This is a genomic window from Actinomyces capricornis (genome assembly GCF_019974135.1).
In the GTDB taxonomy this organism is placed as follows: Bacteria; Actinomycetota; Actinomycetes; order Actinomycetales; family Actinomycetaceae; genus Actinomyces; species Actinomyces capricornis.
In genome coordinates this window covers 1784082-1841752 of the sequence record NZ_AP025017.1, presented here as the reverse complement: position 1 = coordinate 1841752, position 57671 = coordinate 1784082, and the positions used below count along the sequence as shown (strand labels likewise).

Sequence of the window (57671 nt, the reverse complement as noted above, 5' to 3'; positions counted from 1 at the left end):
TGTGGAGGAGTCGATCACCCAGGCCCTGCCCGACACCGCACGAGTCCAGACCCGCGCCGAGATGATCAAGGACACCAATGCCTCCATCGAGAAGATCCTGGGGTTCGTGCAGACCTTCCTGCTGGTCTTCGTGGTGCTGGCGATGTTCGTGGGCTCCTTCATCATCATGAACTCCTTCGCCATGAGTGTGCGCCAGCGGGTCCGCGAGTTCGCCCTGCTGCGCGCCGTGGGGGCCTCCCCGGCCTCGGTCTTCGCCGTGGTCTTCCTCCAGGCCCTGGTCATCGGCCTGGTCGGCTCAGCCCTGGGCATCGCCGCCGGCGCCGTCCTGCTCAAGGCCCTGGTGGCCCTGCTGGAGGCCGCCGGCATGCCCCTGACCCAGGGGGTGCCCCTGACCGGCCCGATCATGGCCATCTCCATGATCGTGGGCGTGGCGGTGACCATCGTCGGGGCCCTGCTGCCGGCACGCGAGGCCGCCCTGACCCACCCGGTCGAGGCCATGCGCGCCACCGGCGGAGCCCGAGAGAAGTCCCTGGTGGCGCGCACCATCATCGGCTCCCTGCTGCTGGCCGCCGGGATCGCCGCGACCGCAGCGGCCTGGATCAACGCCGACCTGGACCAGCGCCGCCTCGTCCTGGGAATGGGGGCCGGGGCCATCATCATCGGCCTGCTCGTCGTCTCCCCGATCCTGGCCCGCCCCGTCGTCGGGCTCATCGGGCTGCCCCTGCGGGCCCTTCGCCCCTCCGGGCGCCTGGCCGCCCGCAGCATCACCCACAACCCCCGCCGCACCGCCAACACCTCCGGAGCCCTGCTCATCGGCATGGCCCTGGTCTGCGCCGGCGCCACCCTGGCCGCCTCGGTCAACACCTCCATCTCCGATGAGGTCAACACCTCCATGAAAGCCGACCTCCTCATTCAGGCGGCCTCCCCCTCGGCGGGCTTCTCCAGCAGGATCCCGGCCGAGATGGCCTCCGAGCTGGCGCAGATCGACGGCGTTGAGCAGACCTTCCCCCTGGCCCTCTACCAGGCCTCGGCCACCACGGAGCAGGGGCAGACCCCGAACGCATCCCTGGGGGTGGTCGACCCCGCCTCCTACACCGAGGCCTACGACGTCAAGATCGTCGAGGGCTCCTTCGAGAAGATGGACGCCACCCATGTGGCCGCCTTCAAGTCCACCGACCAGCAGGTGGGCGACACGGTCACCCTCACCGGCCCCAACGGGAGCGTCGAGGCCACCGTCGTCGCCGTCGTCGACCCCGTCGGGATCAGCGCCTCCTACTACGTCTCCCCGCAGCTCGCCTCGACCATCGGCACGTGGATGGCCCCGGGCGCCGCCACCGAGGCGGACCAGGTCCTGACCTCCCCGGCGAGCATGTTCCTGCGCGTGGCGGAGGGGACCGACATCGAGGATGTGCGCCGGCAGGCCCAGGACATCCTGGCCCCCACCTACCAGTACTCGGTGCGCGACGCCCAGGACATCTCCGATGCCGCCGGCCAGCAGGTCAATCGGACCCTGGCGATCCTCTACGGGCTGCTGGGGCTGTCCATCGCCATCGCCATCCTGGGCATCGTCAACACCCTGGTGCTCTCCGTGGCCGAGCGCACCCGCGAGATCGGCCTCATGCGGGCCGTGGGCATGGGCCGGGCCCAGCTCGCCGGCCAGATCATCAGCGAATCCGTCCTGACCGCCCTGTACGGGACCGTCCTGGGAGGAGCCACCGGCACCATCCTGGCCGCCGCCCTGCGCACCACCCTCCAGGACCAGGGCCTGACCACCCTGACCATCCCCTGGGCCCAACTGGCCGCCATGCTCCTGGTCTCCGTCGTCGTCGGCATCATCGCCGCCCTGTGGCCCGCCCTGCGCGCCTCGCGCCTGCCGGTCCTGGAGGCCATCGCCACCGAGTAGCGACCGCGCCGGTCGGCCCGGGCCGGCCCCAGCGCGGCAGGAGAAGCAGCGGAACCTGCACTAGCCTGAGCAGACCATGCCCTCCTCATCGCCATCCCGACCGCCTCTGATCGCCAGGATCCTGCCGTCCTTGCACAGCGCCCTGACGGCCGCACCCCAGGCGCCCCTGCCGCAGCCTCCCCTGACCGGCAGCGGGGCGCTGCTGGTGTGGCTGCTGCGCCGGGCCACCGTGCCGGTGGTCATCGCGACCGCGGCCGCCTGCATCTCCAACGTCATCCAGGCGGTGGTCCCCGCCTTCCTGGGCGCCGCCCTGGACGCCGGTATCGAGAACGGCCTCAACACCAGGATCTGGGAGATCTGCCTGACCCTGCTGGTGCTGTTCCTCCTCTACGCCGTGGGGGACACCATGCTGTCCTACTTCGGCGTCGTGGCCTGGATGCGCACCACCTTCGATGTCAGCCGGCTGGTGGGGCGCCAGGTCTCCATCACCGGAGCGGACCTGAACCGCCAGGCCTCCACCGGCGAGGTCGCCTCCATCATCGCCTCCGATGCCCAGTACATGGGCAACTTCGTCGAGCGGCTCCCGCAGTTCCTGGGGGCGGCGGTGTCCTTCGCCGCGGTGGCGGTGCTCATGCTGCGCACCTCGGTGCAGCTGGGGACCATCGTCATCATCGGCATGCCCCTGGTGGCCTGGATCGTCACCCTGGTCATCAAGCCCCTGCAGCGCCGTCAGGCCCACCAGCGCGAGGCCCAGTCCGAGGTCACCACCATCACCACCGACACCGTGGCCGGGCTGCGCATCCTGCGGGGCATCGGCGGGGAGGACGTCTTCGCCCGCCGCTACATGCAGGCCTCCCAGGAGCTCAGGCGCCGCGGGGTGGAGGTGGCCGGCACCCAGTCCATCCTCATGAGCCTCCAGGTGCTCCTGCCCGGGCTCTTCGTGGCCGTGGTGGTCTGGGTCGCCGCCCGGATCGCCCTGAGCGGGGGCATCACCCCCGGGGCGCTGGTGACCTTCTACGGATACACCGCCTACCTGTCCTGGCCCCTGTGGGTCTTCTCCAACTCCGTGCAGGACTACACGCGGGCCGTCGTCGGGGCCCGGAGGCTGGCCAGGCTCCTGAGGGTGACCCCCGCCGCGGGCACGGTCCGCGAGCGCCTGGACCTGGACCCCGCCCGGGCCTTCCCCGCCCGCGGGGACCTGGTGGACACCTCCACCGGCCTGCGCCTGGCCGAGGGGCGCATGACGGCCCTGGTGGCGCAGGACCCGCAGGTGGCGGCCGATGCGGCCACGCGCCTGGGCCGCTTCTCGGACGCCGGGCCCACGGTCGCCCTGGCCGGGCGGCCCCTGGCCAATATGCCCCTGGAGAAGGTGCGCGCCAGCATCGTGGTCTGCGGGGCCACGGCCCAGCTGTTCACCGGGACCCTGCGCGAGGCCCTGGATGTGCGCGGCGCCAGCGCCCCGGTGCCCGCGGATCTGGGGGCACTCATGCGCGCCGAGGCCGAGCGCGCCGGGGTGGCCGAGGTCGACCAGCAGGTCCGCACCCACCAGCGCCACGCCTCGGGGGACGACCGGCTCCTGGAGGCGATGGAGGTCGCCGACGCCGGTGATGTGCTCACCTCCCTGGATGAGGGGCTGGCGGGGATGATCACGGAGAAGGGCCGTTCGCTGTCCGGAGGCCAGCGCCAGCGGGTGGCGCTGGCCCGGGCCCTGATGACCGAGGCCCCCGCCCTGGTGCTCATCGAGCCGACCTCCGCCCTGGACTCCCACACCGAGTCGCGGGTGGCCAGGCGCTTGGCGCGGGCGCGCGCCGGGCGCACCACGGTGGTCGTCTCCTCCTCCCCGCTGGTGCTGGAGGCCTGCGACGAGGTGGTCCTGCTCGACGACGACGGCGCCCAGCGCGTGCGCTCCACCCACCGGGACCTGCTGGCCAAGGCCCACCTGGGCCTGCCCGAGGCGGTGGCCTACCGCACGGTGGTGGCGCGGGCCACTGGTGAGGAGGCCGAGTCCTGATGGCGCTGCCGCTCGCACCCGGCCGGGTCGCCCTGCACAAGACCCTGCGGATCATGGCCTCCTACCGCTGGCGCTTCGCGATGGTCCTGATCCTGCAGATCATGGCCGTCCTGGCCACCCTGGTGGCGCCACAGCTGCTGGGGCGCCTGGTGGCCAGGGCCTCCCAGGGACGGGCCACGATCGACTATGTCGACACGGTGGTCCTGATCATCATCGGGGTCACGATCGTGGGCGCAGTGATCAACCGCTACGCCCAGATGCATGCCCGATCCCTGGGCGAGGCGGTCTTCGCCGACCTGCGCGAGCGCATGATGAGCCGTGTGGTGCACCTGCCGCTCTCGGCGGTGGAGACCGCGGGCACCGGCGACCTGGTGGGCCGGACCACCAACGACGTCTCGCGTATCGACTTCCTCGTGCGGGTGGGGATCCCCCAGATCCTCGTGTGCGTGGTGACGATCACCTTCACGGTGGTCGCCGCCGTCCTGTCCGACCCGCTGCTGGCCTTGGCCCTGCTGCTCATCGTGCCCCCCGTGTGGGGGATGATGAGCTGGTACCTGCCGCGCTCGGTGCCCGCCTACCGGGCGCAGTCGGCGGCCTACGCCCGCCTCAATGGGGCGGTCTCCGAGACGGTGGAGCACGCCGAGACGGTGGACGCCCTGGGGATGGGCGCCCGGCGCGAGGCCGCGATCGGGGCCGCTATCAAGGAGGCGTGGTCCCTGGAGCGCTACACCGCGATGCTGCGGGTGCTCCTGTTCCTGGTGCTCGACGTCGCCTGGCGCGCCCCGGTGGTGGTGGTCCTGCTGTGGGGCGGGTTCCTGGCCTCCCGCGGCTACGCCACGCTGGGGGCGATCACGACGGTGGCCCTGTACGCCATGGAGCTGCGCAAGCCGGTGGGCCAGCTGATGTTCTGGATCGACCAGGTGCAGGTGGCCCAGGCCTCCCTCTCGCGCATCCTGGGCGTGGAGGAGGTCGAGGCCGACCGCTCCCCCACCGGGCAGGTGCCCCAGGGCACTCGGATGGTGCTGCGCGATGTGCGCTTCGCCTACCGCGAGGGCGTGGAGGTGCTTCACGGCGTCGACCTGGAGCTGGTGCCCGGCGAGAGGCTGGCGGTGGTGGGCCCCTCGGGCTCGGGCAAGTCCACCCTGGGGCGGATGCTGGCGGGCATCAACCCGCCGACCTCGGGCAGCGTGACCGTGGGCGGGGTGAGGCTGACGGATCTGAGCGAGGAGGAGCTGCGGCGGCATGTGGCCCTGGTGACTCAGGAGCATCATGTCTTCGTGGGCTCGATCGCCGACAACGTGCGCCTGGGTCGCCCCGATGCCGATGATGCGATGATCCGCCAGGCCCTGGAGGCCATCGGGGCCGATGCCTGGGTCGATGAGCTGGCCTCGGGCATGGACACGATGGTGGGCTCGGGGCACCTGGGGCTGAGCCCCGCCCAGGCCCAGGAGGTGGCGCTGGCCCGCCTGGTGCTGCTCGATCCGCACACCCTCATCCTGGATGAGGCGACCTCCCTGCTCGATCCGCGTGCGGCCCGGACCCTGGAGCAGACCCTGTCCACGGTCCTGGCCGGCCGCACGGTGGTGGAGGTGGCCCACCGCCTCTACACCGCCCAGGATGCCGACCGGGTGGCGGTGGTCATGGATGGGCGCATCGTCGAGCTGGGGACCCATGAGGAGCTGGTGGCCCTGGGCGGGGAGTATGCGAGCCTGTGGGAGGCCTGGAGCCGCGAGTAACCCCTTCCTTTCGACAATTTGCATGAGATCGGCTTTTTCCGGGCCTGGAAAAGTACGATCTCATGCAAATTGTCGAAAATTGGGAGGGCGTGGGGAGGGGAGTCCTCCCCATTCCGCGCGGGCGGGGCGCTGCCCTACACTCCTGGGCGGCAGATCTGCCGCCCCATATCCCGCCCAGCACGGAGGTCATCGGTTGAGCACGAGGGTCGCCCTGCGGCGCGCGCAGCTGGACGCCTGGATCCACTCCCCCGCGGTGCAGAACGTCATCATGGCGGTCATCGTCATCAACTCCATCACCATCGGTCTGGAGACCGCCGTCCACGGCGCCTCCCCGGCCGCCAGGCTCCTGCACCTGCTCGACCACATCGCCCTGGCGGTCTTCGTGGGGGAGATCATCGTCAAGATCGCCGCCATGGGACCGCGCCGCTTCTTCTCCAGCGGCTGGAACATCTTCGACTTCCTGGTGGTGGCGGTGGCCCTGGTCCCCGGGGCCGGGCCCCTGTCGGTGCTGCGCACGCTGCGCATCCTGCGACTGCTGCGGGTCATCAAGTTCCTGCCGAGCCTGCGCCGCGTGGTGGAGGCGCTCATGCTCTCCCTGCCGGGGATCAGCGCCATCGCCGTGCTCATGCTCATGATCTTCTACGTGGCCGCGGTCATGTCCACCGCCATGTTCGGCCAGGCCTTCCCCGACTGGTTCGGCAGCCTGGGCAGGTCCCTCTACACACTGTTCCAGATCATGACCCTGGAGAGCTGGTCCATGGGGATCGTGCGCCCGGTCATGGAGCACTCCCCGTGGGCCTGGGCCTTCTTCGTGCCCTTCATCCTGGTCTCGGCCTTCACCATGCTCAACCTTTTCGTCGCGGTCATCGTGGACACCATGGGGCAGATGGACTCGACCTCCCAGCAGGACGCCGCCGCGCCGGAGGCCACCGCCGACCTGCCGCAGCAGCAGGCCGAGGGCACCACGCCGACCGAGAGCACCCGGGGCGCGAGCGCCGACACGCCGGCAGTCGGGACGGGCTCCGCGCACTCGGCCCAGGAGGAGATCAGCAAGACCAACCCCGAGGCCCTGGCCGGGGACGGCGATCCGATACCGGCTCGTCTGAGCCCCACCGTCCCCGAGGGCGGCGAGGGCCTGGCCGAGCTGCTGGCGGAGATGCGGGCCCTGCGCGCGGAGGTCGCGGCCCTGCGCGCCCAGCACGACGACGCGCACCGCTGACCCCGGCAGCGCTCCGACGGCGCACCGGCCACTGCACCAACCGCCGTCGCCCGGCGGTCAGGTCCGGACCGGACTGCCCCCGGGGAGCAGCGCTGAAGGCGGGTGCTGTTTCGCCGCGGCCCAGGCTATGAGATTCTTACCCCGGTGGCTCCACCCACCGACACCGTCCATAGCCGCGAAGGTTGTTCCTCCATGCCCCAGAATCAGCCCCCTGCGCCACCGTCGGCACAGTCCGCGCACGCAGGCCCCTCCACCCCCCAGCCGTCCTTGGGCGAGCTCGTCATACGCATCGGCGACAATATCGTCGCCCTGGTGCGCGGCGAGCTCCGCCTGGCCAAGGCCCGTGGGATGCGCATGGCCAAGACCATGGGGCTGGGCGCGGGCCTGCTGGGCGCAGCCGCGGTGCTGGCGCTCTACGCCTTCGGACTGGTGCTCGCCTCGATCGTCCAGGCGCTCAGCCTGGCCCTGCCGGCGTGGGCGGCCAGCCTCATCGTGGCCCTCGTCTTGCTGGTCATCGGCGCGGTCCTGGCCTACCTGGGCAGGGAGAGGCTCCTGGCCGCCAAGGCCGATGTGCCCGACCCCAAGGCCGGCCTCAAGCAGAGCGCCGAGGCCTTCAAGGGGGCGGTCAGCAGCGGTCTGGAGAGGGGGGAGTCCCAGTGAGCGCAGCAGCACAGAGCACAGGCAGGCAGGCCGGGAAGCAGGCGTCGGGCCCCACCCCCGAGACCTTGGCGGCCGCCCAGGACGCCCGTCGCCGCGCCCTGGTCTCCGACGTCGATGAGCTGGCCTCCCGCCTGGCCCCGGCCAGCCTCGCGCGCTCGGCCCGCCAGGCAGCCGACTCGGCGATGAGCACCCTGCGCACCCGCGGCCAGGAGGTGGCGGCCCAGGCCCGCAGCCAGGCCGAGGCCCTGGGCGGCCAGGCCCAGGACACGGCCCAGGGCCTCCTGGCCAAGGCGGGCATCTCCCGCGGCGATGGGACCGCTCCCGGCACTTCCGGATCCCCGGAGGGCGACCAGGCGCAGGCCTATGGGCTCGCCCCGTCCGCCGGCGGTGGCGCGCCACCGCTGGGGCGGCGCCTGAGCCTGCTGCTCGACGACGCCCGTGACGGCGAGCCGGTCGCCCTGGCGATCGTCACCGCCGCCGCCCTCGGCCTGGCGGGTCTCAGTGGCGTGGCGCTGGTCAAGGCGATCGCCACGCTGAGGTCGCCCCGGGCGGGGCGGTTCGAGGCCGGGCCTGCCCAGGCATGGCAGTGAGGCGCGAGCGCCACGGCGGAGCGGGGGGCTCGGAGGGGACCCCCGCCCCGAGCCCTGAGCAGATCGAGGAGGAGTTGCGGGCCCAGCGCCAGAGCCTGGCGGAGTCCATCGATGAGCTGATGGCCCGTATCGACCCGCGCGAGCAGGCCCGCCAGGCCGGTGACGACCTGCGCGATCAGGCGGGGACCCGACTGACCGCCCTGCGCGACCAGACCGGGGCCCGGGTCTCCGAGCTGGTCGCGCAGGGGCGCGAGGCCGAGGAGCGCGCCAGGCGCGGGCTCGGGCGCGCCCAGGAGGCCGGATCGCGTCGGCTCAAGGAAACCGGTTCCCGCCTGAGGGGCCTGTTCCGCACGCCCAGGTGACGGCACTCACCCGGCCCATGGTCCTCCCGGGGCCGCCTGAGTGCCCAGGGGTGGGCGGCACCACGGCACCTGAACGTCTTCCGAATGGTGTTCCCGCATGACGACGTTGTACGGTTGCCCCACGACACATTTGACCAGGAAGAGCGCGCCCTGTGCGCGCCGTGACACGTTGGAGGGGGTCGAGCCTATGGGGCGCGGCCGTCAGAAGGCCAAGGCAACCAAGGTTGCCCGTAAGCTCAAGTACTTCAGCCCGCAGACCGATTACGCCGCTCTCGAGCGCGAGCTCGTCTCGGCGTCCTCGGGCTCTGAGGCCGAGGACGAGATCGATTACGAGGAGCTGGCCGCCAAGTACGCCGTCGATGACGACGACTGGGATGGCTCCGACGAGGGTGGCAGGTAGGCCTGCTGGCCGATACCCCACCGGGACCACAGCCGGCAGGCCTCTCGCTTGCCGGCTGTCCCGTGCCGGGGCCCGACCTGCCTCAGGCATTGGTCGGATCCGCCGTTCAGCCCACCCGGTAGTCCCCGGTCAGGTCGACGGCGCCGCCGTCGACGCCCTTGGTGCCCTCCACCAGACGCCCCTGGGGCTGGCCGCCGGCAGTGCGCACCTCGCCGAGCACCCAGGCGGGGATGCCCGCGCTCTGTGCCACGCTCAGCACGCCGTCGGCGCCCTCGGGATCCACGACGGCGACCATGCCGACCCCCAGGTTGAGGGTTGACTCCAGGTCGCTCCAGGGCACCCGGCCCAGGTCGCGCATGACCGAGAAGACCGGCGGCACGCTCCAGGAGCCGCGGTCGACCTGGGCGACGAGCCCGCCGGGCAGTACACGGGCCAGGTTGGCGGCCAGGCCCCCGCCGGTGATGTGGGACAGGGCGTGGACGGGGCCGGGAGCGGCGGCGGGGGCCAGGGTCTCCAGCATCACCAGGCACACGCGGGTGTAGAGGCGGGTGGGCTCCAGCAGTTCCTCGCCCAGCGTGCGGCCGAACTCAGGGACGTGGCGCTCCAGGTCCCAGCCCGCGTGCTCGATGATGCGGCGCACCAGGGAGTAGCCGTTGGAGTGCAGGCCGGAGGAGCCCAGGGCCACGAGCACATCACCGGCGCGCACCTTCTCGGCGCCCAGGAGCCTGTCGGCCTCGACCACCCCGGTGGCGGCCCCGGCGACGTCGTACTCCTGGGGTCCCAGGAGGCCCGGGTGCTCGGCGGTCTCCCCGCCCAGCAGGGGGGTGCCCACGGCCTGGCAGGCCTGGGCCACGCCGCGCACAATATCGGCGATGCGCTCGGGCACCACGCGCCCGCAGGCGATGTAGTCGGTCATGAGCAGGGGGCGGGCGCCGACGACGACGATATCGTCGACCACCATGCCCACCAGGTCCTGGCCGATGGTGTCGTGGATGTCGAGGGCCTGGGCGATGGCCACCTTCGTGCCCACCCCGTCGGTGGAGGTGGCCAGCAGGGGGCGGCGGTAGTCGCGCAGGGCGGTGGCCTCCACCAGCCCGGCGAAGCCCCCCACGCCCCCCACGACCTCGGGGGTCATGGTGGCGGAGACGGCGGCCCGCATGAGCTCGACGGCGCGGTCCCCCGCCGCGGTGTCCACCCCGGAGGAGGCGTAGGTGATCGGCTGGTGCTGCTGGTCCTCATCGGGCGCGGATGTCATCACTGGGCTCCTTGGCGTGAGTGGGTCATGTCAGTTGGCTCCTGCCGGGCTGCCCGAGCCGAGCTCGGGGCGGGTGACCCGCCCGGCGGCCTCGTCCTGGGCCGGGCGGGGCGCGGTGGGACGGCGGTAGGCGGAGGGCACGCGGTTGACCGGGATGGTGCCGATCGGGACGCCCGGGGCGGGGGGCGGGATCGGGTAGTCGCCGGTGAAGCAGGCCAGGCAGAGCTCCTCGGCGCGCTGGCCTGTGGCCTGCACCATACCGTCGATGGACAGGAAGCCCAGGGAGTCGGCGTTGATGGAGCGACGGATCTCATCGACGCCCATGCCGGTGGCGATGAGCTCGGCCCGGGTGGCGAAGTCGATGCCGTAGTAGCAGGGCCACAGCACCGGCGGGGAGGAGATGCGCACATGGACCTCGGCGGCGCCGGCCTCGCGCAGCATCCGCACCAGGGCGCGCTGGGTGTTGCCGCGCACGATGGAGTCATCGACCACCACCAGGCGCTTGCCCTCGATGACCTCGCGCAGGGGGTTGAGCTTGAGGCGGATGCCCAGCTGGCGCAGGGTCTGGGTGGGCTGGATGAAGGTGCGCCCCACATAGGCGTTCTTCACCAGCCCCTGGCCGTAGGGGATGCCCGAGGCCTGGGCGTAGCCGATGGCCGCCGGGGTTCCCGACTCGGGGGTGGCGATGACCAGGTCGGCCTCCACGGGGTGCTCGCGCGCCAGGGCGGCCCCCATCTCGTTGCGCGAGGCGATGACACTGCGCCCGGAGATGCGGGTGTCGGGCCGGGCCAGGTAGACGTACTCGAAGACGCAGCCGGCGCGGCGGGCGGTGGCGAAGCGGGTGGAGCGCACGCCGTCGTCGTCGATCTCGATGAGCTCGCCGGGCTCGATCTCGCGCACGAAGGCGGCCCCCACGATGTCCAGGGCTGCGGTCTCGGAGGCCACCGTCCAGCCGTTGGACAGGCGGCCCAGGACCAGGGGCCGCACGCCCTGGGGGTCGCGGGCCGCGTAGAGGGTGCGCTCGTCCATGAAGACCAGGGAGAAGGCGCCGCGCAGCATCGGCAGGACGGCCAGGGCCGCCTGGTGCATGGTCAGGGGGGCCTGGGCGCCCCGGGCCTGGTCACCGGCGCCCTGAGCCGGCTGGTCGGCCGCGGCGGCTCCGGTGGTCAGGGAGCCGCGCTCGGAGACCAGGTTCATCAGGGCGGCGATGACGGCGGTGTCGGTGGAGGAGCCGCGGCCGAGCTCGCCGGTGAGGTCCTCCCCGGAGGTCTGACGCACGGCGGCCATGAGCTCGGGGGTGTTGGTGAGGTTGCCGTTGTGGGTCAGCGCCAGGGTGCCGCCTGCCGCCGGCCCCAGCATGGGCTGGGCGTTCTCCCAGGTGGTGGCGCCGGTGGTGGCGTAGCGGACGTGTCCGACGGCGATGTGGCCGGTGAGGTTGGACAGGGCGGCGTCGTCGAAGACCTGGGAGACCAGGCCCATGTCCTTGTAGACCAGGATCTGCCTGCCGTTGGAGGTGGCGATCCCGGCCGACTCCTGGCCGCGGTGCTGGAGGGCGTAGAGCCCGAAGTAGCTCAGGCGGGAGACGTCCTCCCCCGGGGCCCATACTCCGAAGACGCCGCACTCCTCGCGGGGGCCCTCCGCCAGCTCCTCCACCAGGGCGCCGTGGTCCTGCGACGGCGGTGCGCCCGCGGAGGCGCGCTGCCGCCGCCCACCGGTGGGGACGGGCTCGGCGGCCAGGGGGGCCGCAGTGGTGGGGGTACAGGTCGGGGCGGTTGCAGGGGCGGTCAGCGCGGGGTTCTCACCGGTGCTCACCGCCCCAGTCTTCCATGCCCTGCGCCGGGCTGCGCCATGACCCGCTGGAACCGGCCCGCGGGAGGCCGGGCCATCGGCACGAGCGTGCCGGCCCGGGCGCCTGGCCGCGGGCGGGGCTCAGGCCATGACGAACTCGGTGCGGCCGGCCGCGGGGTCGGCCAGGACGAGCCGGGCCCGCACCGTCTCCCCCAGGGGCAGGCGGGCGGCGCGCCGGTCATGGCGGCTCTGCTCCTTGCCTCCCTGTTCCGCGCGGCCCTGACCGGGACCTTGCTGGTCGGCATCCCCCGGCTCAGGGGCATGCCGGTCAGGGCGGTGCGGGTCGGCGCCCGCCGGGTCGCGGTCGTCGGGGGCCTGCCCACGAAGCTCGGCGACCACGGCCGGCTCGGAGACCATGAGCTCTCCACGCCCCTGGCGCACGGAGAGGATGACGCCCTCGAAGACCTCCCCCTCATGCCCGGCCATGACCATGGCCTCCAGGGCCGAGATCGCTCCCCGGCCCACCGCCCGGGCCCGGCGGCCGGCCTGGGCCATGGTCTCGGGGAGCCCGGGCAGGGCGCTGACCGCCCAGTCGGGCACGGGCCGCCCCGCGCACACGGCGATGCAGATCTCCTCGCCGTAGCGGTCCACCAGGCGGCGCAAGGGCGCGGTGACATGGGCGTAGGGGGAGGCGATGGCCGCGTGGGCGGTGCGCTGCGCCGCCTCGGCCATCCCAGCCGCCTCCGCCGCACCGCCCACGGGGGCAGCGCCGCCCTCCGGGGCGCTGCCGTCCACGGCCTCGGGCAGAGCCAGGTAGCCGGCGCCGCGGAACAGCGAGAGCGCCTGGTCCAGGAAGGCGGCGTGGGCGGGCACGGTGTGGTCGAGGCTGCGCACCAGCTCGGGGTAGGGCAGGTCCTGGGGCCAGTCGATGCGCAGGGCCCGGGCCACGCGGCGCAGGCGCCGGTAGTCCTCGGGGGCGGCCGGCGGCATGGTCCGCAGGATCCCGACGCCGGCCCCCATCATGATCCGGGCGGCGCAGATGCCGGTGAGCAGGGAGATCTGCGCGTTGTACTCCTCCACGGGCAGGGCGGCGCGGAAGACGAGCCGGTAGCCGCCGGGCACCGCCCCCTCCTGCTCCCCCGCACCGGCCGGGTCACTGGTCGGGGCCTCGATCGCCTCGATGGCCTGCTCGGGGGTGGCCAGGGAGACTCCCCCGCGAGCGGCCTCTCGCTCCTGGCGCAGTCGGCCGATGCGCTCCAGGAGCCGGGGCAGGTCGGCGGGGGCGCGCGGGTCGAGATCGGCCCGGCCGTCAAGGGCCTCCTGGACCTGGGCGTAGCTCAGGCGCGCCCGTGAGCGTACGAGGGCGCGCTCGACGTGGGCGTGGAGGACCTCACCGCGGGCGTCCAGGTCGATGGTCCACAGGCAGGCGGGCCGGTCCTGCTCCTCCAGGAGGGAGGCGACCCCGTGGGAGAGGACCTCGGGGTGCAGTGGTGTGGCGTGGTCGGGGGCGTAGACGGTCTCGCCGCGACGGCGCAGCTCGGCATCCAGGGCGCCCCCGGGCTGCACGAAGGTGGCCAGGGAGGCGATGGCGTAGTGGACGCGGTAGGCGGGGGCCGGGTCGGCCTCGGGCGCTGCGGGCGGCTCCGACGGGCTGAGGCGCTCCAGGGCCAGGGCCTGGTCCAGGTCCATGGATCCGACCGGGTCGATGGTGACCAGGGGCAGGTCGCGGGCGTCGCGGGCACCGTCGTCCAGGAGCCTGCGGGCCCCGCCGTCGGCCCATTGGGCGGCGGCCTGCTCGGCCTCGGCCAGCGCCTGGGGCGGGAAGCGCTCGGGGATGCCGTGCTCGGCGCGCAGGGCGTCCAGGGCTCGGGTGACCTCGGTGGGAGGCGCGGTGTGGGCGCTCAGGCGAGTGCGGCTCATGGGGTGAATCTACCCACCGCCCCTGCCCGGTGCAGGACCGGGGCGCGGCTCAGGCGCGCACCAGCGGCAGGTAGGCCGACAGGTCGCAGCGCTCTCCCGAGGCCCGCAGGGCTCCGCTGGCCAGGGCCTCGTCCCAGGCCAGGGCTCCGGTGGCCAGGGCCAGCCAGGTCTCGGAGTCCGTCTCCACGACGCTGGGCGGGGTGCCTCGGCGGTGGACGGCCCCGGCAACCGCCTGAGCGGCGGCGAAGGGCGGCACCCGTACCTCGACGGCGCGGCCCGGGGCGCAGGCCGCCAGCTCCTCCAGGGTGTAGCGCACCGCCGTCGCGGTGGTGCGCCGCAGTTGCGCGCGATCGGCCGGGCCGGCCTCCCGGCCCCCAGGGTCCTGCGCCTGGCGCGCCCATCGGCGCACCGCCTGAGCACCAGCATCCGGATCGATGCGCCGTCGAGGAGACATGGCGCAAGCCTACGCCGCCCGCCAGCACGCAACCGGCCTGGATTCACGCCGCGGCATCTGGTATGCGAGTGCGGGGTACAGCATGCGATGACCCTGCACTCGCATGCTGTACCCCGCACTCGCATACTGCGCGGCGCCCCTCCTGAAGGAGGCGCCCGCCGCCGGCCTCAGGCCTTGTGGGCGTAGCGCTTGAGCAGGACCACCAGCGCCGCCGTGACCACCACGCCGGCGAGGATCGCCAGGAGGAAGCTCAGGACGTTGGTGATGGCGAAGGCCACGAACACGCCCCCGTGCGGAGCGCGCGAGCCCACGTGCAGAGCCATGGACAGCGCCCCGGTCACCGCGCCCCCCGCCATGGTCGCCGGGATGATGCGCAGCGGGTCCGCCGCCGCGAAGGGGATGGCCCCCTCGGAGATGAAGGACAGGCCCAGCAGCCAGGCGCTGCGCCCATTCTCCACCTCGGCCTTGGTGAACAGGCCGGGCCGCAGGAAGGTCGCCACCGAGACCGCCAGGGGCGGCACCATGCCCGCAGCCATGACAGCGGCCATGACCTCGAAGGAGGCGGTGGTCGCGGCGGCCAGGCCGGCGGTGGCGAAGAGGTAGGCGGCCTTGTTGACCGGGCCGCCCAGGTCGAAGCACATCATGAGGCCCAGGATGACGCCCAGGAGCACGGCGGAGCCGCCCTCGGACATGGATGTCAGGCCGTTCTGCAGACCGGCCATGAGGGAGGCCAGGGGCTTGCCCAGGAGCATGTACATCACCGAGCCCACCGCCAGGGTGGTCCCCAGCGGGATGACGACCACGGGCATGAGGCCCCGCAGCCATCGCGGCACATTGAGACCGGTGAGCCAGGCCGCGACATAGCCGGCGAGGATGCCTCCCACCAGGCCTCCGATGAAGCCGGAGTCCACCGAGAGGGCTACCGCGCCCATGGCGAAGCCGGGAGCGATACCGGGGCGGCCGGCCAGGCCGAAGGCGATGTAGCCGGCCAGGGCGGGGACCAGGAAGCCCATGGCCGCCTGCCCCAGTACCAGGAACACCGATCCGAGGTAGAGCATCAGCCCGCTGGAGTGCGCCGCACCGGCGACCGTCCCCGGCAGGTTCCACAGGGTGTAGTCGTGCGCCACGGCCTCAGCCACGGGCCTGTCGGCGCCCTCGGGGGTCAGGGCGATGTCGTAGCCGCCGAAGAGGAAGCCCAGGGCGATGAGCAGACCGCCCGCGGCCACGAAGGGGATCATGTAGGACACGCCGGTCATGACCGCCCGCTGGAGGCGGCGGGCCCAGTGCACCGACTCCTCCTCATCCTCCGAGCCCCCCTCGGCCTGGGCCTCTCCCGCAGGCACCCGGGCGGCCGCGGGGTCGTCGATGGCGGCCAGGGCCCGGTCCACCAGGCCCCCCGCGTCATTGACGGCGGCCTTGACCCCGACGTCGATGACCGGCTTGCCGGCGAAGCGCTCCCGGCCCTTGACTGGCAGGTCGTGGGCGAAGATGACGGCGTCGGCCCGCGCCACGAGTGCGGGGTCCAGGGCGTCGATCCTGCCCGAGCCCTGGCCCTCGATGGCCACGGTGATGCCCCGGTCCTTGCCCGCCTGCTCCAGGGCCTCGGCCGCCATGAAGGTGTGGGCGATGCCGGTGGGGCAGGAGGAGACCCCGACGATGACCACATCCCCACCGGAGGCGGCGCCCCCGGCTGCCGCGGCGCCAGCACCTGCTGCCGCGGCGGGTGCCTCCTCGCCAGCCGACGAGGCCGGCTCATCCCCGCCGTCGAGCAGCTCGGGCTGGACCTGGCCGGTGACGATACGGGCCACCTCCTCGGGGCTGCTGGCCTGCCGCAGCGCCCCGGTGAACTCGTCCTGCATGAGGCCGCGGGCGAGCTTGGCCAGCAGTTGGAGGTGGACGTCGTCGGCGCCGTCGGGGGCGGCGATCATGAAGACGAGGTCGGCGGCCTGCTCGTCGGCCGCCCCGAAGTCCACCGGCTCAGCCAGTCGCGCGAAGCCCAGGCTGGGGGCCAGCACGTGGGGGCTGCGGCAGTGGGGGATGGCGATCCCGCCGGGGATGCCGGTGGGAGCGGTGGCCTCGCGCGCCTTGGCGTCGGCCGCCAGCCCGTCGGGGGAGCCGGCTCGGCCTGCGCGCGCCACGGTGGCGGCCAGGAACTCGATGACGTCTTCCTTACTCGGCCCGGCCTGGGCGTCCAGGACGACCAGATCGGGGATGATCAATGGCGTGTTCTCGGTCATGGGGCTTCCTTGTTGTCCGAGGGCCGCCTCGCGGGCACGAGGCGGAGTGGTGGTCGCGGGTTGGAGGGTGGACGAGGTCGGCGGCGGCCCGGCCGGAGGCGGGCGCCGTCGGGAGCGGCGGTCCGCCCGGCTCAGGCGAGCTGGACGACGACGGCGGGCTGGGCGGGCAGATCGGCGGGGGTGGGCAGGGTGGTTCCCGGCAGTGAGGCGGCTGCGGAGCCGTAGGCCATGGCCGTGGCCAGGCGCTCGGCCTCCTCGCCCCCGCGCACCTCGGCCAGGACGTAGCCGGCCACGGAGGAGTCCCCCGCCCCGACGGTGGAGACCACCGCGACCTCGGGGGCGGTGGCGTGCCAGGCGCCCCGGGCCGTGACCAGGACGGCCCCGGCGGGCCCCAGGGTGGCCATGACGGCGCCGATGCCCAGGTCCACCAGGGCGCGGGCGGCGGCGGCCACCGGCTCCAGGTCGCCGTTGATGGCTCCCTCCTCCAGGTCGGTGGCCCCCACCCCGGCCAGTTGGGCGAGCTCCTCGCCGTTGGGCTTGATGAGGTCCGGGGCGGATTCGGGCAGGGCGGAGGCCAGGGCGGCCAGGGGCGCATCGGAGGTGTCCACGGCGATGCGCAGGCCCGGGATGGCCTGGCGCAGGAGGGTGACGAGCCGGGCGTACCAGTCGTCCGGGGCGCCGGGGGGCAGGGAGCCGGAGAGGATGGCCCAGTCACGACCCTCCTCGGCCCGCTCCACAGGGGCTCCGGCAGGGGCTGTTGAGTCGGCGGCCGCGCCCAGTGCTGCGAGCAGCTCCTGCTCGACGGCGCTGACCTCCTGCCCGCTCAGGCCCGCCCCGGGCTCGTTGAGCTTGGTGGTGGTGCCGTCGGGCTCGGTGACGGCGGTGTTGATGCGGGCGGCCCCGGAGACCTGGACGGGCAGGGCCGTGAGCCGGTCCATGCCAAGGGCCTCGATGGCGGCCAGGAGGGGGTCGTGGGCGGCCACTGGCAGGAGGGCGGTGGCCGCCTGACCGGAGTTGGCCAGGACGCGGGCGACGTTGACGCCCTTGCCGCCGGGCTCCACGGTGACGGTGGCCAGGCGGTTGACGGCCCCGCGCTGGAGGGGACCGGGCAGGGTGACGGTGCGGTCGAGTGACGGGTTGGGTGTGAGCGTGAGGATCATGCGACGAGGACCTCTGTTCCGGTGGTGGCGAGCTGGGCGGTCAGGTCAGGGGGCGGCTCGACGTCGAGGACCAGCAGGTCCACGTCGTCGAGGTGGGCGAAGGAGACCAGGTGCTCCTGGCCGATCTTGGAGGCGTCGGTCAGGGCGATCACCCGGCGGGCGGCGCGCACCATGGCGCGCTTGACGGTGGCCTCGTCGGGATCCGGGGTGGACAGCCCGTGCTGGGCGCTGACGCCATTGGCCCCCAGGACGGCCACGTCCACGCGCAGGAGGGCCAGGGCCTCCAGGGCCTCGGGGCCGACGGCGGCCTGCGTCAGGCCGCGGACGTGCCCGCCCAGGATGCGCACGGTCGTCTCCCCGCGGGAGGCCAGGCGGGCGGCGATGAGGACCGAGTTGGTGATGACCGTCAGGCCGGGGACGCCGGGAAGGATACGGGCCAGGGCGCCGGTGGTGGTGCCGGCATCGAGCAGGAGGGTGCCGCCCTCAGCCAGGTCCAGGCGACTCAGGACGGCCTGGGCGATGGCCTGCTTGGCTGCGGTGTGGAGCTGCTCGCGGTGGGACACGCCGGTCTCGGGCAGCGCCAGGGAGGAGGCCGGGACGGCTCCGCCGTGCACCTTGCGCAGGACCCCGCTGCGGTCCATGGCGGTCAGGTCGCGGCGGATGGTCTCGGGGGTGACGTCGAAGTGCTCGGCGAGATCGTTGACCTGGACCCGCCCCAGGGCGCGCAATTGGTCGAGGATCTGCTCCTGCCTGTGCTGCGCTGCCATGGCTCGCCTCCTGACGTCATCATCGGCCGCATCGGATGCCTGATCGGACAGAATTGAACAGCGATAAATGTCTGTTCAGACATGATGGTATGTCTGTTCACACATTCATGTCCAGGGTGATGTGACCCATCAAACATCCTCTCGTCTCGTCGTCGTGGACTCCTCGCCGGAGAGCACTCGACCGGCCCTCCCCGATGCGGGGAGGGCCGGTCGAGTGATCACAGAGGCGCCTGGAGGCAGGCCCCCGGGCGTGCGGAGGCCGGGCCTCAGGAGGCCGAGCGACGACGGGCCACGAGCAGGAGACCGCCTGCCAGCAGGGCGAGGGCCAGCGCCCCCCAGGCCGGCGAGGCACCCGTGCGAGCCAGGGAGCCTGTGCCGCTCGGGGCGCCCGCCTGAGGCGCCGCAGTGGTGGCCTGTGCTGGCGCGGCGGCCTCGGTGGAGGCCGCAGGCTGCTCCGGGGCCGGCGGCGCATCGGCGGCCGGGGGCTGCTCAGCGGGCGGCTGGCTTGCAGCAGGGGGCTGGGTCTCGGTGGGCGTGTCGCTGGGAGCCGGCGAGGCCTGCTCCTCCACGACGGTCTCCACATAGAGGGTGTTGAGCACCTTGCCCTGGGAGTCAACCGTCTCCAGGGTCACGTAGCGGCAGGTCCGGTCGGACTTGGAGCGGCAGGTACCGGTGGGGGCGTCCGCCGGGACCGTGACATCGAAGGTGGCCTTGCCCGTGGTGGGCCCGGTGGCATCCACGGCCAGGTCGATGTCGTGGCTGGCGATCTCGGTGGTCCCGTTCATCACCCGCACCCGCTGGGCGCCCGCCTGCTGCTCGGCAGGGTTGGTGTAGGCCAGGCCGTCGAGGGAGACGGTGGCGGTGTCACGGCTCTTACCGGTCAGGGTCATGCCGACCTGGCGCTTGTCGTAGCCGGCCGAGATGGGCTGATCGCCGAAGGAGGCCAGGTAGGTCGAGGTGACGTCCCGGTCCAGGATCCCGGTGTTGACCTCCTCGTGGTCGGCCAGGGCGTCGTAGCCGTCCCCGCCCTCCATGACGAAGGAGTTGGAGGCCACGACCACCGTGTCGGTGTCGCTCAGGGGATGGCCGTCGACGACGATCTCGCGCACCACCTTGGCGCGGGCGGCCTTGATGTCCTCAGCGCGGGTGGAGGCATCGGCACCCGAGGCCGCCAGGTCGGCCTGGATGGCGGCCAGCTCGGCCTCGGCCGAGGCGTCCAGCACCACGCCGACATTGCTGGACAGGCCCAGGGTCAGTACCGAGCGGCTCGCCCCGGGCTGCCACTGCTGGGCCAGGAGGGCCTTGAGCTCGGCGCCGGTGAGGGTGGTGTAGGCCATCTCATTGCCGAAGGGCTGGACCGTGTAGGCCTCCCCGGAGGTCAGCACCCCGTCCCCCTCCTTGGCGTCGCTGGAGGCGTAGAGGTAGTCGGCCCGCACTCCCCCGGCGTTCATCAGGCCCACGTAGTAGGTGGAGTCCGTGGGCTGGATGCTGGTGGCCAGCCAGTGGCGGAAGGACTCGGCGATGACATTGGAGGCGGTGGACTCCGTGCCGCGGTGCCCGCCGGGCCCGTTGCCGTCCGATCCGCGCAGGAAGTCCGAGCCGATCCTGGCCAGGGGCTTGGCTCCCTGGGTCGAGGAGTCGGTCTCGGCCTTGGAGACGATCCCGGCCACGCCGTAGGCGTCGGTGGTGCAGCCCGAGGTCTTGAGGTCCTTGTTCTCCGCGGTCACCACGCTGGTGCGCTTGGTGGCGGGGTCGTAGCTCAGGGAGATGCGCCCCAGGGCCCAGCCGTAGTGGTCGGCCTGGACCACGGCGATCTGGTTGCCCTCGGCGCCGGTGACCGTCTGGGCGAAGGGCACGTGGCTGTGCCCGGCGAAGACGGCGTCGACGCTCTTGTTGAAGGAGCCGGCCGTCAGCGCGGCGTCCTCGTGGGACAGGACCACGACGACGTCGGCCTCACCATTGGCGGCATCTCCGTCCTTGAGCTCACTGGCCTTGGTGTTGGCGGTCTGGACCGCCGGGCTCAGGGTCAGGGAGGCCAGGGCCGAGGGCGGGACCAGGGCGGGCAGCTCATCGGTGACCGCCCCGACGAAGGCCACACGCACCCCTCCGGTCTCCTTGATGAACACACCGTTGCCCGCCCCCTCGGCACTCAGGGGCGCCGAGCCGGTGACATTGGCGGCCAGGATCGGGGCGTCGGTGGCGCCCAGGATGCGTCCCTCGAGGTCGGGCAGGCCCTTGTCGAGCTCGTGGTTGCCCAGGGCCGAGACGTCCAGCTTCATCGCGTTGAGCACATCGATGGTGGGTCGGTCCTCCAGGGCCGAGGAGACGTAGGCCGATCCGCCCACCGAGTCCCCCGCGGAGACGAACAGGGTATGGGGGTTGCTGGCACGGGCGGCGGAGACCTCGCAGGCCAGTGTCACCGCGCCGGGGTCGGCCACGGTGACCTGGCCGGTGGCCTTGTCCGTCTGGGTGGTGCGGGAGATGTGACCGTGGAGGTCGGTGATGCCGAGCAGGTCAATGGTGACCGCCTCGCCGCCCTGTGCGGGGGGCGCGGGCTTGTCCTCGTCAGCAGCGGCGATGGGCGCGGCGGCGGCAAGAGCGAGGGCGCTCAGAGCGGCGGCGGCCTTGGCGAGGGGGCGTGTTCTCATCAGAGTCCTCGAAGGGCGGGATTACGGAACGGTTACACAGTACGCCGGTCGCCGCCCCTCCGCGCGGGATTGACAGAGATCCCTCCAGATTCTTGGCGGATCTCATAGATCGCACCTCAGGCCGCATCGGCCTGCCGCAGCATCGACGACGCCGCCCGCCCCTTGTCGCGGGACGGGCGGCATCAGCACTTCCAGGGGATCCTCAGCGCCGTTCTCGGTACAGCGGCCGGCCCCGGGCGCCGGGGCGCCGGCGGCTCACACGATGCCGTGGGCGATCATGACATCGGCCACACGGGTGAAGCCCGCGGCATTGGCGCCCAGCACGTAGTCGCCGGGACGGCCGTACTCCTCGGCGGCGCTGACGCAGGAGTCGTGGATGTCCTGCATGATGCCGGTGAGCTTGGACTCGGCCTTCTCGAAGCTCCAGCGGGTGCGACCCGCATTCTGCTCCATCTCCAGGGCGGAGGTGGCCACGCCCCCGGCATTGGCCGCCTTGCCGGGGCCGAAGAGGATGCCCGCGGACAGGAAGGCGTCCACCGCCTCCGGGGTGGAGGGCATGTTGGCGCCCTCGGAGACCACGCCGCAGCCGCCGCGCAGCAGGGTGGCGGCGGCATCGCCGTCGAGCTCGTTCTGGGTGGCGCAGGGCAGGGCGACGTCGCAGGGCACGTCCCACACCGAGCCGCCGGTGACCAGACGGGCACCGGGGCGGCGCTCGACGTAGTCGGCCACGCGCCCGCGCTCGACCTCCTTGACCTGCTTGAGCAGCGCCAGGTCCACACCGGCCTCGTCGACGACGTAGCCCGAGGAGTCGGAGAAGGTGATCGGGGTGGCGCCGAGCTGCTGGGCCTTCTCGATGGCGTAGATCGCCACGTTGCCGCCACCGGAGACGACGACCTTCTTGCCCTCCAGGGAGTCGCCCTTGGTGGCGAGCATCGACTGGGCGAACAGGACGGCGCCGTAGCCGGTGGCCTCGGTGCGCACAAGCGAGCCGCCCCAGGCCAGGCCCTTGCCGGTGAGGACCCCGGCATCGTAGGAGTTGCGCAGGCGCTTGTACTGGCCGAACATGTAGCCGATCTCACGGCCCCCCACGCCGATGTCCCCGGCGGGCACGTCGGTGCTGGGGCCGATGTGGCGGGCCAGCTCGGTCATGAAGGACTGGCAGAAGCGCATGACCTCTGCGTCGGAGCGCCCATGCGGGTCGAAGTCCGAGCCGCCCTTGCCGCCGCCGATGCCCTGAGCGGTCAGGGCGTTCTTGAAGATCTGCTCGAAGCCGAGGAACTTGATGATCCCGGCGTTGACCGAGGGATGGAAGCGCAGGCCGCCCTTGTAGGGGCCCAGGGCGGAGTTGAACTCGATGCGGAAGCCGCGGTTGACCTGGACGTTGCCCGCGTCGTCGACCCAGGGCACGCGGAACATGATCTGCCGCTCGGGCTCGACGAGCCGCTCCAGCAGAGCCGCCTCAGCGTAGTGGGGGTGCTTGGCGATGACGGGGTCGAGGGACTCCAGCACCTCGCGGACGGCCTGGTGGAACTCGGCCTCTCCACGATTGCGGGCCACGACCTGCTCGTAAACCTTCTCGACAACGTCCTGCATACTGCTTCTCCTTCACCTTGCAGGCAGACTGCGCACCTGGCTGCCGCCTCGGTGCCGGGCTCAGATTTCCACTCAGGCGTTCACTGAGGCGAAACACCGCGTCATCTGGCAGAAACCTGGGCGCCCGGGTCAGGGGCGCATTGCGCCGCAGCAGGCCCAGCACCGCCCCTCCGCAGTCCCACCCCGCCCCGCCCGGCAGTGGCCCAGACAACACCGCAGTGTCCGCATACTGGGCACCGCCCTCGACCACGAGCGGTCCGTTCTCCTCCCGCAGGCCGAGGAGAAGGCCGGGGACCGGCTCTATCATCAGCACGATGCTCCTACACGCTCCCTCTCGCCGCTCCGCCCTGCCCTCCACCATGGCCGAGCTCATCACCCTGCGCTCCGTGGTGGAGCTGCCGATCGTCCAGCGCCATGCCCTGGAGGCCGAGACGCTGCGGCGGGTGGCGGAGGTCGACCGCGTAGGGGACCTCACCTGCTTCAACGTCGCCGAGGTTCCCGAGCTGGCGAGCCTGAGCGATCCCTCGGAGTTCTTCAGCCCCGACGAGCACGGCTGGGCTCTGGGGCACGCCCTGAGCCACGCCGTCGAGCACGGGCAGAGGCTGTGGCTGTGCGAGGCCACCCCCGCACAGGTCGAGGCGCTGCGGGAGCTGCTGGGCGAGGACCTCGTGCACCTGGCCAATGCCCTGTCCGACCAGGCCGGGGCCGCGAGCGCCCCCCAGATCCCACAGGCCGGGGACCCGCGCGGCGCGTGCGGCGCCGGCGGCGCGGCCCCCCATGACGGGACAGCCTGCGTGGTGGCCCTCAGCCCCCGCGCCCTACTGGACCGGTGGGCCAAGGCGGGCCCCGAGCACGTCACCTACCTGCGCACCGTCCTGGAGGGCACCGACCCGCTGCGCGTCTCACGGCACACCCTGGAGGCGCTCAGGACCGCCCGGGTCAGGCTGCTGCCCCGCTCCAGCATCACCCGACTGCTGCACAACCCCCGCTTCCTGGCCTATGCCACGGTCTTCATCTACTCCTCCCTGCGGGCCCTGCCCGCGGCCCTGGCCCCGGGCTTCCACGGCAACCCCTGGGTACTGTGGACCATCGATATCGTCACCGCCGTGCCCTACACCTGGGGCATCATCGCCATGGTGGCGGGCAAGCGCCTGCGCATCCGCATGCTCGGCCTGGTCATCACGCTGATCACCTTCATCGCCCCCTACCTGTACTTCTTCGCCCGGGGGCAGGACTACCCGCCCTGGGTCCTGCTCGTGGTCGGGTTGCTGATCGTCCTCACCCTCCTGCTCGAGGGTGGGCGCTGGCTGCGCGACGTCGGCGTGGCCCGGGGCGTGCAGGCGCCGAGCCGCGAGCAGGCCCCGCACTCCCCCGCACAGCCGCCGGGCCGCCGCGCGCCGCGCGAGTGATCGGGGGCGTCCCTGGCCCCGCGGGGCCGCGCTCAGGCGGTGGCGGTCTCGTCGGCGCCGCGGATCGAGCGCAGGACGCCGACGAGCATGAACCAGCCCCCAGAGATGACCACTGCCGCGACCAGGGGCAGGGGGCGGTCGGGGTAGACCGCCACCAGCCAGCTGCTGGCGGCCAGCCATACCCCCGCCGAGGCGATGTTGAGGGCCCGGAACCGCTTGACTCGGGCGGGGTGCAGGTAGTGGGTGGGCACCAGTGTCAGGATCGCCAGGATGATGGTCACCGGCACATTGACCCAGGTGGGGGTGCCCAGAACGTAGAACATGAGGGCCACGATGTTCCAGGCCGCCGGGAAGCCGACGAAGTAGTAGTCGGTGGACTTCCAGTTCTTGTTGGCGTAGCAGAACATGGAGGAGCTCAGGATGAGGATGAGCATGAATGCCTTGACCGGTCCCGCACCCATGGGCAGGTACAGGTACATGAAGAGTGCCGGGATGAAGGTCCAGGTGAGGTAGTCCACGACGATGTCGACGATGACGCCGTCGAACCAGGGGATGATCTCGGCCACGCGGGTGCGGCGCGCCAGGGTGCCGTCGACGCCGTCGACCACGAGCGCCACCAGGAGCCAGACCCACATCCAGGTGATCTCCTCGTGGATGGCCGCGAGCGTCGCCAGGGAGGCCCACACCAGCCCGGACATGGTCAGGCAGTGGACCGCCCAGGCGGCCGCCCGCGCACTGAGCGGGTAGTGGGTGGTCGTCACGGGTGCTCCTCTCAACAGGTCCTTCCTGGCAGAGTCTAAGCACCTTCACGGCAACCTATGCGCCCGCTGTTTATTCACAGCAGGCGGGCAAGGGGCGGTGACCTGCGCAGATGCCAGCAGACCCCGCTGATGAGAATCGTTCTCCAGTAACAATGATCCTAGGCCCCAAGGCCCACGGCCCCGGCCGAGCCACCCGGAGGCCCGGCCGGTGCGCCTAGAAGCGGAAGCTGCGGAAGTCGAAGGGGTAGATGCCCATCGGGTTCCAGTGCGCCACGAGCAGGCCCCCGGCATAGGTGCCCTCGCGCCACACCTCGCTCTCGATGAGGACGCCGCTGTCGGGCAGCTCGCTGAGGCTCAGGCGGTGGCGGCCGTCAGCGTACTCATCCGCCTTCTGGATCGGGTAGAGGCTCAGCTCGGAGGAGGGCACGGGGAAGCGGTCGATCTGCTCTTCCAGGGCGGAGAGCGAATCGCCTGAGATCCCGTAGCGGCTGGCCAGCTCGTTGAGGTCGCGCCGCGCGATGGCCGAGACGAACTCCTCCACCTCGGTGTAGATCCGACGCCGCAGCTCGGGGTCGCCCCAGGGTGCGGGAGCCTCCTCCTGCGGCATCGCGCCACCGGCCTCGGCGCCCGGCTCGGGCTGCTCCCCCGCCTGCCCCTCGACCTGGGGCTGGGCCCCGGGTGCTTGGTACGGCGCGGGCTGGGCCGGTTCCGCCCCTGAGGCGGTGGCCGCCATGCCGGCGGTCTCGACCGCGCCGGGGGTCTCGGGGGCCTGGGGCCCCCCAGGAGCCGGGGGCTGCCCGCCTTCGGCGGGGGCCTGGACCGGCTCCGGCTCGTCCAGGGCCGCCGGGTCGGCGGCGTGGGCGCCCCGGCGCGCCTGGCCCACAGGAGACGAGACGTGGGCGTCTCCCGACAGGAGGGCGAGGTCGGGCATCCCGGCCCCCTCGGGGGTGTCGGTCTCCACGGTGGGCAGAATGTCCCAGGGGCTGGGGGCGAAGCCCTGGCCACTGGAGTCGTCGGCCACCAGGGACAGCGCGGGCACGGGATCCGCCGAGGGCTCGGCGCTCTGCGGGGCGCCGTCCTGCACGCCCGGCTCGGCCCCACCGGCCGGGGGAGCCGGCTCCGACCCGGCAACGGGCTCATCGGGCTCGGGGTGATCGACGGCCTCCTCCTGGGCCGGCAGTGCATGCCGGCCGTGCTCGGCGGCATGGCCGTCGCCCAGCCCCTCAGGGGAGGCCTCGGGGCCGGGGGCGCCCTGATCGGCGGCCTGCGCCGTGCCCGGCTCGACGCCCGCGCCCTGATCCGCCTCGTGGGCCTCCTCGGCCGGGGCCTGGAAGGGCAATGGCTCGGCACTCCGCGGAGTCATGAGCACGCGGGTCAGGCGGCCCTCGATGACCTCGGGGTGGGCCAGGAGGTCCCAGACCTGCTCGGAGCCCGCGCGCAGTCCCAGGGTGGGGGCGTCGAGCACCGCGACCTCGCCGTCGGGCAGGAAGCAGAAGAAGGGGCCGGTCATCTCGCCGGTCTGGGCATCCCACAGCCGCACCGTGGCATCCTCCGAGCCGGTGATGATGCGAGCGCCATCCGGGCTCCACTGCGCGGCGGTCACCCCGAATCGGTGGCCTGCCAGGGTGAGCACCACCTTGCCGGAGACCTCGTCCCAGACCCGTGCCACGCCGTCGTCGAAACCGGCCAGGACGCGCTGGCCATCGGGGCTCCAGGCGAAGGAGCGCACCATGGCGCCCTGGCCCGCGAGCCTGACCAGCTCCCCGCCGGTGATGGCGTCCCACACGTGCCCATCGCCGTCGGCGCTGCCGGTGACCACCCGGGGCCCGCCACGGGTCCAGGCGACCTCGCGCACCCAGTCGTGGGTGAAGGTGCGCACCACCTTGCCGGTGGTGGTATCCCAGATGCGGGCGCTGCCGTCCTGCGAGCCGGTCAGGGCCCTGGCGCCGTTGGGGCTCCACGCCACCGAGGTGACAATGTCGGAGTGGCCCTCCAGCTCCAGCAGGGCGGTGCCGCGGTCAGCGTCCCAGATGACCGCCATCGAACTGCCCACGCCGGTGAGCAGGCGCCGGCCCTCGGGGCTCCAGGCGAAGGCGTTGACCTCATCGAGGCCGGCCGTCAGCGACAGGATCCCCTCCCCGGTGCTGGCATTGAGCACGGACACGCCGCGCGAGAAGTAGGAGTCCGCGGCCAGGCGGCTGCCATCGGGGCTCCAGCCGAAGCTGGACAGCTCGGGATCCTGGACATCGACCGTCAGCACGGGCTCGCCGGAGGTCAGGTCCCACACGCGGGTCCCGCCGATCTTGGCGCCCACGACCACCCGGCTGCCCTCGGGGCTCCAGGCCACGGCGTCCACGCTGTTACCGGGGCCCAGCACCTTGACGCACTCGCCGGTGACCGGATCCCAGATGCGCACGGTGTGGTCGTGGGAGCCGGTGGCCACGCGGGTGGAGTCCGGACTCCAGGCCAGGGAGCAGGCCCACTTGCCGTGCCCCGCCAGGGTCATCAGCTCCACCCCGGTGTTGGCGTCCCACACATGGGCCGAGGAGTCTCCCAGGTCGTCGGTGACGATGCGGGTGGAGTCCGGACTCCAGGCCACGGTGCTCACCCAGTACTCGCCGCTGAGGGTCAACAGGTGGGCACCGGTGGCGGCGTCCCACACGCGGGGCATGGACTCATCGGAGGCGGTGATGATGCGGGTGGAGTCCGGGCTCCAGGCCAGGCCGGTCATGGGCTCGACCGCACCGTCCTCGCCCTGGGCGGTGTCCTGGACCGGGATGGGGCCCACGTGGAGCAGCTCGGTGCCGGTGGTGACATCCCAGATGCGGGCGGTGCCGTCGTCCGAGGCGGTGGCCACGCGGGTGCGGTCCGGGCTCCAGGCCACGGCCGTGACATTGTCGGCATGGCCGACCAGGGTGCGCACGGTCTCGCCTGTGGCGGCATCCCAGATGCGGGCGGCGTCGTCCTCCATGCGCGTGATGAGGCGGGTGGAGTCCGGGCTCCAGGCCACCGCGCCCCCGATGGCCTGCCCACCCAGGTCCAGCAGGAGGAGGTCCTCACCGGTGTCCGCATCCCAGATGCGGGCGGTGTGCTCCTCGGAGGTGGTGGCCAGGCGCCTGCCATCGGGGCTCCAGGCCGCGGCATTGACCGAGCCCCCGCGACCGGTCAGGGCGAAGAGCTCGCCGCCGCTGTCCGCATCCCAGACGCGGGCGGTGCCGTCATGGGAGCCGGAGAGGATCCGAGTACCGTCCGGGCTCCAGGCGAGTCCCCACAGGGCATCGAAGTGGCCTGCATAGAGGGACACCCGGCGCGGGTCGATCGTCTCGGAGGTCTCTGATGGCGCAGTCATGCTCGAAGTCTATGGAGAACGCCTTGGGGTCTGCTGGATCTTCCGCCCATCGCGAGCACCGACCGCCGTTATCCCCGCGTGACCGCCCCGGAGGCGGTACGTTGGTCTGCCGGGCATTCGCCGCCCTTTCCGTGACACCGATGTGACCATCGGGAGCGCGCTGGCCGAGCCCCCGGCACCGGCCCGGGAACGGCGGGGACCGGCATGCCGGTCGGGCACGCCGGTCAGAACAGGGCGGGCAGGGTGGCCTCCACGTCCTCGCGCAGCTCGTCCAGGTCCAGGATGAGGGGCCGGCCCGCACCGCCGTCGGAGAGCAGGTCGCCGCCGGTGACCACGAGCAGGTCCCCGCCGGTGGTGCCCAGGCGGGCCACGGGGACGTCCTCGGCCTCGGCGGCCGCGATGACCACCGGGACCGCGGCCTCGGGGACCGCGACGATGGCGCGCGCCCCGGACTCCGAGAGCAGGGCGGTGAAGTCGTCGACACCCTCCCCCTCGACCGCCGTCAGATCCACGCTGGCCCCCACGCCGCAGCGCAGGCAGGAGTCCACGAGGGTCTGGATGAGTCCCCCCGCGGAGCAGTCGTGGGCGGCGCGCACCAGGGGACCGGCGCCGTCGGGCAGGTCCGCCCCGTGGAGGGCGAGCAGGACCCGGCCCAGGGCCATCTCCGCCTCCAGGTCCACCCGCGGGGGCAGGCCGCCCAGGTGCCCGTGCACGGCGCGGGCCCAGGCCGAGCCGTCCAGCTCCTCGGCGGTGGCGCCCAGGGCCATGATGGCTAGGCCCTCCTCATACCAGCCCGAGGGGCGCACGCGGCTGACGTCCTCCAGCACCCCCAGGACCCCGACCACGGGGGTGGGGTTGATGGAGGAGTCGATGCGCCCCTTGTCCTTGCCGTGGGAGTTGTACAGGGACACGTTGCCGCCGGTGACCGGCACGCCCATGGCGGCGCAGGCATCGGCCAGCCCGGTAATGGCTTCCACCAACTGCCACATGGCGTCGGGGTCCTCCGGCGAGCCGAAGTTGAGGCAGTCGGTGACGGCCAGGGGGCGCGCGCCCACCGTGCACACGTTGCGGTAGGCCTCGGCCAGGGCCTGGGCGGCGCCGGTGGCGGGGTCGAGCTTGGTGTAGCGGCCATTGGCGTCGGTGGAGATGGCCACGCCCAGGCCGCTGGCCTCATCGACGCGGATCACCCCGGCGTCGTCGGGCTGGGACAGGGCGGTATTGCCGCGCACGAAGCGGTCGTACTGGTTGGTGATCCAGGCGGTGGAGGCCTGGTTGGCATCGGTGACCACGGCGCGCACCTGCTGGGCCAGCGCGGCGGCGCTGCTCGGGCGCTCCAGGCGCGCCGAGGTGTCGGCGTTGAGCTCGTCCTGCCAGGCGGGGCGGGCGTAGGGGCGCTCGTAGGTGGGGCCCTCGTGGGCCACGGTGCGCGGGTCGACGTCCACGATCCGCTCCCCGAAGTGGTCGATGGTCAGGCGCCCCGAGCCGTTGACCTCGCCGATGACCGCGGCCTCGACGTCCCAGCGCTCGATAACGGCCATGAAGTCCTCCAGGCGGTCCGGGGCGACCACGGCCATCATGCGCTCCTGGGACTCGCTCATGAGGATCTCGCCGGCGGTGAGGCTGGGGTCGCGCAGCAGGACCTTCTCCAGGTCCACGTGCATGCCGCCGTCGCCGTTGGAGGCCAGCTCGGAGGTGGCGCAGGAGATCCCCGCGGCCCCCAGGTCCTGGATGCCCAGGACCAGGCCGGCGCCGAACAGGTCCAGGCAGCACTCGATGAGGACCTTCTCCATGAAGGGGTCGCCCACCTGCACCGAGGGGCGCTTGGCGGGCATGCCGTCCTCGAAGGACTCCGAGGCCAGGATGGAGGCGCCGCCGATGCCGTCCCCGCCGGTGCGCGCCCCGAAGAGCACCACCTTGTTGCCCGCCCCCGAGGCGTTGGCCAGGTGGATGTCCTCGTGGCGCAGCACGCCCACGCACAGGGCGTTGACCAGGGGGTTGTCCTGGTAGGAGGAGTCGAACTCGGTCTCCCCGCCGATATTGGGCAGGCCCAGACTGTTGCCGTAGGTGCCCACCCCGGCCACGACGCCGTGGACGACGCGCGCGGTGTCGGGGTGGTCGACGGCGCCGAAGCGCAACTGGTCCATGACGGCCACGGGCCGGGCGCCCATGGAGATGATGTCCCGCACGATCCCGCCCACGCCGGTGGCCGCACCCTGGTAGGGCTCGACGAAGCTGGGGTGGTTGTGCGACTCGACCTTGTAGGTGACCGCCCATCCCTGGCCGATGTCCACCACCCCGGCGTTCTCGCCCATGCCCACCAGGAGGTGGGCGCGCATCTGCTCGGTGGTCTTGTCCCCGAACTGGCGCAGGTGGATCTTGGAGGACTTGTAGGAGCAGTGCTCGGACCACATGACCGAGTACATGGCCAGTTCGGCGTTGGTGGGGCGCCGGCCCAGGAGGGTGCGGATGGACTCGTACTCCTCGGCCTTGAGGCCGAGCTCGGCCCAGGGCATCTCCTGGTCCGGGGTGGCGGCGGCGTCCTGGACGGTGTCGGAGTGCGGGGCGGGGGCGTGCGGCTCAGGCGCCATGGGTGCTCCTGGATATCAGTGGGATGCGGTCAGGTGCGGTGGGAGTGGACTGCGGCCAGGGGAAGCGTATCGGACCCGGCGCCCACCGGCCGAGGCGGCGAGCGGGCGGGCGGCGCGCCGTCGGCGGCCCGGGAGCGCCCGGGTCGGGAGGGCCGGGCGAGCAGCGCTGAACGGCGGATTCAGGCGCCCGCCGGGGGCCGGGCGGCGGCACGCCCACCCCGCCAGTGCTGCGCCTCACACGATTTAGGGGCAAGATCGGAGCATGAGAGACATCGACGTCGCCCCGCTGCCCCTCTCGGACCTCGAGAGCCACCTCGATGAGGTGGCCATCCGCCGCCTCCATGCGGGCATAGAGGCCGCCCGGGCCCTGCTGGAGGGCCGCACCGTGTGGAGCGTGACGCCCACGGCGGCCGCCGGCGCCGGCCCGGCGGAGACGGTCGCCTCCCTGGTGGGCTATGCGCGCGGGCTGGGCCTGGCCACCCGCTGGCTGACCCTGGATGCCCCGGCGGAGTTCACCCGGATCGCCGACCGGCTGCACGCCGGCATCCACGGGGACCGGGGCGACGGCGGCAGGCTGAGTGAGAAGCAGCGGGACATCTACGAGCATGTGCTGGCCTCCAATGCGGAGAACATCATCGAGGAGATCCGCCCCGACGACATCGTCATCCTCCACGACCCGCCCACCGCCGGCCTGGCCCGGGCGGTCAAGGCCACGGGCGCCTCGGTGATCTGGCGCTGCCATGCGGGGACCGAGGAGGCGGGGGAGGCCGCGGCCCACGCCTGGGCCTTCCTGGACCGCTACCTGGAGGATGTCGATCTCACGGTGGTCTCGCGCCCGGAGTACCGGCCCCCGTATATCGAGGAGGAGCGCTGCGCCGTCCTGGCCCCCTCGATCGACGCCGACTCCCCGAAGAACCGGGTCCTGGACCTCGATGAGGCCTGGTCGGTGGCGCGCCTGGCGGGGATCTTCGCCGGGGAGCCCCCCTTCACCGCGGTGCCCTTCATGCGCCATGACGGGCGGGCGGATGCCTTCCGGGGACTGGAGGACTCCCCCATGGCCTGGGGCGCGCCGGTGCCCCTGGGGTGCCGCACCGTCACGCAGGTCAACCGCTGGGACCGCCTCAAGGGCGGCCTGGAGCTGGTGGAGGCCTTCGCCGAGCACATCGCCGCTCTTCCCCCGGACGCCCACCTGCTCCTGGTGGGGCCGCGCCCGGACACCGACCGGGATGCGGGCTCGGCCCGGGTGCTCTCGGAGATCGTCGAGCGCTGCTCGGTGCTGCCGGATTCGGTGGCGCAGCGGGTGCATGTGGCGGCAGTGAGCATGGAGGACCGGGAGGTCAATGCCACCGTGGTCAACGCGGTGCAGCGGGTCTCCTCGGTGGTCACGCAGCGCTCACTGGTGGAGGCCTTCGGCCTGACGGTGGCCGAGGCCATGTGGAAGAAGGCGCCCGTGGTGGCCTCGGCCGTGGGCGGTATCCGCGATCAGATCGACGACGGCGTGGATGGCGTGCTCGTCGATCCCGCCGACGGCGCCGCCTGGGCCGAGGCGGTGGCCGACCTACTGCTCTTCCCGGAGCGGGCGGCCGAGATGGGAGCCGCTGCCCATGAGTCCGTGCGCCGGGAGTTCCTGCCCAACCGCCACATGCTCGACCTCCTGGAGGTGCTGGCGCGCCTGGTCGGCTGAGGCACGACCACGAGTTATCCACAGGCGTCATCCACAGGGCTGTGTGCCTGTGTGTGGATTCCCGAGATGAGGCCCTTCCCGTTGTGAACATGAGTGGAAACGAGATCCACGTGCGCCGCGGGCGGGCGGCCGGAGGGGGTTCCCGCCCGTCTCATCCCGGAGACTCCCGGAGATCTGAGCGCTCAGTTTCCCGCATTCTCCCGCGCAGTTTCTGAGCTTTTCCCACCTTCAGGCATCATCGGCCTGAGCGCTGGGGTGGGTCGGGCTGGACTGGACAGGACGTGCCCCTGTGATCTGCGCGCAAGCAGTACAGGTCGCCGCAGGCGCCCCGCGTGGGCGGCGTGGGAGGCCGGCGCACGGCGCTCTTCATGGAGTTGCCCACAAGTGGGAGGCGCGTCTGTGGATAAGCACAACGATGACCGGAATCCGCTCCGCCCGTCGCCCCTGCCGGGGAGGCGGCCGACGGGGCTGTCGGGTGGCGCCCCTGCTGCTTCGGGGTGGCCCGGGGTGTGAGCCGGGCCCCGGGAGGGCGGCGGGGCCGCAGTTGGTCGTCGTCTGGCGGAAAAGACGTCACTTGGCGGAATGGACGACACCTACAGGGTACGTCCATTCCGCGAAGCGACGCACTCGTCGCGAAGTGACGTCGAATCGCATCGCCCCACACCACTCCCAGGGCGCGGTGTGGGTTGGCCCCTCAGGCCGACAGGAGAGAGGCGATGGCGGAGCGGAAGAGGGCCAGGCCGTCGGTGCCCGTGCGCGGGCCGGCGGCGGAGGCGGGTCCGAAGCCGGGCTCCACCGCGTGCTCGGGGTGGGGCATGAGGCCCACGACATTGCCGCGCTCATTGCAGACCCCGGCGATGTCGCGGGCCGAGCCGTTGGGGTTGGCGCCCAGGTAGCGGAAGACGACGAGGCCCTCCCCCTCGAGGCGGTCGAGCTCCTCGGGTGAGGCGATGAAGTTGCCCTCGGCGTTCTTCATGGGGATGACGATCTCCTGGCCCTCGGTGTACTGGCTGGTCCAGGCGGTGCGGGTGGTCTCCACGCGCAGGCGCTGCTCGACGCAGATGAAGCGCTGGTGGTCGTTGCGGATGAGCGCGCCGGGCAGCAGGTGCGCCTCGGCCAGGATCTGGAAGCCGTTGCAGATGCCCAGCACGGGCATGCCCGCCTGCGCCGCGGCGATGACCTCCTCCATGACAGGGGCGAAGCGGGCGATGGCCCCGCAGCGCAGGTAGTCGCCGTAGGAGAAGCCGCCGGGGACCACCAGGGCCTCCACACCCCGCAGGTCGGCGTCCTTGTGCCACAGGGCGACGGGCTCGGCCCCGGCCAGGCGCACGGCGCGGGCCGCGTCGACGTCGTCGAGGGTGCCGGGGAAGGTGATGACGCCGATGCGGGCGGTCGTCGGGTCGGTGGGGGTGGTCATGGCTCAGGCCTCCTGCGCGGTGACGGAGACGACATCCTCGATGATGGGGTTGGACAGGAGGGTGTCGGCGGCCCGGCGGGCGGCGTCGAGGTGCTCCTGGGTCACGGGGCCCTCGACCGTCAGTTCGAAGCGGCGTCCCTGGCGCACGGCGGTGAACTGGTCGAAGCCGAGCCGGGGCAGGCTGGCCACCACGGCCTTGCCCTGGGGGTCGAGGATCTCGGGCTTGGGCATGACCTCGACGACGATGCGTCCCATCGGTGCTCCTTGGGAAAGTGCGGGATGACTGCGCCGCCCACCCTACCCGCTCCCCCGCTGCTCCCGCCCGACGCGGCGTGCGACAGCGCCGGGGATGCGCGGATGCATGGGGATGCGCAGGGGGCTCAGATGGCGCCCAGCCAGTCCTTGGCCAGGTAGATCGAGACGATGCCGCCCATGGCCAGCGCACCGGTGGCGATGAACCATGCGGGTCCCAGGACCAGGGCGATGACGGCGCAGACCACGGCGCCGGCGAGCAGGAAGCCGCCCACGGCACCGGCGACGCCGGCAGGGGCGTGCATGGACTGGTCCACGGTGGAGGTGCCCATGACCGGCCGCGGACCGGAGTCCATGGTGGCCCGGTCGGGTGCCTCAGGGGCGCTGGAGCGGGCGGAGGGTGCGGCACCGGGTGCGCCGAGGGGCGGCCCGGCGGGGTCGCCCCTCGGGTGCTCCTCCCCCGGCAGCCCGTGGCCGCCGGCATGCGCCGGGGCCCCTGTCAGGAGGCGCTGGGGGTCGTGGACCTCGACGGTCCCGGCGGTCAGGCCTGCTGCGGCGTCGACGACGGTGGGCCTCCACCGGCTGGCCTCGTGGCGCACGGGCGTGCCGCCGGCCCAGGCGAGGTATCCGGCGGCGGCCACCAGGCCCGCGCCGCCGAGCACGGCCACCAGCCACGGCGGCACCCACAGGTGGCCGGCCTCGGCGTTGCGGGCGAGGTTCATGGCCGAGACCGTGGCCAGGACCAGCCCGATGAGCGCGAAGGCCACCCCCGCCCAGCGCTGCTTGCCGGCGGCGGCCGGCCAGGGGCTGGCTGGCCCCCGGGAGGCGCGGGTGGGGCGGGTGCGGCCCCGGTCCACACCCCAATCGGGACCGTCAGCACCGGAGGCGGCCCGGCGGCGGTGGGTCCTGCCGCGCCCCACACCCCAGTCGGGGCCGGAGGCCGGTGGGGCGGTCTCGTCGTCGAGCACCTCGGGCGGCTCGACCCGGGAGCGGTCGGGGCGGGACCGGCCGTCCCGGGGGCGCCCTTGGGCGGGGCGGGAGGTCCCCCAGTCCACGGGGCCGCGCTCGTCCGGGGGCCGGCGGTCGCGCGGGGTCATGCGATCACCTGCCCCAGGACGGATGCGAGCCCGAGGGCGATGAGCACGAAGCCCAGGGCGCCCAGGAGCAGTTGGCCCACGCGCACGAGCGACTCCCCCGTGGTGGTTCCGGCCAGGTGCTCATCGGCGGCCCGGCCGATCCGGGTGGTGGCCAGGGCGGTGGTCAGTGGCCCGGAGACGACGTCGAGAGTGGTCAGCTCGCGCCGGCCGGTCGACTCGGGAATGACCAGGGCGGTTCCCGGAACAGTGAGCGGGGCCAGCTCGGTGCTCTCCCCGCCCGGACGGTACGGGCCGGTGGCCGTGGTTCCAGCGGTGCCGCTGCTACCCGTACGGGCCTGGGCGCCGGAGCGGGTGCTGCGGCGCCGGGCCCACCAGCGGCCCACGACCCGGGCCTCCTGCTCGCGGCGGGCCTGGACGGCCCGGGCCCGGTTGCGCTCCAGGCGCAGCCGGGGGGCGTTGACCACCAGGGAGCGGGCCGGCACGCGCAGCACGGCGAGCAGGCCGAGCCCGACGATGATGAGCGCGATGCCCCCGAGAATGCTGGACAGGCCCCGAGCGCCCAGGGCGGTGGTGACCGCCGCGGACAGGGCGAGCAGGACGACGAGCGCGCCCAGGCCCAGGACGATGGCGAAGCCGGGGCCCGGCTTGAAGGCGCGCGTGGGCGGGGCTGCCGGCCGGCCGGGGCCGGCCTCCTGGGCGCGGTCGGGCGGGGTGCGGTGCGGCGGGATGGGCCCGCGGTGATCCTGGGTCATGGCTCCCCCGGCTCACAGCTCCAGTGCGGAGCCGGTCAGGAGGCGGTAGGCCTCGAGGTAGCGCTCCCGGGTGCGCTCGACGACGTCGTGGGGCAGGGGCGGCGGTGCCTGGCCGCTGGCGGGGTCCCAGCCAGAGGCGGGCGAGGTGAGCCAGTCGCGCACGTACTGCTTGTCGAAGGAGGGGGTGGCCCGGCCCGGCTGCCAGGCCCGGGCGGGCCAGAAGCGGGAGGAGTCGGGGGTCAGGACCTCGTCTCCCAGGGTGAGGCGGCCACCGGGGTCGGTGCCGAGCTCGACCTTGGTGTCGGCGACGATGATGCCGCGCTGGGCGGCGATCCGGGCGGCGCGGGAGTAGAGGGCGAGGGTGGCCTCGCGCAGCTGGGCGGCGGTGGTGGGGCCCACCATGTCCTCCACGCGCCGGTAGGTGATGTTCTCGTCGTGCTCGCCCAGCTCGGCCTTGGCCGCGGGGGTGAAGAGCGGCTCCGGCAGGCGGGAGGCCTCGTCCAGGCCCTCGGGCAGGGGCAGGCCGCAGACGGTGCGGTGCCTGCGGTACTCGACCAGGCCCGAGCCGGTGAGGTAGCCGCGGGCCACGCACTCCACGGGGTGCATGGTCAGGCGGGTGCAGATCATGGCGCGGCCGGCCACGGGGGTGGGGACGTCGAGGGAGACCAGGTGGTGGGGGACGATGTCGGCGAGCCGGTCGAGCCACCAGGCGCTCAGGGCGGTCAGGACACGGCCCTTGTCCGGGATGGGCGTGGGCAGGACGTGGTCGTAGGCGCTGATGCGGTCCGAGGCGACGACGAGGAGCACGTCGCGGCCCGCCCAGGGGCCTCCGGCCTCGGGGGTGTAGATGTCGCGGACCTTGCCGCTGGAGAGGTGCTCCCAGCCCGGCAGCGCCGGGGCCTCGGGGGCGCCGGGCAGGCCCGAGGCCGCGGCAGCGGTGGTACTGGGGGCGGTGGTGCTGGGAGTTGTGGTGGAGGTAGCCGTGGCGTCCTGGGGCGAGCCTGCGGCGGTGAGCAGGTGGGGGGCGGGGGAACTGGAGCTGGCGGGCTGGCTCATGCCCCCATCCTGCCACCGCCCCACGACGCCTTCGAGGAGCCGTGCGCAGCGTCCACTATCGATCAGACTCGGCAGCTTCCCGGACAGGCGCACCCCGCGCGCGCATCCGGAGATGACGGCGAAGATCGCGCAACCCCCGGGTGACGCGATCGGCTATCGATCCTCTTTCTTGCGGTGCATCATCCTGCTCGCGAGCCGAGCCTGGCAGCGGCTTTTCAAGAACGTTATTGATCAGCATCCTCAACTCCTGGGCGCGCTCCCGCTGAAACTCATCGATAGATCGCTGACTACGCCTTATCTGTCCAACTCTTATACCATCCGCGCTTCGCCCACCCGGACGCACCATATCCTCCAGGACCAATTCCACGATCGTCGCAGAGTACTCTTGCTCTTGCGGGCCCAGAATATAAGAATCGAATGAGTCGGCGCAGCTATCGCGCTCCTCGATGATCAGTCGATAAAAGTATTCACCAAAAGCCCACCTCCTCGGCCTCCCACCTCCCAGCAGGACGATAGCACCAAATACCGCAGTCGCCACGACAAAGGGAGTCAACCAAAGAACCAGCCCGGAGGAGGAAACTGTGGGACTGAATTGCGCCAGCGCAGCCAAGAACGGACCCACGCCAATCAATAGCATGATGAACAACTGGAACAGAAGCACGGAAACCCCACTCAAAGACCTTAAACGCCCGTTATGCTTGAGTGCCGCAATGAAGGAGGAGAAAACAGACCAGCGAACAAAACCCCCGTACACCAACGCCACCACTGCAGCCCAGGCAAGCAGGATCACCGCACCCCGCAGATTCAAACCGCCAACGATTGCCAGAACGGCCACTGGAGTCGAGTACAGGAGGGTAACAAGAAGGGAGATCAGCGCGCTGGGCCCCGAGCCGAAGCCCAGACACCACAGTAACCTGCACCAGGGCTTCTCTGACCCAAGAATCGGAAGCCTGGAAATCGACTGCACATACATCTCCAGCCTTCCGACATGCTGAAGTGCGATGACATACCCCTTCACTCCAACGCTACTTCCACGCTTGACCACGACCGGGATCATCGCCACGATCAAGTACATCATGACTGAGAGAAGAAGCACCACCAACCTACCGTCATTAACCTCACCCCCCACGATGTAGAACATGTCCGCGATCACAATGACGCCACATGAGGCAACAAGGATGATCGACACACCCATGGCCACCTCCTCGCGGTGAGCATCATCGATCACCCCCTGCAGCCACAAGTACTGCCGATGTGGATCCGAAGGGACCTCTCGCCGCGACCACGAGAGCGTGATCAGAGTGAACAGTAGCGCACCAATACAGGATACGAACGCGAGCATGTACCCCATGAAATCAAAATCAGCACCACCGAAGTCACCCTCGTTGAGTCGATCAATCACGGTCGTGAGATTCACAGTCTCGCGACCATCCGGGTCTCTCCAGAATTTTGACCAGAGAACAATCCTCATATACACGTAGAGGAACGCGATAAGAAAAGCCAAGAACGAGGAGAGCCCCACTTGACGCCAAGCCCGCACCTCACGCGAGGGCTTGAATCCCTGACCAGCCCCAGAAAGCCAGCCCTCACCACATTGCAGTTCTTTGATCAAGGATCCCGGCACACCCGCCCTCCTACAATCGCTTCGCGACCCGCAAGAGAGGCCAGCCTCCACCATCTCCCCACTCTCTCCCGAAAAGGAATACGAACCCCTTCTCCGACGCAGACCAGATCTCGCAGAAGCAAACTTCTGCACGCGCAACGATCCCATGCCCCACCATGCAAGCATGACAACGGCTCTTCCGCATGCGACCCAAGTCCTACCACGCCCAACCCTACTGGCACCGCTCGCAAAAACGGCCCTCATCCCCAAAGGAAGACGGACCCCGCAAGGTTGAAATCAGGAAATAACCTGGAAGTTATCACTAAACTTCCATTGCTCTCCCCGAAGATACTCCCAGTACACCAAGAAGGTGTTCACAGAGGCGCTGATGGTAGGTGTTCTCCTGGGTTGTCGGGGGTTTCTCTTCGCCCGTCAATGAGCTTCCCGGTGCGGGGCTTGCTGTGCTTGGCTGGGTTGTCTGCATTCTGCAGGGTTGTCTGTGGTTCGCCGGTGCTGTCGGTGGATCGGACCCCTGGGACCCTTCCGATGTGCAGACATCCCCATCAGATCGCGGATAACTCGGTAGTTTACGGACGATTGCGGGCGGGTGCACCGCTCGAGCAGGCCGACGTCAGTGCATCGAGATCGATATCGGGGTCGGGCACTGGGCCTGACAGGGCGGTGCAGATCACCAGGAATCGCGAGAGCCCATCACCCATCGAGCGCACGGCCGTCAAGGAGACCTTCATGCATCATCGCTCTCTAATGGACAGCATGATGTCACCGGTATCGGTGGAACTGAGATCCAGGGCGTCGATGGCACAATCGGCGATCTGCTGCGCCAACTGCTCCAGCCTTAAGAATGCGCTGGGCACCGCGGGAGCAGAGCCCAGTAATGACCTCTCCACCGTGGCACCCGATGCCGAGCTGCGGTTTGAGAGAAGCATTGACCAATTCGATGATCTGGTGAGAGGTCCGCAAAAGAGCATCATGCCAGGGGCTCTTCCTGGCGCAGTTCACGGGGGGACCGCGCTGGTGGACCGACGGCGGCGCCCCCTGGGGAACCGCAGCGGCCCGCCCTTCGGCCAACCGCCCCGCACCTGCCCTCAGCGCCCGGCGGCGATGTCCGTGCGGTACTGGGCGCCGTCGAGATGGATGCGGGCCACGGCCTCGTAGGCGCGGGCGCGGGCGGCAGCCACATCCTCGCCCAGGGCGACCACCGACAGGACGCGCCCGCCGGTGGCCTCCAGGCCGCCGTCCTCGCCCAGGCCGGTGCCGGCGTGCAGCACATGGACGCCCTCCAGGGCCTCCGCATCCTCGATACCGGTGATCCGCCCGCCGGTGGATACCGTGCCGGGGTAGCCGGGGGCCGCGATGACGACATCGACCGCCGCCTGCTCGCTCCAGCTCGGCTCGGGGGCCTGGGTCAGGCGGCCGGTGGCGGCCGCGAGCAGCAGCTCGGGCAGGGAGGAGGTCAGGCGCGCCAGGACCGCCTGGGTCTCGGGGTCGCCGAAGCGGACATTGAACTCCACCACGCGCAGGCCCTCAGAGGTCAGGGCCAGGCCGCAGTAGAGCAGGCCGATGAAACTGGTGCCGCGCCGGGCCATCTCGTCGACCACGGGCTGGGCGACCTCGCGCACCACCTGCTCGGCCAGGTCGGCGGGCGCCCACGTCAGGGGCGTGTAGGCGCCCATGCCCCCGGTGTTGGGACCGGCGTCGCCATCACCCAGCCGCTTGAAGTCCTGGGCCGGGGCCAGGGGGCGGACCGTGGCGCCATCGCAGACGCAGAACACGGAGGCCTCAGGACCATCGAGGTAGTCCTCCACGACCACGCGCCCGCCCTCCCGGGCCAGGCAGGCGCGCCCGTGGGCCAGGGCCGCCTCGCGCTCCTCGGTGACCACGACGCCCTTGCCGGCCGCCAGGCCGTCCTCCTTGACCACGTACGGGGCGCCGAAGCGATCCAGGGCCGCGGCGAGCTCCTCCTGGCTGGTGCACACGGCGGCCTCGGCCGTGGGAATGCCGGCGGCGGCCATCACCTCCTTGGCGAAGGCCTTGGAGCCCTCCAGGCGGGCGGCCTCCGCACCGGGCCCGAAGCAGGGGATGCCGGCGTCGCGCACGGCGTCGGCCACACCCGCCACCAAGGGCGCCTCCGGGCCGACCACCACCAGGTCCGCCCCCATCTGAACGGCCAGCTCCACGACCTCCTCGGGCGCAGCCGGATCGATGAGGAGGTTCGTGGCGATCGCGGCGGTCCCCGGGTTACCGGGAGCGACGACGAGCTCGGTGGTGGCGGGATCTGAGGCGAGGGCACGGGCCAGGGCGTGCTCGCGCGCGCCGGACCCCAGAAGCAGGATCTTCACGGGCCCAAGCCTAGATGATTGCTTCCAGGGGGTGCCGGCGTGAGCGCTCGGTGGTGACGAGGCAGGCCGAAGGGAGGCGCCCCAGCCGGTGCGGTACGGGCAGTCCTGCCCGTACCGACAACCTGCGCGCCCTGGTAGAACTCGAGAGGATCCCCGGTCATGAGTACGACCGGCCCCCGCACCCCACCCTCCTGGAGGCATGATGATCCCTGAAGCAACCGAGATCGAGAGACGAATCCTCGCACTACGCGGAACCACACTCACTGAGGCCGACAGCCACCGCTTCCTACTGGACGTCGCCGATCTCCTGGGAGCCCCTCCTCTCCAGATGCTCGGGCCCGGAATCACGTTCCGTTGGTTGGTGGGGGACCGGATCATCCAGATCGCCCCAACCGTCGACTCCTACAACAACTCCCATGAGATCACAATGAGTTGCCTCGACTACGAGCAGGTGGTCAACAACTGCGAGTACCGCAGTTTCAATACCCTCCTGCCGCCGTACTCCTTCGGCCCCTACCTGTGGTCGAAGCTGCTCCGCGAGCCCCCAGAAGGCTGGTGGACCCCGGGCAACCCCGCTGCGCAAACCTGGGAGGAGTTCGACGGCACCCTCGGCACCATCCTCACCAGACTCCCCCAGGACATCGCCCTCATCCCCCCGGCCTGGCGCGACCTGAGCTATCGATCACACCCTTGGTCAAAACAGCGCGTACCGTCCTTCCACTGGAACGGAGCGGATGAAGCCCCGTGGGGAACGATCGAGCTCTTCCCCGACCAGGAGGGCATCCTGGTGCAGCACATCGACGTCCATAGGCCGATAGGGAACATACGCATCCCTCGCGACCTCATCGATACCTACACGGTCAGCATCACCAAGGTGCTCACAGGCCTGACTCCGGGGGTTCCTCTGGCACGCGCCATGTCCTTCTTCGCCACCATGGGCTTCGACTACTGCATCGAGAGCATCGGCCACGGGCATGAAGACCTCCTGGAGGAGGCCGACAGCCTCGATGACGAGCCCCCTGAGGGCATCAGCCTCGAGGAGCTCCAGGCACTCATCGCGGCGGGCGCCCCCGAGCGCTCAGCCCCACGCAGAGTCCTGGCTCCACCGACCTTCGTACCGCTCGAGCTCGGGCTCCAGGTCACCGAGGTCATGGAGATCCTCGACCAGGTGAGCCGAGGAGAGTCGACCATGGAGATCCTGACGGCACGCGGTGCACAGCCCGGCACGATCCACGCCCAGCCCGCCCTCGTCGGCCACAAGTGGAGCGCCATGGAGCAGCGCGGAAGATGGGAGATCACACCCTGCGCATCGCCGATGGAGGAGCGCACGTTCATCTCCGCCGATGACACGATCGCGTACATCACGCAACTGTCTGATGCGCTGGAAGCCCGCTACGGCGCCCCTATCAGCACTCGCGCTCGCACCTCCATGACCCTTGGAGGCAGCCTCGATCGGCTGTTCAGGCTCGGGGAGACCGGTGTCTACATCTCCTCAGTCAGGCCGAGCATTGAGATCCTCCCCTTCGAGACGCTCCTGTTCATGCATCACGGTTGATCCACCGCAGCAGGAGCATCCCCTGCCCGCAAGTCCGGTAATCCGCGGGCAGCCCCGGCAGCGCGCACCCCGCTGGAGTCGCCAATGGCGCCCGGCCACCTCCTTCATCGGAAGGGCCGGGCGCCATTGCTATGCGGGACATCGGCCAGGTGCCGTGTTCAGAGCACCGCCCCTGGCCGAGTCTCGCTCAGGCCTTGGCGGCCGTGATGCGCTCGCGGAACTTGGCCAGCTGCTCGGTGATGGCCGCGGGGACCTTGTCGCCGAACTGCTTGAAGTACTCCTCGGTCTCCTCCATCTCGGCGGCCCAGGCCTCGGGGTCGATGTCGTACATCTTGGCCCACTCGTCCTCGCCCAGCTCCAGGCCCTCGAGGTTGAAGTCCTCGAACTTGGGGTACAGGCCGGTCACGCCCTCGACGGCTTCGACCTCGCCACCGGCGCGGCGCACGATCCAGTCCAGGACGCGGGAGTTGTCACCGAATCCGGGCCAGATGAACTTGCCGTCCTCGTCCTTGCGGAACCAGTTGACCTGGTAGACCTTGGGGAAGTTCTCGCCCAGCTCCTCCTGGAGCTTGAGCCAGTGGCCCCAGTAGTCGGCCATGTTGTAGCCGCAGAAGGGGAGCATGGCGAAGGGGTCGTGGCGCAGCGCGCCGACCTTGGCGTCCAGGGCCGCGGCCGTGACCTCGGAGGCCACGGAGGCGCCGATGAACACGCCGTGGGCGGGCTCGTACTGCTCGGCCACCAGCGGCACGTTGGTGGCGCGGCGACCGCCGAAGAGGATCGCGTCGATCGGCACGCCCTCGGGGGCCTCCCAGTCCGGGCAGATGATCGGGCACTGCGAGGCCGGAGTGGTGAAGCGGGAGTTGGGGTGGGCGGCCTTCTTGCCCTCGGCGGCGTCAGCCGGGGTGTAGTCGTTGCCCTGCCAGTCGATGAGGTGCTCGGGCAGCTCGGCGTCGATGCCCTCCCACCACACATCGCCGTCGTCGGTCAGGGCGACGTTGGTGAAGATGGTGTTGGCCTTCATGGTCTCCATGGCCATGGGGTTGGTCTTGTAGGAGGTGCCGGGGGCCACACCGAAGAAGCCGGCCTCGGGGTTGATGGCGCGCAGGCGCCCGTCCTCGCCCTGGCGCATCCAGGCGATGTCGTCGCCGACCGTCTCGACCTTGTAGCCGGGGATGGTGGGCTGGAGCATGGCCAGGTTGGTCTTGCCGCAGGCGCTGGGGAAGGCGGCGGTGACGTGGTACTGCTTGCCGGACTTCTCGTCGGTCAGGCGCAGGATGAGCATGTGCTCGGCCATCCAGTCGTCGCGGCGCGCCATGGTCGAGGCGATGCGCAGTGCGTAGCACTTCTTGCCCAGCAGGGCGTTGCCGCCGTAGCCCGAGCCGTAGGACCAGATCTCGTTGGTCTCCGGGAAGTGGGTGATGTACTTCTCGTCGTTGCAGGGCCAGGCGGTGTCCTCCTGGCCCGGGGCCAGGGGGGCGCCCACGGAGTGCACGGCGGGCACCCAGGGGCGGCCCTCGTTGATGAGGTCCATGGCAGCGGTGCCGATGCGGGCCATGATCCGCATGTTGACCACCACGTAGGGGGAGTCGGTGATCTCGATGCCCAGCTGGGAGATGGGACCGCCCAGGGGGCCCATGGAGAAGGGGATGACGTACATCGTGCGCCCGGCGTAGGCGCCGTCGAACTTCTCGTTGAGGATCTTCTTCATCTCCGCCGGGTCGTACCAGTTGTTGGTCGGGCCGGCGTCCTCCTCCTTCTCCGAGCAGATGTAGGTGCGGGACTCCACACGGGCCACATCGCTGGGCAGGGAACGCGCAAGGAAGGAGTTGGGGCGCTTGTCGGGGTTGAGGCGGGTGAACATGCCGGACTCGACCATCTCGGTGGTCAGGCGGTCCCACTCCTCCTGGGAGCCGTCGCAGAAGTACACATCCTTGGGCTTGCCCAGCTCGGCGATGCGGGTGACGAAATCGATCACGTCCTGCGGCACGTTGGCCGGCGCGGCAGCGCGGATGTCCTGCTCAGACACAGTCATGAGGGTCCCTTCCTTGGGTTAGGTGTCGACATCATGGGGTCAGGCCCCATCCTTGCGCACGCGGCGGAAAAGGTCACATCCCCGAAGGTCCCAACCCGGCCGCTCAAACGGCCCGATGCGCCGTGCTTTCGCCCACACCCACGGATTTCGGGGTGCTCGACGGCGGGGAACCGCCCCTGTCCGCCCTGAGAGAAGGTCCGGGGGTGCTGCGCCGGGCGGCCCGCGCGGCCTGCGTGTAGCGTGCTGGGCATGCTCCGCCGCGCCCGCCTGACCCGACTGCCCCGCCTCGGCATGCGCGCCGCCCTGGTGGTCCCGGCCTGCCTGGCGCTGGCCGGGTGCACCGCGACGATGGACATGACCATCTCGGCCCAGGGAGCCTACGACGTCGTCCTGGAGATGCGGGACACCACGGGCTCCACCTTCGGGCCCTCCCCTGACTGCTCGGCCTACGAGGACCCCACCGCCATGAACATCCCCGAGGGCACCTCGGTGGACACTGAGGTCCTCACCGGGCAGGAGGGCAACGGCTGCCTGGTGACCATCACCGGCGTCAAGGTTCCCGACGCCTCCCAGGCCGCCGAGGGCGCCCTGGTGGTGCGCGACGGGGATCTCTACACCGTCACGATCCCCGCCTTCGGGGCGGACTCCTCCCAGGGCGCCGCCCAGGGCCAGGACGGCTCCTTCAACTCCGTGGTCAAGGCCCGCGCCTCGGTGTCCTTCCCCGGCGCCGTCACGCGGGCCGACGGCGGCGGCCGGATCAACGGCAGCACCGTGACCTGGGAGGACGCCGACGTCCTGGTCGATGGGGTGAGCGCCTCGGGCTACGCCCAGCAGGCGCGCGGCGTGCCGTGGTGGAAGCGCGCCGGCAGCTGGCTGACAGGCGCCCTGGTGCTGGCGGGCGCCGGCGTGGGAGTGGCGGCGGTGCGGCGGCGCCGGCGGGCCCGCTCCTGAGCGCCGCGGGTGCCGGCGCTCCCGCATCCCACTGACGGCCCGCCGCTCCGCGTCCAGTCGTGGAGACGCCCAGGGGCCGTGAGACCGCGCCGAAGACGATTGCCCCTTGATTCACTCGCTCTAGACTCGGAGTATGAGGACTCACCGCTCGGCTCAGCACAGGCCCGGCCGGCCCACCCGGATACGCCCCCTCGGCTGGGCGACGGCGATGCTCGCCCTCGTCCTGCTGTCCGCCTGCGGGGTGGAGTACGACGTCGTCATCCACGACGACGACACGGTGGACCTGACCTACACGGTCTGGGACTCCTCCGGCCTGGAGCTCATCACGGAGGAGACCTGCACACAGGAGACGATGTCCTCCTACTCCTCACCCCTGCCCCCGGGGACCCGAACCACCTACACCTACACCACCCACGGCAAGAGCCCGGCCTGCGAGATCAGCGGCTCGGCCATCCCCCTGTCCGAGCTGGATGACCAGGGAACGGCTTGGAGCGTGGCCCATGAGGGGCGCGAGTACGTGTTCTCCCTGTCCCCCTCGGCACTGTCCCAGGCGGGGGGCGCCGAGGCCGCCGCGGGAATGACGGCGAACGTCTCGGTGACCTTCCCCGGTCAGGTGAGCTCCGCCAATGGGGAGATCGATGGCAGCACCGTCACCTGGCGGGGAGTGACCAGCTCCTCGGAGAGGCTGGAGGCGCGGGGGCACGACGGCTCGGTCTTCTCCGTGACGGTCGCGTCCGTCGTCGTCACCGCCCTTGTCCTCCTCATGACGGCGCTCACGGTGGTCAGCATCATGGCCAACCGCCGGCGCAAGCGGGCCGAGCGCACTGCTCTCCGCCACCTCATGCAGGAACAGGCCCCCTCAGCCCCATCAGCCTCCGGCGCGTCCCCGTCCTCGGTCTACCCGCTGACCGCACCGGCTCCTCAGGGCCAGTACCCGCCTGTCGCCTCCGCGCCGGCCAGCGCCGGTTACAGCCAGTTCCTCCAGCCGGGTCAGCCCCCGACCACGGGGGACTCACCTGGCCTGCCCGAGGCCGCGATGGGGGCCGGCTCCGCCCAGGTCCCGCTCGACGAGCCCTACCCCCAGTCCCCCACACCCGGGTACATCTCCCCCTCCCCCGCCGGCCCCTACCAGCCCGTCCAGCACACACCCCCGGGACCCGGAGCGGATGGCGCCTTCCGGGACAAGGCGCCGTCCGTCTACCAGGTGCCGCCGCCCGCGCAGGCGGGCCACATGCCCCAGGCGCCGCTGCCCTACAGCGATCCCCACAGCGAGCCGTACCGTCCTCCGGACGTCCCCGGTCAGTACAACTAGCCCCGCCGGGGCCGTGCGGCGGGGATCGCGGCCTGGCTGCGCGACCGGGCTCGGGGCGCGGGCTGTGGGGAGCATGCACCATCGGCAGAGCCTTCCCAGGCGCCGTCCGGGCCGTTACGGTGGTGCCATGACTCTCTCCTCCCCAATGCGCAGCGCGCGGGCCGTCATCGCCGCGCTCCTGCTCCTCCTCGTCTCCACGCTGACCGTGGCTCCGGCTCATGCGGCATCCGGCATGGGTATCGACTACACGATCTCCATCGATCTCACGGTCAAGCCGGATGACACCTATGACGCCAAGGTCACCATTGTGGACAGCTCCGATCCGGCGATCTTCACCGAGGAGAACTGCACGGCCGCCCAGGAGTCCTCCAGCAGCAGCGGGAATGTGCCCGATAATGCCACGACCACCTTCACCGAGGAGGGCGGCAAGCGCACCTGCATCATCGAGGGAAGCGGGCCGATCTCGGACAGCGATGGAGTGATCACCCACGAGGGCGACGAGTACGTCGTGGACATGAGCTCCACCTCGGGCGACACCGGCAGCGTCGAGATCGCCTACTCGGTGACCTTCCCCGGTGAGGTCACCGAGGCGGCCGGAGGCACGGTGGAGGGCAACACCGTGTCCTTCGACAAGCTCAACCAGCAGGTGGTGCGCGGCAAGGACTCCGCCGGCCTGCCGTGGATGTGGATCCTCATCGGCCTGGTCATTGTGGCCGCTGTGGTGGGCGCCATCGTGGCCATCGTGCTCAAGGGTAGGAAGAAGCAGAACTCGCAGCCTCAGTTCGCCCAGCCCTATGCGGCGCCCGGTCAGCCCGGCGCTCCCGGTGGGCAGCCTCCGTTCCCACAGCAGCCCGGTGGGCAGTACCCGCCCCAGGGCCAGTACCCGCAGCAGTGAGCCGATCCGGCCCTCAGCCGCCCCGCCGTCCTCGGGCCCCGACCAGCACCGCTGGTCGGGGCCCGAGGCCTTCACCGCCGCGCAATGGTCGTCCGCACTGGGGATCCAGTGGGGATCCGCAGTGGAGTGAGCCCCGCTGAATTCACAGGAAGATCACGCTGCGGCTACGGTGGTGCCATGAACCCCGTGTCCTCCGTGCGCCGCGCCCACCGTGCGCTCCGCGCGCTCGCGCAGTCCCTTCCACTGGTCCTGCCCCTCATGCTGGCGCTGGTCCTGACCCTGCCCTCCCCCCTCGGGCACGCCCTGGCGGCGAGCAGCAGCACGCAGGACGACTACGACATCTCCTTCGATATCACCATCAACTCCGATGACACCTACTCCCTGAAGATGGTGTTCATCGACCGGTCGAGCACGCCGCGGATCACGCAGGACCAGTGCTCGATCGAGTCCTTCTCCTCGGGCGGCACCCGGCTCAGCAACGGAACGGCCGAGTTCACCGAGGAGGACGGCATGCGCACCTGCAAGGTCACGGGCTCCGAGCCGATCTCCCAGACCAAGGGCCTCATCACCCATGAGGACGACGAGTATGTCGTGGACACCAGCGATTTCGCCGGCTCTGATGAGGTCAGGATGAGCCTGACCGTCACCTTCCCCGGGGAGGTCACCGAGTCCGACGGCGGAACGGTCACGGGCAACTCGGTGTCCTTCGACTCCATTGGCGGCCACGTCGTGCGCGGCCAGGACTCGCCCTCGGGCATTCCGTGGCTGTGGATCATCCTCGGGGTGATCGGGGTGCTGGTGATTGCCGGGGCCATCGTGGCGATCGTCCTGCTCGGCCGGAGGAAGGCCGGCGCTGCCGCAGGGGACGCTGCCGGGCTCCCCCCGAGTGCGGCGCCCCAGCCCGGGCCGGCCGTCCTGCCCGACCCCGGTGCCCCGCAGGCCGCCGGACCGTTCCCCGCCGCGCCCCAGATGCCCGACAGCGCCACACCGCAGCCCCAGGCCGCCGCAGCGGCGCCGATCGGCCCCCAGAGCCCCGCCGCGCCGGTCGACGGCGGGCTCCCCCAGCAGCCCGGGGCCTGGCAGGAGACCCCCGGTCAGGGGCCGGTGCCGCAGGCTCCCCAGCAGCCGTGGCCCGCCGCACCCCAGGCACCCGACAGTGCAGTACCGCAGCCCCAGCAGCCCCAGCCCTGGCAGCAGCCGGAGGACCCCTCCCGCTTCCAGCAGTAGGTCAGGCGCCCACGGGTCATCACACGCCGTCGCAGAATGCGAGTGCGGGGTACAGGCAGCGAGTGCGGGGTACTCGCATTCTGTACCCCGCACTCGCGTATCAGCCCCGGCCGCGGCCGCGGCGCCCCCGCGGTACGACAGCCCCGTAACCAGACAACCGGTCAGTACACCTAGATGAGCCGGTGTCGCGAGATCGTGGCCTCGCGCCCCGGTCCCACACCAATAGCGGAGATGCGGCAGCGGGCGAGCTCCTCGATGCGCAGGACGTAGTCCTGGGCGGGCCGGGGCAGGTCGGCGAAGTCGCGCACCCCGGTGATGTCCTGGCTCCAGCCCGGCATCTCCTCATAGATGGGCACGGCGTGGTGGAGGTCGGACTGGGTCAGGGGCATCTCCTCCACGCGCCGGCCCTCGACGTCGTAGGCGACGCACACGGGAATGGTCTCGTGCCCGGTGAGGACATCGAGCTTGGTCATCACCAGGTCGGTCAGGCCATTGACCCTCGTGGCGTAGCGGGTGACGACGGCGTCGTGCCACCCGCAGCGCCGGGGACGGCCCGTGGTGACCCCGAACTCCCCGCCCTCGGTGCGCAGGCGCTCCCCGACCTCATCGTGCAGCTCAGTGGGGAAGGGCCCTTCGCCCACGCGCGTGGTGTAGGCCTTGACCACACCCACCACGGAGTCGATGCGGGTGGGGCCCACGCCTGTACCGGTGCAGGCGCCGCCGGCAGTGGGGTTGGAGGAGGTGACGAAGGGGTAGGTGCCGTGGTCGATATCGAGCATGGTGGCCTGACCGGCCTCGAAGAGCACGGTCTTGCCGGCGTCGAGGGCATCATTGAGGACCACGGAGCAGTCGACGACCATGGGGCGCACGCGCTCGGCATAGGACAGCAGCTCGTCGGCCACCGCATCGGGGTCGATGGCCGCGCGGTTGAAGACCTTGAGGAAGAGGCTGTTCTTCTGGTCCAGGGCGGAGTGGACCTTCTGGCGCAGGATGGACTCATCGAACAGGTCCTGGATGCGCAGGCCCACGCGGTTCATCTTGTCGGCGTAGGTGGGGCCGATGCCCCGGCCGGTCGTGCCCAGCTGGCGGGCGCCCAGGAAGCGCTCGATGGTGCGGTCCAGCACGCGGTTGTAGGAGGGGATGATGTGGGCGTTGGCGCTGATGAGCAGGCCGGAGGCGTCCTTGCCGCGCGACTCGATCTCGGCGATCTCGCTGAAGAGCACCTCCAGGTCCACCACCACCCCATTGCCGATGACGGGGGTGACCCCGGGGGTCAGGACACCGGCGGGCAGGAGGTGGAAGGCGAACTTCTCCCCATCGATGACCACCGTGTGCCCGGCATTGTTGCCGCCGTTGAATTTCACGACATAGTCGACGTCCTGGCCGAGCTGGTCGGTGGCCTTGCCCTTTCCCTCGTCCCCCCACTGGGTGCCGACGACGACAACAGCTGGCATGGGTCTCTCCCCTGATCTGGTGATGGCGCGGCGGAGCCCACGCCGCGGATCAGCCTACCGGACGGGCGCGGTCCCGGGACCGTGCTGGCGCCGGAAGTGCGGCACCGCCAGCCTGGCCTCACCCTCGCGAGTGCCGGCCCCCATCAGGCCGGGGACCAGCGGGAGGGCACCCGCATCACAACGCCACTGGTCCCGGCACCGCGAGGGTGCCGGGACCAGCGGGTGGGGCCCGGGGCCTGAGCTCAGCGGGAGGCGGGGGTGGCGCGGCGGGGGCGCTCCGCCGTCGTCGACCGCGGTCTCAGGCCGGTGGGATCAGCGCTTGGCCGAGCCCACCGAGCCCAGGCGCTCGCAGGCCTCGACCACGCGGGCGGCCATGCCCTCCTCGGCGGCCTTGCCCCAGGCGCGGGGGTCATACTTCTTCTTGTTGCCGACCTCGCCGTCGATCTTCAGCACACCCTCGTAGTTGGTGAGCATCCAGTCCACGACGGGGCGGGTGTAGGCGTACTGGGTGTCGGTGTCGACGTTCATCTTGATGACGCCGTTGCGCACCGCGGTGGCGATCTCCTCGTCGGTGGAGCCGGAGCCGCCGTGCATGACCAGGTCGAAGGGGGAGGCCTTGTCCCCGACCTTGCTGGACAGGCGGTCGCCCAGGCGCTTGGCGCACTCGTCCTGGATCTCGCCCAGGATCTCGGGGCGCAGCTTGACGTGGCCGGGCTTGTAGGAGCCGTGCACGTTGCCGAAGGTCAGGGCGGTGATGTAGCGGCCGTTCTCGCCCAGGCCCAGGGCCTCGATGGCGCGCCAGGCGTCGTCGGCAGTGGTGTAGAGGTTGGCGTTCTCGTCGCCGGTGATGCCGTCCTCCTCGCCGCCCACGGCGCCGATCTCGATCTCGAGGATGACGTTGGCGGCCTTGGCGCGGGCCAGCATGTCCACGGCGATCTCGATGTTGTCGTCCAGGGACTCGGCCGAACCGTCCCACATGTGGGAGTTGAACATCGGCTGCTCACCGCGCTTGACCTGCTCGGCCTCGATCTCCAGCAGCGGGAGGATCCAGGGCTCCAGCATGGCCTTGGGGCAGTGGTCGGTGTGCAGGGCGATGGTGCCGGGGTAGAGGTCGCCCACGGCGCGGGCGTAGGCGGCGAAGGCGATGGAGCCCTTGACCTTGTCGGCGCGCGAGGAGCCGGACCAGTAGGCCGCACCACCGTTGGAGATCTGGACGATGCCGTCAGACTCGGCGTCGGCGAAGCCCTTGAGGGCGGCGGACAGTGTCTGGGAGGAGGTGACGTTGATCGCGGGGATGGCGTACTTGCCAGCCTTGGCGCGGTCAAGCATGTCGGCGTAGGACTCCGGGGTTGCAATGGCCACTGGGTGCCTCCTGGTATTCGTGATGGTTCAGTGGTGCGGTGCTGATTCTTCCATGATTCTGGAGCCAGGTGTACCGGCTGATGGTCCCGGGCCCGCCCGGCGCGCCCCCGGCCCTCCCCCCGCTGCACGTCTTCAGGGCGCACGCGGGCCGGGGATCCCGACCTCTCCACATGATCACGTCGGCTCCCCATCCGAAGATGTGCAGCCCGGGGTGGCCTCAGTCGGGGGCCGGGCCCGCATGCTGGAGGACCCAGGTGTGCATGGCCACAGCGGCCGCGGCGGCCACGTTGATGGAGCGGGTCGAGCCGTACTGGCCGATGCGCAGCATCCGCGCGCAGCCGGCGGCCAGCTCCGGGCTGATCCCCTCCCCCTCGGAGCCGAAGACCATGAGGCAGCGCTCGGGCAGCACGGCGGCCTCCAGCTGCCCGGCCCCCGGGCCGTTGTCGATGCCGACCACCTCGTAGCCCTCGTCGCGCGCCCAGGCCAGCAGAGCACCGGGCTCGGTGTGGTGGCGCACATCCAAGTAGCGGTTGGTGACCATGGCGCCGCGCTTGTTCCAGCGGCGCCTGCCGATGATGTGGACCCGGCCCACGTTGAAGGCGTTGGCGCTGCGCACGATGGAGCCGATGTTGAGGTCCTGGCTGACGTTCTCGATGGCGATGTGCAGGCGGTGGGCCCGCGCGGCCAGGTCGGCGCGGATCGCCTCCACCGTCCAGTACCGGTAGCGGTCGACGACGTTTCGCCGGTCGCCCTCGGCGAGCAGCACGGGGTCGTAGCGGGGGTCGGTGGGCCAGGCCTGCGCTCCCCCGGGCCATGGTCCCACGCCGATGTCACGGCTGTCGGCAGGGGTATCGGCCTCTGGCTCGCCGGGGGCCCGCTGCGCCTCGAACCCGGTCGGCCCGCTCGGGCCGCTGTGCCGGCCCGGCCCGCGGCGGGCAGGTGCGGCTGGGTCGTGCTCCCCCTCGGGCAGGGGCGCGAGTGCGCGCCGTCGTGGGCTCACGCCAGCCCGAGATCGGCCAGGCCCAGCGCGGCGTGGTAGGGCAGGCCTGTGGCCTCGATGCGCTCGCGGGCGCCGGTGTCGCGGTCCACGACGACGGCCACGGCCCGCACCGTGGCCCCGGCCTCGCGCAGGGCCTCGACCGCCTCCAGGGGCGAGCCCCCGGTGGTGGAGGTGTCCTCCAGGACCACGACCTCGCGCCCGGCGACCTCCGGCCCCTCGATGCGGCGCTTCATCCCGTGGTCCTTGGCGGCCTTGCGCACCACGAAGGCGTCGAGGTCCAGGCCGCGCGAGGCGGCGGCATGGAGCATGGCGGTGGCCACCGGGTCGGCGCCCATGGTCAGCCCGCCCACGGCGTCGATCTCGTCGGTGCCCAGGCCCGCCTCCTCCAGCATGTCGAGCATGACGTGGCCGATGAGGGGGGCGGCCTCGTGGTGGAGCGTGGCCCGGCGCATGTCGACGTAGAAGTCGGACTCCAGTCCGGAGGCGAGGGTGACGGCGCCGCGCACGACGGCGAGCTCGCTGACAAGGCCGGCCAGACGGGCGCGGTGGGAATCATTGGTGCTCACACCACCGATCGTACCCCCGCAACCTTCGACAATTTGCATGAGATCGGCCTTTTCCAGCGCTGGAAAAGGCCGATCTCATGCAAATTGTCGAAAAGTGGGGAGGATCAGGACAGGGCGGCCACGGCGGCGTCGTAGTCGGGCTCCTGGCCGATCTCCGGCACCTGCTCGGTGTACAGGACCGTGCCCTCGGCGTCGAGCACGACGATGGCGCGGGACATCAGCCCGGCCAGGGGGGAGTCGGCCATGGCGACCCCGTAGTCGTCGCCGAAGGTGGATCGGAAGGTCGAGGCGGTGATGACGTTGTCCAGCCCCTCGGCCCCGCAGAAGCGGGCGGCCGCGAAGGGCAGGTCGGCCGAGACGCAGACGACCGTGGTGTCCGCCAGCTCGGAGGCGAGCTGGTTGAACTGGCGCACCGAGGCCGCGCACACGCCGGTGTCCACGGAGGGGAAGATGTTGAGCACCACTCGGCGTCCCCGCAGGGAGTCGCTGGTGACGGCGTCGAGCTCAGCGCCAACAAGGTCGAAGGAGGGGGCAGCACTGCCCACGGCGGGGAGCTCGCCGACGGTGTTCGCCGGGGTTCCCTGGAAAGTGATTGAAGCCATGGGCCGATCGTCCCAGGTCTGCGACCCCCGCGCCAGTGCTGAGCGCCGGGTTTCCGCTGGCCGCTGAGAGACTGGCGGGCCGGCCTCCCAGCCAGACCCCGCCCTAGACCCGGGGATGGCCGGCCGCGCCGGTCCCCGCCACGCGCCGCACCAGCCAGCGCGGAGCGGTGCGCAGGAGCGCACTGGCCCCCCGGTAGCGCAGGCTGGGGGTGCAGATGACCTGGCCGCGCCGCACGGCCGCCAGCCCCTCCTCGGCCACGCGCTCGGCGTCGAGCCATACCGGGCCCTTCCAGCTCCCCTCGTCCACGCCGGCGGCGCTGTGGAAGCCGGTGTGCACCAGCCCCGGGCACAGCGCGGTGGCACTCACCCCGGTGCCGGCGAGGTCCGAGGCGAGCCCCTCGGTGAAGCTGAGCACCCAGGCCTTGTGGGCGGCGTAGGTGCCCATGGCCGTGCGCGCGGTCATGGAGGAGACGTTGAGGATGGCCCCGCGACCGCGCTCGACCATCCCCTCGGAAGCGGCGTGGGACAGGACCAGGACCGCCCGGACCATGACATCCAGGGCGCGCTCCTCGCGCGCGAGGTCGCCTCCTACGAAGCCCTGGCCCAGGCCGAAGCCCGCGTTGTTGACCAGCAGGCCCACGGGATGCTCGCGGTCGCGCAGGCGCTGGGCCACCCGCTCCAGGTCGGCGCGGTCAGCCAGATCGGCGGGCAGGACCTCGGCCTGGACGCCGGCGAACTGCCGCAGCTCCTCGGCCACCGCCCGCAGCCGATCATCGGTGCGCGCGACCAGGACGAGGTCGTGGTGGGCCTGGGCGAGCTGCCAGGCGAACTCCAGTCCGAGCCCACTGGTGGCCCCGGTGACAAGTGCGGTTCCCATGACCGCAGGCTATATGGGGCGGTCCTGCCCCAGGTCCCTACTGAGTGGCCGACGCCGACGGCGAACGGGGCGGCACCGGCGTCAGCGCGGGCGGCGGCGGACTACCCTGCCGTCATGCGCCTTGCCACGTGGAATGTCAACTCCATCCGTACCCGCGTCGATCGCGTCCTGGCCTTCCTGGAGCGCGAGGGCATCGATGCCCTGGCGATGCAGGAGATCAAGTGCCGCCCCGAGCAGTTCCCCCGCGAGCCCTTCCAGGCCGCCGGCTACGAGCTGGCCGTCCACGGACTGGACCAGTGGAACGGGGTGGCGATCGCCTCGCGGGTGGGGCTCGACGACGTCGTCACCTCCTTCCCCCACCAACCCGCCTGGGCGGCCAAGGAGGGGGCCGATCCCGTGGTGGAGGCCCGCGCACTGGGGGCGAGCGTGGGCGGGTCCGCCGGCTCCGGGTCCCCGGTGCGGCTGTGGAGCCTGTATGTGCCCAATGGCCGCGAGCTCACCCACCCGCACTACGCCTACAAGCTCCAGTGGCTCCAGCGCCTGCGCGAGGCGGCGGGGTCCTGGCTGGGCGAGGCACCGGACCTGCCCCTGGCCCTGGTGGGGGACTGGAATGTGGCGCCGCACGATGAGGACGTGTGGGATATGGGGGCCTTCGAGGGGGCGACGCATGTCTCGGCGCCTGAGCGGGAGGCCTTCGCCGCCTTCGAGTCGGTGGGCATGGAGGAAGTGACCCGCCAGCGGGTGACCAACTACACCTACTGGGACTACCAGAAGCTGCGCTTCCCCAGGAACGAGGGGATGCGCATCGACTTCGTCTACGCCTCCCCCGCACTGGCCGGACGGGTGCTCAGCGCCGCCATCGACCGCGATGAGCGCAAGGGCAAGGGCGCCTCGGACCACGTGCCGGTGATCGTGGACGTGGATCATCATTAATCTGAATATATGCTGACATCTACCTGAGACGTTCATGCATATGAGGTCGCGCCCTTGTGATCGTGATAAATAAAGCGCGAGCACACGCAGAGCCCGTCGCATTCAGCGATCGTCACGACTGACCGCTATAGTCGCATGGCGTAAGGATGATGTATGCTCAGCGAAGTCGATGAACAGCCGTGGGAAGGATATTCCGCCATGGCCGATGACGAGGGGGCCCGGAAGGCCAAGTGAGGAATCCTAAGTTGGTGGCGATCGAGGCGGTGGAAGACCGGGTCACGCTCTCCCGGACCAACCTCAGCCTGTGGTCCTCATCATCGTCGGGCGCAATCTCTGACACTGTTGACGATGGCCTGGCTGAGGAGGTGTGGTCCTCACCAGTGGCGGACGATTATCGCTCGAAGATCTCCACACGCGTCGGCGCAGTGGACACGATTCTATCCACTCTGACGCAGGATATCACCAGCGCGAAGAACGCCATTATCTACAGTGGTCTCGAATATGTCGACAAGGATTCACCCGAGGCGCAGTGGCCGCGCTCCTGAGTATGCTGCCAATCCACCTCACCCACATTTCTTGTCTCTCGCGATAAATGAATGCAAAGGAGTTCTGCCGTGGCTTTCATTAAGATCGACCCCGACAAGGTGGACACTGTCGCCAGCAACCTTGAGGAGCGCTCCGGGGCGGTGGAGGAGGAGCGGAAGAATATCGACAACACGAGTTCCGACAACCATGATCCTGTGCCCTCGGTCGTGACTGCAACGGAAGCATTCTCGGTAGCTCCGGTGCAAGCCTCCCCCTTTGGCTTCGGTGCCGCAACGACATTCAACGCGGCGGCACAGGGACTGCGCGACCTTGCTGAAGAGTTGCGCACTCGCAGCCAGGAGGCCCGGAACCTCAACTCCTCCGGCGTGACCATGACCAACGACGACGGGACCCTCAGCTACTACTACTACCTGCCTGACCCTCCGGAGGGCACCGTGGACACCGAGGCCTATTGGAACAACATGGACACGGCCACGAACGTGCGGGAGTACAACTCGAAGTCCGTGGAGAACGCCAGGGCGGAATCGGCGGAGCTCATTGAGGCCATCGAGAACGGGAAGTCGAGCAAGGGGCGCACAGTCGATGAGATCATGGCTGAGATATCCAAGCATCAGGACGTCCTAACATATGGCCTCACTTTTGTGACGACATGGACGCCCGAGGGGTATTTGAACCTGCAGAACGATCTGGACCCAGCGCACATCCCTGTACTGGCACATAATCTAGCCGCCGCCACGCAGAACGAGGGCAGTGGCGCCTCTCTGGCGAAGATGTACGACGAGGCCACTCAGGGTGACGACACCATTCTGATGACAACAAGGCTCAATCATCTTCTGACCGCCCCCGAGACATACTTCGGCACGGAATTCCTGGTCGATCTCGCCGATCGGCTGGAGGAGCGCCCCTACGACGCTATCCGCGCCCACGATCAAGTTCACCCCAATAAAACCTCAATCCCAGATCCAATGGCCGGCGTCCTCACCGCAATGGGCAACAATCCCGAAGCCGCATTGACATATCTGGTTCCCAACGGCGAGATGGGCGCTGATGGCTACTGGCTCCCAGGAGCTGCCGCACAGGAGCGGTGGGATCGCCTCTCCTCCCGGAACTGGAGCCCCGAGGGGCGCCTAGGATTTACCGGAGCAATTGGGGGCGCCTCAGCGCTCCGGGTGCTCGACGCCGAGGGATCCACTGATGAGCGGGCAGCCTGGATCACCGGAAATGGCATCACATACCTCGCCGACCAGGGTACTGACTACTCACCCAAGGAGAAGAAGAATATTGCCATTATTATCGGGAACTCCATGCGGGAAGTCGAGGAGCACGCA

General features: G+C 71.0%; 45 protein-coding genes (2 of these 45 cut by a window edge). 18 read left to right on the top strand and 27 right to left on the bottom strand.

All coding sequences use genetic code 11. The features are described from left to right. The 8 genes from MANAM107_RS07395 to MANAM107_RS07360 form a co-directional block, all read left to right on the top strand. Positions 1-1903, top strand: partial view of an ABC transporter permease gene (locus MANAM107_RS07395; protein ID WP_223906875.1) — the 3' portion only. It extends 689 nt beyond the left edge of the window; 1903 of the gene's 2592 nt are visible here — the last part of the coding sequence; its start codon lies off the left edge, out of view; it ends in the stop codon at positions 1901-1903. A 76-nt stretch (positions 1904-1979) separates the two neighbouring features. Continuing rightward, on the top strand, positions 1980-3914 hold the full coding sequence (locus MANAM107_RS07390) for an ABC transporter transmembrane domain-containing protein (protein ID WP_223906873.1): 1935 nt from the start codon (positions 1980-1982) through the stop codon (positions 3912-3914). Next, complete coding sequence (locus MANAM107_RS07385; protein ID WP_223906870.1) at positions 3914-5650, top strand: ABC transporter ATP-binding protein; 1737 nt, start codon at positions 3914-3916, stop codon at positions 5648-5650. The genes MANAM107_RS07390 and MANAM107_RS07385 overlap by 1 nt, the downstream gene beginning before the upstream one ends. A gap of 193 nt (positions 5651-5843) precedes the next feature. Beyond that, positions 5844-6869, top strand: a complete 1026-nt coding sequence (locus tag MANAM107_RS07380) for an ion transporter (RefSeq protein WP_223906867.1) — start codon at positions 5844-5846, stop codon at positions 6867-6869. A 192-nt stretch (positions 6870-7061) separates the two neighbouring features. Beyond that, positions 7062-7529: a phage holin family protein gene (locus MANAM107_RS07375; protein WP_223906864.1), complete on the top strand. Its 468-nt coding sequence runs from the start codon at positions 7062-7064 to the stop codon at positions 7527-7529. Beyond that, positions 7526-8119: a hypothetical protein gene (locus tag MANAM107_RS07370; protein WP_223906861.1), complete on the top strand. Its 594-nt coding sequence runs from the start codon at positions 7526-7528 to the stop codon at positions 8117-8119. Before MANAM107_RS07375 ends, MANAM107_RS07370 begins: the two co-directional genes overlap by 4 nt. After that, positions 8110-8481 carry a DUF3618 domain-containing protein gene (locus tag MANAM107_RS07365; RefSeq protein ID WP_223906858.1) on the top strand — a complete coding sequence of 124 codons (372 nt, stop codon included), beginning with the start codon at positions 8110-8112 and terminating at the stop codon, positions 8479-8481. Before MANAM107_RS07370 ends, MANAM107_RS07365 begins: the two co-directional genes overlap by 10 nt. 187 nt (positions 8482-8668) lie before the next feature. Next, the gene (locus MANAM107_RS07360; RefSeq protein ID WP_179900099.1) at positions 8669-8881 is read left to right on the top strand and encodes a DUF3073 domain-containing protein; all 213 of its coding nucleotides are present in this window, start codon (positions 8669-8671) and stop codon (positions 8879-8881) included. Positions 8882-8987: 106 nt separating this feature from the next. Here MANAM107_RS07360 and purM read toward each other — a convergent pair whose 3' ends face one another. The 9 genes from purM to gdhA all read right to left on the bottom strand — a co-directional run bounded on the left by purM (position 8988) and on the right by gdhA (position 22703). Beyond that, positions 8988-10136 carry a phosphoribosylformylglycinamidine cyclo-ligase gene (purM, locus tag MANAM107_RS07355; RefSeq protein ID WP_223906854.1) on the bottom strand — a complete coding sequence of 383 codons (1149 nt, stop codon included), beginning with the start codon at positions 10134-10136 and terminating at the stop codon, positions 8988-8990. A gap of 30 nt (positions 10137-10166) precedes the next feature. After that, positions 10167-11789 (bottom strand): amidophosphoribosyltransferase, encoded by a 1623-nt coding sequence (purF, locus tag MANAM107_RS07350; protein ID WP_223912953.1) that lies wholly within the window; start codon positions 11787-11789, stop codon positions 10167-10169. A 276-nt stretch (positions 11790-12065) separates the two neighbouring features. Next, positions 12066-13844 carry an RNB domain-containing ribonuclease gene (locus MANAM107_RS07345; RefSeq protein ID WP_223906850.1) on the bottom strand — a complete coding sequence of 593 codons (1779 nt, stop codon included), beginning with the start codon at positions 13842-13844 and terminating at the stop codon, positions 12066-12068. Between the two features lie 49 nt (positions 13845-13893). Further along, complete coding sequence (locus tag MANAM107_RS07340; RefSeq protein WP_179900102.1) at positions 13894-14298, bottom strand: sterol carrier family protein; 405 nt, start codon at positions 14296-14298, stop codon at positions 13894-13896. Positions 14299-14465: 167 nt separating this feature from the next. Further along, positions 14466-16535 (bottom strand): PTS fructose transporter subunit IIABC, encoded by a 2070-nt coding sequence (locus tag MANAM107_RS07335; RefSeq protein WP_223912950.1) that lies wholly within the window; start codon positions 16533-16535, stop codon positions 14466-14468. A gap of 131 nt (positions 16536-16666) precedes the next feature. Beyond that, entirely contained in the window at positions 16667-17695 is a 1029-nt protein-coding gene (locus tag MANAM107_RS07330) for a 1-phosphofructokinase family hexose kinase (protein WP_223906847.1), read from the bottom strand. Next, a complete protein-coding gene (locus MANAM107_RS07325; protein WP_223906844.1) occupies positions 17692-18462 on the bottom strand; it encodes a DeoR/GlpR family DNA-binding transcription regulator in 771 nt (256 codons plus the stop codon). The genes MANAM107_RS07330 and MANAM107_RS07325 overlap by 4 nt, the downstream gene beginning before the upstream one ends. 266 nt (positions 18463-18728) lie before the next feature. Next, positions 18729-21110: a bifunctional metallophosphatase/5'-nucleotidase gene (locus tag MANAM107_RS07320; protein WP_223906841.1), complete on the bottom strand. Its 2382-nt coding sequence runs from the start codon at positions 21108-21110 to the stop codon at positions 18729-18731. Positions 21111-21365: 255 nt separating this feature from the next. Continuing rightward, positions 21366-22703: an NADP-specific glutamate dehydrogenase gene (gene gdhA / locus MANAM107_RS07315; protein ID WP_179901224.1), complete on the bottom strand. Its 1338-nt coding sequence runs from the start codon at positions 22701-22703 to the stop codon at positions 21366-21368. A gap of 314 nt (positions 22704-23017) precedes the next feature. Between gdhA and MANAM107_RS07310 the strand changes: the two genes are divergently transcribed. Next, positions 23018-24112, top strand: coding sequence for a hypothetical protein (locus MANAM107_RS07310; protein WP_223906838.1), 1095 nt, complete (start codon positions 23018-23020; stop codon positions 24110-24112). Positions 24113-24144: 32 nt separating this feature from the next. On the opposite strand, the gene MANAM107_RS07305 is transcribed toward MANAM107_RS07310, so the two are convergent. The 3 genes from MANAM107_RS07305 to purL form a co-directional block, all read right to left on the bottom strand. Beyond that, entirely contained in the window at positions 24145-24873 is a 729-nt protein-coding gene (locus MANAM107_RS07305; protein WP_223906835.1) for a CDP-alcohol phosphatidyltransferase family protein, read from the bottom strand. Between the two features lie 214 nt (positions 24874-25087). Beyond that, the gene (locus MANAM107_RS07300) at positions 25088-28222 is read right to left on the bottom strand and encodes a WD40 repeat domain-containing protein (protein WP_223906832.1); all 3135 of its coding nucleotides are present in this window, start codon (positions 28220-28222) and stop codon (positions 25088-25090) included. A gap of 224 nt (positions 28223-28446) precedes the next feature. Next, positions 28447-30810, bottom strand: a complete 2364-nt coding sequence (purL, locus tag MANAM107_RS07295; RefSeq protein ID WP_223906829.1) for a phosphoribosylformylglycinamidine synthase subunit PurL — start codon at positions 30808-30810, stop codon at positions 28447-28449. A gap of 262 nt (positions 30811-31072) precedes the next feature. Between purL and MANAM107_RS07290 the strand changes: the two genes are divergently transcribed. Then, entirely contained in the window at positions 31073-32494 is a 1422-nt protein-coding gene (locus MANAM107_RS07290; protein ID WP_223906826.1) for a glycosyltransferase, read from the top strand. A gap of 694 nt (positions 32495-33188) precedes the next feature. Here the strand turns inward: MANAM107_RS07290 and purQ are convergent. The 8 genes from purQ to purD all read right to left on the bottom strand — a co-directional run bounded on the left by purQ (position 33189) and on the right by purD (position 41031). Beyond that, positions 33189-33911: a phosphoribosylformylglycinamidine synthase subunit PurQ gene (purQ, locus tag MANAM107_RS07285; RefSeq protein WP_179900527.1), complete on the bottom strand. Its 723-nt coding sequence runs from the start codon at positions 33909-33911 to the stop codon at positions 33189-33191. Positions 33912-33914: 3 nt separating this feature from the next. Then, a complete protein-coding gene (gene purS / locus MANAM107_RS07280) occupies positions 33915-34166 on the bottom strand; it encodes a phosphoribosylformylglycinamidine synthase subunit PurS (protein WP_223906822.1) in 252 nt (83 codons plus the stop codon). Between the two features lie 125 nt (positions 34167-34291). After that, positions 34292-35260 (bottom strand): PsbA protein, encoded by a 969-nt coding sequence (locus tag MANAM107_RS07275; RefSeq protein ID WP_223906819.1) that lies wholly within the window; start codon positions 35258-35260, stop codon positions 34292-34294. Further along, entirely contained in the window at positions 35257-36012 is a 756-nt protein-coding gene (locus tag MANAM107_RS07270) for a hypothetical protein (RefSeq protein ID WP_223906815.1), read from the bottom strand. Before MANAM107_RS07270 ends, MANAM107_RS07275 begins: the two co-directional genes overlap by 4 nt. A gap of 12 nt (positions 36013-36024) precedes the next feature. Further along, entirely contained in the window at positions 36025-37068 is a 1044-nt protein-coding gene (locus tag MANAM107_RS07265) for a phosphoribosylaminoimidazolesuccinocarboxamide synthase (protein WP_223906812.1), read from the bottom strand. A gap of 55 nt (positions 37069-37123) precedes the next feature. Next, on the bottom strand, positions 37124-38692 hold the full coding sequence (locus MANAM107_RS07260; protein WP_223906808.1) for a hypothetical protein: 1569 nt from the start codon (positions 38690-38692) through the stop codon (positions 37124-37126). Between the two features lie 731 nt (positions 38693-39423). Continuing rightward, entirely contained in the window at positions 39424-39618 is a 195-nt protein-coding gene (locus tag MANAM107_RS07255; protein ID WP_223906803.1) for a hypothetical protein, read from the bottom strand. A gap of 159 nt (positions 39619-39777) precedes the next feature. Continuing rightward, positions 39778-41031: a phosphoribosylamine--glycine ligase gene (purD, locus tag MANAM107_RS07250; RefSeq protein WP_223906800.1), complete on the bottom strand. Its 1254-nt coding sequence runs from the start codon at positions 41029-41031 to the stop codon at positions 39778-39780. 199 nt (positions 41032-41230) lie between these two features. On the opposite strand from purD, the gene MANAM107_RS07245 reads away from it, so the two are divergent. Next, the gene (locus MANAM107_RS07245; protein ID WP_223906797.1) at positions 41231-42586 is read left to right on the top strand and encodes a hypothetical protein; all 1356 of its coding nucleotides are present in this window, start codon (positions 41231-41233) and stop codon (positions 42584-42586) included. A 187-nt stretch (positions 42587-42773) separates the two neighbouring features. Here the strand turns inward: MANAM107_RS07245 and MANAM107_RS07240 are convergent, their stop codons facing one another. After that, complete coding sequence (locus tag MANAM107_RS07240; protein WP_223906794.1) at positions 42774-44618, bottom strand: phosphoenolpyruvate carboxykinase (GTP); 1845 nt, start codon at positions 44616-44618, stop codon at positions 42774-42776. 249 nt (positions 44619-44867) lie between these two features. Here MANAM107_RS07240 and MANAM107_RS07235 point away from each other — a divergent pair, with 249 nt between their 5' ends. The 4 genes from MANAM107_RS07235 (at position 44868) to MANAM107_RS07220 (ending at position 49003) form a co-directional block, all read left to right on the top strand. Further along, positions 44868-45569: an LppM family (lipo)protein gene (locus MANAM107_RS07235; RefSeq protein ID WP_223906791.1), complete on the top strand. Its 702-nt coding sequence runs from the start codon at positions 44868-44870 to the stop codon at positions 45567-45569. 133 nt (positions 45570-45702) lie between these two features. Further along, a complete protein-coding gene (locus MANAM107_RS07230) occupies positions 45703-46881 on the top strand; it encodes an LppM family (lipo)protein (RefSeq protein ID WP_223906787.1) in 1179 nt (392 codons plus the stop codon). 127 nt (positions 46882-47008) lie between these two features. After that, positions 47009-47776 carry an LppM family (lipo)protein gene (locus MANAM107_RS07225; protein ID WP_223906784.1) on the top strand — a complete coding sequence of 256 codons (768 nt, stop codon included), beginning with the start codon at positions 47009-47011 and terminating at the stop codon, positions 47774-47776. A gap of 177 nt (positions 47777-47953) precedes the next feature. Continuing rightward, positions 47954-49003 (top strand): LppM family (lipo)protein, encoded by a 1050-nt coding sequence (locus MANAM107_RS07220; RefSeq protein ID WP_223906780.1) that lies wholly within the window; start codon positions 47954-47956, stop codon positions 49001-49003. Positions 49004-49173: 170 nt separating this feature from the next. Here the strand turns inward: MANAM107_RS07220 and MANAM107_RS07215 are convergent, their stop codons facing one another. From MANAM107_RS07215 to MANAM107_RS07190, 6 genes are all read right to left on the bottom strand, one after another. Continuing rightward, the gene (locus MANAM107_RS07215; RefSeq protein WP_223906777.1) at positions 49174-50457 is read right to left on the bottom strand and encodes an adenylosuccinate synthase; all 1284 of its coding nucleotides are present in this window, start codon (positions 50455-50457) and stop codon (positions 49174-49176) included. A gap of 312 nt (positions 50458-50769) precedes the next feature. Then, positions 50770-51819 (bottom strand): class II fructose-bisphosphate aldolase, encoded by a 1050-nt coding sequence (gene fbaA / locus MANAM107_RS07210; RefSeq protein ID WP_179901315.1) that lies wholly within the window; start codon positions 51817-51819, stop codon positions 50770-50772. A gap of 217 nt (positions 51820-52036) precedes the next feature. Then, a complete protein-coding gene (locus MANAM107_RS07205) occupies positions 52037-52819 on the bottom strand; it encodes a TrmH family RNA methyltransferase (RefSeq protein WP_223906773.1) in 783 nt (260 codons plus the stop codon). Then, the gene (gene pyrE / locus MANAM107_RS07200; RefSeq protein ID WP_223906770.1) at positions 52816-53385 is read right to left on the bottom strand and encodes an orotate phosphoribosyltransferase; all 570 of its coding nucleotides are present in this window, start codon (positions 53383-53385) and stop codon (positions 52816-52818) included. The genes MANAM107_RS07205 and pyrE overlap by 4 nt, the downstream gene beginning before the upstream one ends. A gap of 104 nt (positions 53386-53489) precedes the next feature. Then, positions 53490-53987 (bottom strand): thiol peroxidase, encoded by a 498-nt coding sequence (gene tpx / locus MANAM107_RS07195; protein WP_223906768.1) that lies wholly within the window; start codon positions 53985-53987, stop codon positions 53490-53492. Between the two features lie 103 nt (positions 53988-54090). After that, complete coding sequence (locus MANAM107_RS07190) at positions 54091-54864, bottom strand: SDR family NAD(P)-dependent oxidoreductase (RefSeq protein WP_223906765.1); 774 nt, start codon at positions 54862-54864, stop codon at positions 54091-54093. A 114-nt stretch (positions 54865-54978) separates the two neighbouring features. On the opposite strand from MANAM107_RS07190, the gene MANAM107_RS07185 reads away from it, so the two are divergent. The 3 genes from MANAM107_RS07185 to MANAM107_RS07175 form a co-directional block, all read left to right on the top strand. Beyond that, on the top strand, positions 54979-55797 hold the full coding sequence (locus MANAM107_RS07185; protein ID WP_223906762.1) for an exodeoxyribonuclease III: 819 nt from the start codon (positions 54979-54981) through the stop codon (positions 55795-55797). Between the two features lie 248 nt (positions 55798-56045). After that, entirely contained in the window at positions 56046-56342 is a 297-nt protein-coding gene (locus MANAM107_RS07180) for a hypothetical protein (RefSeq protein ID WP_223906758.1), read from the top strand. A gap of 69 nt (positions 56343-56411) precedes the next feature. Then, positions 56412-57671: the 5' portion of a DUF6571 family protein gene (locus MANAM107_RS07175; RefSeq protein ID WP_223906755.1), read on the top strand. 777 nt of this gene lie beyond the right edge of the window; only the first 1260 of its 2037 coding nucleotides appear in the window; it begins with the start codon at positions 56412-56414; its stop codon lies off the right edge, out of view.

Coding starts and splice junctions, on each gene's coding strand:
- MANAM107_RS07235 (WP_223906791.1), top strand. CDS start 44,868: ATGCTCCGCCGCGCCCGCCTGACCCGACTGCCCCGCCTCGGCATGCGC.
- purS (WP_223906822.1), bottom strand. CDS start 34,166: ATGGGACGCATCGTCGTCGAGGTCATGCCCAAGCCCGAGATCCTCGAC.
- MANAM107_RS07325 (WP_223906844.1), bottom strand. CDS start 18,462: ATGGCAGCGCAGCACAGGCAGGAGCAGATCCTCGACCAATTGCGCGCC.
- purL (WP_223906829.1), bottom strand. CDS start 30,810: ATGGCGCCTGAGCCGCACGCCCCCGCCCCGCACTCCGACACCGTCCAG.
- MANAM107_RS07340 (WP_179900102.1), bottom strand. CDS start 14,298: ATGTCTCCTCGACGGCGCATCGATCCGGATGCTGGTGCTCAGGCGGTG.
- MANAM107_RS07330 (WP_223906847.1), bottom strand. CDS start 17,695: ATGATCCTCACGCTCACACCCAACCCGTCACTCGACCGCACCGTCACC.
- MANAM107_RS07320 (WP_223906841.1), bottom strand. CDS start 21,110: ATGAGAACACGCCCCCTCGCCAAGGCCGCCGCCGCTCTGAGCGCCCTC.
- MANAM107_RS07240 (WP_223906794.1), bottom strand. CDS start 44,618: ATGACTGTGTCTGAGCAGGACATCCGCGCTGCCGCGCCGGCCAACGTG.
- MANAM107_RS07310 (WP_223906838.1), top strand. CDS start 23,018: ATGCTCCTACACGCTCCCTCTCGCCGCTCCGCCCTGCCCTCCACCATG.
- MANAM107_RS07300 (WP_223906832.1), bottom strand. CDS start 28,222: ATGACTGCGCCATCAGAGACCTCCGAGACGATCGACCCGCGCCGGGTG.
- MANAM107_RS07255 (WP_223906803.1), bottom strand. CDS start 39,618: ATGCTTCTCTCAAACCGCAGCTCGGCATCGGGTGCCACGGTGGAGAGG.
- MANAM107_RS07245 (WP_223906797.1), top strand. CDS start 41,231: ATGATGATCCCTGAAGCAACCGAGATCGAGAGACGAATCCTCGCACTA.
- MANAM107_RS07335 (WP_223912950.1), bottom strand. CDS start 16,535: ATGACCGAGAACACGCCATTGATCATCCCCGATCTGGTCGTCCTGGAC.
- MANAM107_RS07225 (WP_223906784.1), top strand. CDS start 47,009: ATGACTCTCTCCTCCCCAATGCGCAGCGCGCGGGCCGTCATCGCCGCG.
- purM (WP_223906854.1), bottom strand. CDS start 10,136: ATGACATCCGCGCCCGATGAGGACCAGCAGCACCAGCCGATCACCTAC.
- MANAM107_RS07360 (WP_179900099.1), top strand. CDS start 8,669: ATGGGGCGCGGCCGTCAGAAGGCCAAGGCAACCAAGGTTGCCCGTAAG.
- MANAM107_RS07290 (WP_223906826.1), top strand. CDS start 31,073: ATGAGAGACATCGACGTCGCCCCGCTGCCCCTCTCGGACCTCGAGAGC.
- MANAM107_RS07275 (WP_223906819.1), bottom strand. CDS start 35,260: ATGACCCCGCGCGACCGCCGGCCCCCGGACGAGCGCGGCCCCGTGGAC.
- gdhA (WP_179901224.1), bottom strand. CDS start 22,703: ATGCAGGACGTTGTCGAGAAGGTTTACGAGCAGGTCGTGGCCCGCAAT.
- MANAM107_RS07190 (WP_223906765.1), bottom strand. CDS start 54,864: ATGGGAACCGCACTTGTCACCGGGGCCACCAGTGGGCTCGGACTGGAG.
- MANAM107_RS07345 (WP_223906850.1), bottom strand. CDS start 13,844: ATGAGCCGCACTCGCCTGAGCGCCCACACCGCGCCTCCCACCGAGGTC.
- MANAM107_RS07385 (WP_223906870.1), top strand. CDS start 3,914: ATGGCGCTGCCGCTCGCACCCGGCCGGGTCGCCCTGCACAAGACCCTG.
- MANAM107_RS07365 (WP_223906858.1), top strand. CDS start 8,110: ATGGCAGTGAGGCGCGAGCGCCACGGCGGAGCGGGGGGCTCGGAGGGG.
- MANAM107_RS07220 (WP_223906780.1), top strand. CDS start 47,954: ATGAACCCCGTGTCCTCCGTGCGCCGCGCCCACCGTGCGCTCCGCGCG.
- MANAM107_RS07230 (WP_223906787.1), top strand. CDS start 45,703: ATGAGGACTCACCGCTCGGCTCAGCACAGGCCCGGCCGGCCCACCCGG.
- MANAM107_RS07390 (WP_223906873.1), top strand. CDS start 1,980: ATGCCCTCCTCATCGCCATCCCGACCGCCTCTGATCGCCAGGATCCTG.
- MANAM107_RS07270 (WP_223906815.1), bottom strand. CDS start 36,012: ATGACCCAGGATCACCGCGGGCCCATCCCGCCGCACCGCACCCCGCCC.
- MANAM107_RS07375 (WP_223906864.1), top strand. CDS start 7,062: ATGCCCCAGAATCAGCCCCCTGCGCCACCGTCGGCACAGTCCGCGCAC.
- purQ (WP_179900527.1), bottom strand. CDS start 33,911: ATGACCACCCCCACCGACCCGACGACCGCCCGCATCGGCGTCATCACC.
- tpx (WP_223906768.1), bottom strand. CDS start 53,987: ATGGCTTCAATCACTTTCCAGGGAACCCCGGCGAACACCGTCGGCGAG.
- MANAM107_RS07215 (WP_223906777.1), bottom strand. CDS start 50,457: ATGCCAGCTGTTGTCGTCGTCGGCACCCAGTGGGGGGACGAGGGAAAG.
- MANAM107_RS07265 (WP_223906812.1), bottom strand. CDS start 37,068: ATGAGCCAGCCCGCCAGCTCCAGTTCCCCCGCCCCCCACCTGCTCACC.
- MANAM107_RS07185 (WP_223906762.1), top strand. CDS start 54,979: ATGCGCCTTGCCACGTGGAATGTCAACTCCATCCGTACCCGCGTCGAT.